This window comes from Priestia sp. D51 (genome assembly GCF_053345675.1).
Window position 1 is genome coordinate 1 of sequence record NZ_JBLTIR010000017.1, and the last position, 43,761, is coordinate 43,761.

Annotated in this window: 43 protein-coding genes and 1 pseudogene; 28 read left to right on the forward strand and 16 right to left on the reverse strand. The window is 34.2% G+C overall.

Annotated elements, in window-relative coordinates:
- The first annotated feature begins 1,075 nt into the window (after positions 1 to 1,075).
- From ACNHOZ_RS27400 to ACNHOZ_RS27415, 4 genes are all read left to right on the forward strand, one after another.
- Positions 1,076 to 2,416, forward strand: coding sequence for an FAD-binding oxidoreductase (locus tag ACNHOZ_RS27400; RefSeq protein WP_049166408.1), 1,341 nt, complete (start codon positions 1,076 to 1,078; stop codon positions 2,414 to 2,416).
- Positions 2,417 to 2,910: 494 nt separating this feature from the next.
- Entirely contained in the window at positions 2,911 to 3,192 is a 282-nt protein-coding gene (locus ACNHOZ_RS27405) for a hypothetical protein (protein WP_014462143.1), read from the forward strand.
- A gap of 72 nt (positions 3,193 to 3,264) precedes the next feature.
- A complete protein-coding gene (locus ACNHOZ_RS27410) occupies positions 3,265 to 3,507 on the forward strand; it encodes a hypothetical protein (RefSeq protein ID WP_342837712.1) in 243 nt (80 codons plus the stop codon).
- 208 nt (positions 3,508 to 3,715) lie between these two features.
- The gene (locus tag ACNHOZ_RS27415) at positions 3,716 to 3,904 is read left to right on the forward strand and encodes a hypothetical protein (RefSeq protein WP_014462141.1); all 189 of its coding nucleotides are present in this window, start codon (positions 3,716 to 3,718) and stop codon (positions 3,902 to 3,904) included.
- 152 nt (positions 3,905 to 4,056) lie between these two features.
- Here the strand turns inward: ACNHOZ_RS27415 and hepT are convergent.
- A pseudogene (gene hepT, locus ACNHOZ_RS27420) lies at positions 4,057 to 4,460 on the reverse strand (type VII toxin-antitoxin system HepT family RNase toxin).
- A 555-nt stretch (positions 4,461 to 5,015) separates the two neighbouring features.
- Here hepT and ACNHOZ_RS27425 point away from each other — a divergent pair.
- From ACNHOZ_RS27425 to ACNHOZ_RS27450, 6 genes are all read left to right on the forward strand, one after another.
- Positions 5,016 to 6,263, forward strand: a complete 1,248-nt coding sequence (locus ACNHOZ_RS27425) for a S8 family peptidase (protein WP_224980812.1) — start codon at positions 5,016 to 5,018, stop codon at positions 6,261 to 6,263.
- A 212-nt stretch (positions 6,264 to 6,475) separates the two neighbouring features.
- Positions 6,476 to 7,156, forward strand: a complete 681-nt coding sequence (locus ACNHOZ_RS27430; RefSeq protein WP_042992647.1) for a DUF1796 family putative cysteine peptidase — start codon at positions 6,476 to 6,478, stop codon at positions 7,154 to 7,156.
- A 185-nt stretch (positions 7,157 to 7,341) separates the two neighbouring features.
- Positions 7,342 to 7,992, forward strand: coding sequence for a DUF1796 family putative cysteine peptidase (locus ACNHOZ_RS27435; RefSeq protein WP_306460856.1), 651 nt, complete (start codon positions 7,342 to 7,344; stop codon positions 7,990 to 7,992).
- A 403-nt stretch (positions 7,993 to 8,395) separates the two neighbouring features.
- Positions 8,396 to 9,487: a non-hydrolyzing UDP-N-acetylglucosamine 2-epimerase gene (wecB, locus tag ACNHOZ_RS27440; RefSeq protein WP_098627428.1), complete on the forward strand. Its 1,092-nt coding sequence runs from the start codon at positions 8,396 to 8,398 to the stop codon at positions 9,485 to 9,487.
- Positions 9,480 to 10,466 carry a polysaccharide biosynthesis protein gene (locus ACNHOZ_RS27445; protein ID WP_098627429.1) on the forward strand — a complete coding sequence of 329 codons (987 nt, stop codon included), beginning with the start codon at positions 9,480 to 9,482 and terminating at the stop codon, positions 10,464 to 10,466. Before wecB ends, ACNHOZ_RS27445 begins: the two co-directional genes overlap by 8 nt.
- Positions 10,467 to 11,291: a dTDP-4-dehydrorhamnose reductase family protein gene (locus ACNHOZ_RS27450; protein WP_154992539.1), complete on the forward strand. Its 825-nt coding sequence runs from the start codon at positions 10,467 to 10,469 to the stop codon at positions 11,289 to 11,291.
- 204 nt (positions 11,292 to 11,495) lie between these two features.
- Here the strand turns inward: ACNHOZ_RS27450 and ACNHOZ_RS27455 are convergent, their stop codons facing one another.
- The 4 genes from ACNHOZ_RS27455 to ACNHOZ_RS27470 form a co-directional block, all read right to left on the reverse strand.
- Complete coding sequence (locus ACNHOZ_RS27455; protein WP_099000273.1) at positions 11,496 to 11,684, reverse strand: SPOR domain-containing protein; 189 nt, start codon at positions 11,682 to 11,684, stop codon at positions 11,496 to 11,498.
- Positions 11,685 to 11,994: 310 nt separating this feature from the next.
- Entirely contained in the window at positions 11,995 to 12,621 is a 627-nt protein-coding gene (locus tag ACNHOZ_RS27460; RefSeq protein WP_342837717.1) for a DUF1796 family putative cysteine peptidase, read from the reverse strand.
- Between the two features lie 137 nt (positions 12,622 to 12,758).
- Positions 12,759 to 13,676, reverse strand: coding sequence for an NAD-dependent epimerase/dehydratase family protein (locus ACNHOZ_RS27465; protein ID WP_098112992.1), 918 nt, complete (start codon positions 13,674 to 13,676; stop codon positions 12,759 to 12,761).
- Positions 13,677 to 13,789: 113 nt separating this feature from the next.
- Positions 13,790 to 15,013, reverse strand: a complete 1,224-nt coding sequence (locus tag ACNHOZ_RS27470; protein ID WP_098112991.1) for a glycosyltransferase family 4 protein — start codon at positions 15,011 to 15,013, stop codon at positions 13,790 to 13,792.
- 215 nt (positions 15,014 to 15,228) lie between these two features.
- Between ACNHOZ_RS27470 and ACNHOZ_RS27475 the strand changes: the two genes are divergently transcribed.
- The 3 genes from ACNHOZ_RS27475 (at position 15,229) to ACNHOZ_RS27485 (ending at position 18,940) form a co-directional block, all read left to right on the forward strand.
- Complete coding sequence (locus tag ACNHOZ_RS27475; protein ID WP_098112990.1) at positions 15,229 to 16,119, forward strand: NAD-dependent epimerase/dehydratase family protein; 891 nt, start codon at positions 15,229 to 15,231, stop codon at positions 16,117 to 16,119.
- Positions 16,120 to 16,399: 280 nt separating this feature from the next.
- Entirely contained in the window at positions 16,400 to 17,131 is a 732-nt protein-coding gene (locus ACNHOZ_RS27480; protein ID WP_098112989.1) for a glycosyltransferase, read from the forward strand.
- 564 nt (positions 17,132 to 17,695) lie between these two features.
- Complete coding sequence (locus ACNHOZ_RS27485; RefSeq protein WP_342837718.1) at positions 17,696 to 18,940, forward strand: glycosyltransferase family 4 protein; 1,245 nt, start codon at positions 17,696 to 17,698, stop codon at positions 18,938 to 18,940.
- A 34-nt stretch (positions 18,941 to 18,974) separates the two neighbouring features.
- Here ACNHOZ_RS27485 and ACNHOZ_RS27490 read toward each other — a convergent pair whose 3' ends face one another.
- A complete protein-coding gene (locus tag ACNHOZ_RS27490) occupies positions 18,975 to 20,057 on the reverse strand; it encodes a glycosyltransferase family 4 protein (protein WP_342837719.1) in 1,083 nt (360 codons plus the stop codon).
- A 154-nt stretch (positions 20,058 to 20,211) separates the two neighbouring features.
- Between ACNHOZ_RS27490 and ACNHOZ_RS27495 the strand changes: the two genes are divergently transcribed.
- The 3 genes from ACNHOZ_RS27495 (at position 20,212) to ACNHOZ_RS27505 (ending at position 21,832) form a co-directional block, all read left to right on the forward strand.
- The gene (locus ACNHOZ_RS27495) at positions 20,212 to 20,928 is read left to right on the forward strand and encodes a glycosyltransferase family 2 protein (RefSeq protein WP_205827165.1); all 717 of its coding nucleotides are present in this window, start codon (positions 20,212 to 20,214) and stop codon (positions 20,926 to 20,928) included.
- Between the two features lie 145 nt (positions 20,929 to 21,073).
- The gene (locus ACNHOZ_RS27500) at positions 21,074 to 21,598 is read left to right on the forward strand and encodes a hypothetical protein (protein WP_014462121.1); all 525 of its coding nucleotides are present in this window, start codon (positions 21,074 to 21,076) and stop codon (positions 21,596 to 21,598) included.
- A gap of 15 nt (positions 21,599 to 21,613) precedes the next feature.
- Positions 21,614 to 21,832 carry a hypothetical protein gene (locus ACNHOZ_RS27505; RefSeq protein WP_014462120.1) on the forward strand — a complete coding sequence of 73 codons (219 nt, stop codon included), beginning with the start codon at positions 21,614 to 21,616 and terminating at the stop codon, positions 21,830 to 21,832.
- 1 nt (position 21,833) lies between these two features.
- Here the strand turns inward: ACNHOZ_RS27505 and ACNHOZ_RS27510 are convergent, their stop codons facing one another.
- Entirely contained in the window at positions 21,834 to 23,117 is a 1,284-nt protein-coding gene (locus ACNHOZ_RS27510) for a glycosyltransferase family 2 protein (protein ID WP_342837722.1), read from the reverse strand.
- A 262-nt stretch (positions 23,118 to 23,379) separates the two neighbouring features.
- On the opposite strand from ACNHOZ_RS27510, the gene ACNHOZ_RS27515 reads away from it, so the two are divergent.
- Entirely contained in the window at positions 23,380 to 23,814 is a 435-nt protein-coding gene (locus tag ACNHOZ_RS27515; protein ID WP_014462118.1) for a hypothetical protein, read from the forward strand.
- A 206-nt stretch (positions 23,815 to 24,020) separates the two neighbouring features.
- Here the strand turns inward: ACNHOZ_RS27515 and ACNHOZ_RS27520 are convergent, their stop codons facing one another.
- The 3 genes from ACNHOZ_RS27520 to ACNHOZ_RS27530 form a co-directional block, all read right to left on the reverse strand.
- Positions 24,021 to 24,449, reverse strand: coding sequence for a spore coat protein (locus tag ACNHOZ_RS27520; protein WP_014462117.1), 429 nt, complete (start codon positions 24,447 to 24,449; stop codon positions 24,021 to 24,023).
- Positions 24,450 to 24,474: 25 nt separating this feature from the next.
- A complete protein-coding gene (locus ACNHOZ_RS27525; protein ID WP_048022224.1) occupies positions 24,475 to 25,035 on the reverse strand; it encodes a spore coat protein in 561 nt (186 codons plus the stop codon).
- Positions 25,036 to 25,173: 138 nt separating this feature from the next.
- Entirely contained in the window at positions 25,174 to 25,389 is a 216-nt protein-coding gene (locus ACNHOZ_RS27530) for a spore coat protein (RefSeq protein ID WP_048022222.1), read from the reverse strand.
- A 296-nt stretch (positions 25,390 to 25,685) separates the two neighbouring features.
- Between ACNHOZ_RS27530 and ACNHOZ_RS27535 the strand changes: the two genes are divergently transcribed.
- Positions 25,686 to 26,507: a YncE family protein gene (locus ACNHOZ_RS27535; RefSeq protein WP_098112985.1), complete on the forward strand. Its 822-nt coding sequence runs from the start codon at positions 25,686 to 25,688 to the stop codon at positions 26,505 to 26,507.
- Positions 26,508 to 26,649: 142 nt separating this feature from the next.
- Here the strand turns inward: ACNHOZ_RS27535 and ACNHOZ_RS27540 are convergent, their stop codons facing one another.
- Positions 26,650 to 27,393: a hypothetical protein gene (locus ACNHOZ_RS27540; RefSeq protein ID WP_154974752.1), complete on the reverse strand. Its 744-nt coding sequence runs from the start codon at positions 27,391 to 27,393 to the stop codon at positions 26,650 to 26,652.
- Positions 27,394 to 27,561: 168 nt separating this feature from the next.
- Here ACNHOZ_RS27540 and ACNHOZ_RS27545 point away from each other — a divergent pair, with 168 nt between their 5' ends.
- From ACNHOZ_RS27545 to ACNHOZ_RS27570, 6 genes are all read left to right on the forward strand, one after another.
- Entirely contained in the window at positions 27,562 to 27,717 is a 156-nt protein-coding gene (locus ACNHOZ_RS27545; RefSeq protein ID WP_342837725.1) for a hypothetical protein, read from the forward strand.
- Between the two features lie 244 nt (positions 27,718 to 27,961).
- Positions 27,962 to 28,618 carry a PIG-L deacetylase family protein gene (locus tag ACNHOZ_RS27550; protein WP_342837727.1) on the forward strand — a complete coding sequence of 219 codons (657 nt, stop codon included), beginning with the start codon at positions 27,962 to 27,964 and terminating at the stop codon, positions 28,616 to 28,618.
- Complete coding sequence (locus ACNHOZ_RS27555; protein ID WP_342837729.1) at positions 28,615 to 29,919, forward strand: glycosyltransferase family 4 protein; 1,305 nt, start codon at positions 28,615 to 28,617, stop codon at positions 29,917 to 29,919. Before ACNHOZ_RS27550 ends, ACNHOZ_RS27555 begins: the two co-directional genes overlap by 4 nt.
- A gap of 3 nt (positions 29,920 to 29,922) precedes the next feature.
- Positions 29,923 to 31,098 (forward strand): carboxylate--amine ligase, encoded by a 1,176-nt coding sequence (locus ACNHOZ_RS27560; protein ID WP_342837731.1) that lies wholly within the window; start codon positions 29,923 to 29,925, stop codon positions 31,096 to 31,098.
- Positions 31,099 to 31,104: 6 nt separating this feature from the next.
- Positions 31,105 to 32,160, forward strand: a complete 1,056-nt coding sequence (locus ACNHOZ_RS27565; protein ID WP_226556546.1) for an ecdysteroid 22-kinase family protein — start codon at positions 31,105 to 31,107, stop codon at positions 32,158 to 32,160.
- A gap of 140 nt (positions 32,161 to 32,300) precedes the next feature.
- The gene (locus tag ACNHOZ_RS27570; RefSeq protein WP_447697401.1) at positions 32,301 to 32,783 is read left to right on the forward strand and encodes a hypothetical protein; all 483 of its coding nucleotides are present in this window, start codon (positions 32,301 to 32,303) and stop codon (positions 32,781 to 32,783) included.
- 200 nt (positions 32,784 to 32,983) lie between these two features.
- Here the strand turns inward: ACNHOZ_RS27570 and ACNHOZ_RS27575 are convergent, their stop codons facing one another.
- Positions 32,984 to 33,496 carry an exosporium protein D gene (locus ACNHOZ_RS27575; protein WP_226556544.1) on the reverse strand — a complete coding sequence of 171 codons (513 nt, stop codon included), beginning with the start codon at positions 33,494 to 33,496 and terminating at the stop codon, positions 32,984 to 32,986.
- 428 nt (positions 33,497 to 33,924) lie between these two features.
- On the reverse strand, positions 33,925 to 34,401 hold the full coding sequence (locus tag ACNHOZ_RS27580) for a hypothetical protein (RefSeq protein WP_033580848.1): 477 nt from the start codon (positions 34,399 to 34,401) through the stop codon (positions 33,925 to 33,927).
- Positions 34,402 to 35,110: 709 nt separating this feature from the next.
- Here ACNHOZ_RS27580 and ACNHOZ_RS27585 point away from each other — a divergent pair.
- Entirely contained in the window at positions 35,111 to 35,614 is a 504-nt protein-coding gene (locus tag ACNHOZ_RS27585; RefSeq protein ID WP_447697403.1) for a DUF4183 domain-containing protein, read from the forward strand.
- Between the two features lie 85 nt (positions 35,615 to 35,699).
- Here ACNHOZ_RS27585 and ACNHOZ_RS27590 read toward each other — a convergent pair whose 3' ends face one another.
- Entirely contained in the window at positions 35,700 to 35,984 is a 285-nt protein-coding gene (locus ACNHOZ_RS27590; protein ID WP_028412741.1) for a DUF4183 domain-containing protein, read from the reverse strand.
- 318 nt (positions 35,985 to 36,302) lie between these two features.
- Between ACNHOZ_RS27590 and ACNHOZ_RS27595 the strand changes: the two genes are divergently transcribed.
- The 3 genes from ACNHOZ_RS27595 (at position 36,303) to ACNHOZ_RS27605 (ending at position 38,207) form a co-directional block, all read left to right on the forward strand.
- The gene (locus ACNHOZ_RS27595; protein WP_028412740.1) at positions 36,303 to 36,707 is read left to right on the forward strand and encodes a DUF4183 domain-containing protein; all 405 of its coding nucleotides are present in this window, start codon (positions 36,303 to 36,305) and stop codon (positions 36,705 to 36,707) included.
- A gap of 201 nt (positions 36,708 to 36,908) precedes the next feature.
- Positions 36,909 to 37,610: a DUF1796 family putative cysteine peptidase gene (locus ACNHOZ_RS27600; protein WP_226556541.1), complete on the forward strand. Its 702-nt coding sequence runs from the start codon at positions 36,909 to 36,911 to the stop codon at positions 37,608 to 37,610.
- A gap of 108 nt (positions 37,611 to 37,718) precedes the next feature.
- The gene (locus ACNHOZ_RS27605) at positions 37,719 to 38,207 is read left to right on the forward strand and encodes a spore coat protein (protein WP_033580849.1); all 489 of its coding nucleotides are present in this window, start codon (positions 37,719 to 37,721) and stop codon (positions 38,205 to 38,207) included.
- Between the two features lie 420 nt (positions 38,208 to 38,627).
- On the opposite strand, the gene ACNHOZ_RS27610 is transcribed toward ACNHOZ_RS27605, so the two are convergent.
- Both ACNHOZ_RS27610 and ACNHOZ_RS27615 read right to left on the reverse strand, forming a co-directional pair.
- Positions 38,628 to 39,155 carry an adenylate kinase DNA topology modulator gene (locus ACNHOZ_RS27610; protein ID WP_098112975.1) on the reverse strand — a complete coding sequence of 176 codons (528 nt, stop codon included), beginning with the start codon at positions 39,153 to 39,155 and terminating at the stop codon, positions 38,628 to 38,630.
- Positions 39,156 to 39,307: 152 nt separating this feature from the next.
- A complete protein-coding gene (locus ACNHOZ_RS27615) occupies positions 39,308 to 43,741 on the reverse strand; it encodes an Ig-like domain-containing protein (protein WP_447697402.1) in 4,434 nt (1,477 codons plus the stop codon).
- Between the last annotated feature and the right edge of the window lie 20 nt (positions 43,742 to 43,761).

Genomic DNA, 43,761 nt, shown 5'->3' on the forward strand with positions numbered 1-43,761 from the left:
ATTAGGCACGCCGCCAGCGTTCATCCTGAGCCAGGATCAAACTCTCCGAAGAAATGTTTGACTTGCTCATTTAAAAAATAAAAATTAACGTTGACGTTTGTCGCTTTGTTCAGTTTTCAAAGTTCAAGCGCCGCCCTTAAGCGACTTTAATATCATAACAATCCATTAAACAAATGTCAATAACTTTTTTAAAAATCGTTATCAACGCTTTCTCTCTTAACGACGCTCTACTATTATAACTCACTTATTTTTAAAAATCAATAGTTTTTTATTTTAGTTGTATTTTGATCTCCTACCTGAATTGGTAACGATTATATTTCAGTTGTAAAATTTATAACTCAACCCAAAATAAGAGATTTGATGAAATAGTGTTCCATAGCTTAAACGAGACTTAATTAAAGTACCGTACCCTTCAGAATATATGTTGAAACAAGAAAAAAGCAAAAAGATTAATCTTTTTGCTTTAAATTAACTATTGCTCTATTCTATAAAAAATAAAAACGATTAGTCTTTAGAAGTACAAGGTATATTAGGTACACAATTTGGAACGTCAGGTACACAGTTTGGTATCTTAGGCATACAGTTTGGCACTTTAGGTAGACAATGCGGTATCTTAGGCATACAACGTGGAACATCAGGTATACATCTTGGCATCATTTTTGTCCCTCTTTTCAATATTCATTTACTTATTATATGTATAAACCTAAGGACAAGCTTGTACGCTCGTCCAATATCATAGAAATTTTTCTAACTTAATATATTGACGCAGATAGAAATAAACTTAGTATAATTCCTTAAATCGCATAATCTTCAATTAACGTAATTCATTCAAAGAAATTAGAATCATTCAGTTCAATAATTTTTATCATGTCTAAATAGGTGCAACCTCTTTTTTTTTCTTAATCCATAACCTTTCTAATAATAAAAATTTCTTTTCTAAAACATATTTATTACAAACAATACCTTTAACAACCTTGGCATATATTTTTTAGTTACTAGATAACTCACCCAAGAGTTTGTCCTATTTTCACATATACTAATATTAGAAATCTAACCTTTATTGGGAGTGAAATACATGTCAACACCGTTAACAGGACGAGTCATCTTTAAGGGAGATCCTGGCTATCAACAAGCGATTAAGAACTGGAACCCTTATGTTGATGTCTATCCTCTTGTCTTTGTTTTTGCACAAAATTCTTACGATGTCAGTAATGCTATTAAATGGGCTCAGGAAAATAAAGTACCTTTACGTGTCAGAAGCGGACGCCATGCTTTAGATAAGAACCTTTCAGTAGTAAATGGCGGAATTGTTATTGATGTAAGTGACATGAATAGAGTTTGCCTTGATAAAAAAAGTGAGATTGCAACGGTTCAAACAGGAATTCACGTGGGTCCACTTGTAAAGATGCTAGCTCGAGAAGGCTTTATGGCTCCGTTTGGAGATAGCCCCACTGTTGGAATTGGAGGAATTACGATGGGAGGAGGATTTGGAGTAGTCTCACGATCAATTGGCCTTATAAGCGATAACCTTCTTGCCCTGGAAACAGTAGATGCCAAAGGCCATATTCTTCAAGCAGACCAATCTTGCAATAAAGACTTATTTTGGGCTTCTAGAGGTGGTGGCGGTGGGAACTTTGGATATAATACCGAATACACGTTTAAAGTTCACCGTGCCCCTAAAACTGCAACCGTCTTCAATATTATTTGGCCATGGGATCAATTAGAAACAGTATTTAAAACTTGGCAAGAATGGGCACCATTTGTAGACGAACGATTAGGGTGCATACTTGAGATTTACAGCAAAGTAAATGGTTTGTGTCATGCAGAAGGGATTTTCTTAGGTTCAAAAAAAGAACTGACTAAATTGTTAAAGCCTTTACTAAATGCTGGAACCCCAACACAAACAGTTATAGAAACATTGTCCTATCCAGATGCTATAGATTTCTTAGACCCTGACGAACCAATCCCTGGCAGATCCGATCAGAGTGTTAAATTTTCATCGGCTTGGGGACTTGATCTGTGGTCCGAAGAGCCTATTTCATTTATGAAAAAGTTTTTAGAAGAAGCTACTGGTACAGAAGCCAATTTCTTTTTTATAAATTGGGGTGGTGCTCTAAGCAGAGTACCAAGTAATGAAACAGCCTTCTTTTGGCGCCGTCCATTGTTTTATACAGAATGGACATCTAGTTGGGAAAATAAATCCCAAGAAGCTTCCAATCTTGCATCAGTTGAAAAAGTACGTCAGCTAATGAAACCATATGTAAAAGGGTCCTATGTTAATGTTCCAGACCAAAATATTGAAAAGTTCGGAAAAGCATATTATGGGTCAAACTTCGCAAGACTTCGAGAAATAAAGGCTAAATATGATCCTGAAAATTTATTTCATTTCCCTCAAAGCATCCCACCATCTTGTTAATTACTCAAAATTCAATCAAGCCTCAACCTATACAACTGAATATTTAATATAGAAAGAACTATTGACGGAAAAAAGCAGCAATAGTTCTTTCTATATTTAAACCATATATAGTATAGAAATCTCTTCAATACAATGGCCTGTATATCACACCTAAAAATCTTTCACCTTAAAAAATTTATCCAAATATATGAAAAAGAGCTTTACTATTACATATAACCCCTAAACCCCCTTGGCTTTTATAACAGGCTGTTTTAGAAGTCGTAGTTTCCTTAGGAAGGAAATGTTCATCCAATTAGATCTTTTAACAATAAAAACACCCCTTGTACATTTAAATGTACTTACTCTCGTATCACAACAGCCACTAGACCTAATATGAAAGGCTCTTTTTACCAAATATAGGCTTTTTCATATTGCAGCTTGTCTACCTATGAATACACTATTAATGAGTAAAAGTGAATTTACTCACGTCTTCTCCCTAACTTATCAGAAAAGAGGTGATCGAAATAGAAAGGAATAATTCTCATCATAATAAAAAATCTAATTGCAGCTCAAAAAACAAAAAGAAAAAAAGAGAAAAAAACTGCACCTATATTAGCATTTATATTTATAACCATGCAGAAACTGGAGGACAGATTAGTGGTAACCACAGTCAAAATGCTAATCAGGGCGGTCAGGTTGCTAAACATGGGGGACAAAATGCGAACCAAGACGGTGTAATTGTTAAAGAATGTGGAAGAAGAAATAAAAATGCTAAAGTAAAAAAAGTTCAGTTTTGAAGAGAAGTGAAGAAAAAACCATTCTAATAATATCTCGCAAAATCCCTCTAAAATATAAGGGGTATAGAAAAGGTGATTAAAATACAAACATATTATATGAAGTATAATTTTAAAAATGGTATGTATTATGTAGACAAGTCCTTCCCACAAAAAAAGAAGAAAAGAAGTGTAAGTATTAATCCCCCAGCAGAAACAGCCAGTAAGAACCTTAATTCTAAAATAGCTACTCATGCTTATAACGTAGGAATGGGATTTACAAACACTGAGATAATTTCTTCAAGGATAATTGTAATAGATGGCGGTATGAAGTTTTAGCTAGTATGAAAACTCCATTATATGTAAGGGCTTAAAAGAGATTTCATATAACAATTCCCTCTTAAAGTCCTTATTTTCAATCACAAAAAAAGATTAAATGAAAATGATTAAATAGTACAAGCCTTTGCTTAAAACTTACATATAATAAATTAAATATAGATTCATATGATCTGTATTTAATTTGGTATAGCAAGGGGGGACACCGCGTATGATTCCAGAGGTTTTGAGAATTCTTGATCCTGGCACACCGATTGCAAGTGTACTTTTAAGCGGTACTCAAATTAATAACGTTATTTTTTCAAGCTTCGATGAGGCAAGATCTTTAGCTTATTTCGCTACTTCAGCAGGAGTGATTGTTTTAGACGCTGAAGAAATCCAAGGTCTGCAAACAGCTTAATTATTTAAATTAGGACAAGCATTTAGTAGGGAAGCTTGAAAGTATGCTTCCCTACTGTCTAAATATATATTAGATACAACTTTAAGAGATATAACTATTCATTTAGAACAAAAACGAAGATTGTAGGCCTAAAGGTTCTAACACAAACTTAATTACATAATATGTAAGTTTCTACACACCTTATATTTACCAATGCCTTTCCAAAGCCCATAATAAAGAATTTGCTTTGTATAGGTAGTAAAATCACTTAAATGTTTGTCCAAAATTTGCTGAAGAATATCTTGATTAATGGCTTGATAATCGTGAACAGCAATATTTTTGAAACCTACCATAGCTTTCATTCTATAAACAATCTCGCTTGTAATAATAGATTGAGACTCCTACATGTCAAAAGCTTCTCTGCTCGTTTTGGTAAAACCCAAACGTTCTTCAGCTACAATGTGCATCGCTAAATCAATAAAAGCTTGGCAAGCGCGTTGTATATTTAAAATAATAGAGTCCTGTTTCGTATAATCCAGTAAGTTTTGGAAATTTTGCTGGTATACGTGTAGGACATATTGCATGTTTCAATCACATTTATTTTATTTAAAATGATATCATTTTAAATAAATACTCCCAGTCTCATCTACTTTCTGCAGTACACCTTTGCACACACCTTTAAAGCCATCATTTGCTCATTCATACGCAGCGTGTCATCATCTGAATAAATAACAATGCCTGTCGTATAATTTTGGCTAATGGCTTTTCTCATACACAAAATGACGTAGAACAACCTGTAGGAAATCAGGGCATTAAAGAAGGCAAAATTGCAGATTTAGAACACGTTTCTGGACCTTTAGATGACGATGACCTCGAAGAATTTAGCGATTTTTAAAGACTAAGCCACTAGATATACTAGTGGCTTTCTTTCTAATTACAAATTTGGTGCTTTAAAGCGAAACATAACACTCATTATCTAAAGATAAATTAGTAATATGACAGATAGGATAACTTTTCACTTTTAATAACTCTCTTAAAATACACAATTATTTGTTTAAATAAAGACTCTGTCCAAGCCCTTTTAATGCATCGTGAATACTCTATAAAGAGTGCGATTTCTAGGAGGGAACAAATGCTTCATTTATTAACTACTACTTTATCAGTTTCTGTTGTTATCCTGTTGTTTTATGCAGTGAAATATATTATTAAGATTTTAAAACAACAATCAGTCAAAAACCTAAAAACCATTCCAATAAAAAAGGCATCACCACTATTTAAGCGCCGTATCAACGCTAGTACTAAGGAATTTACAGCTGATGATTTTCAGAACTCAAGCCAAATCATTGTAAAGTTCAAAAAGAATGTGTGCTTTGAAAAACAAGTAAATATTCATCGTAAGAATAAATGTACACTGATATATCACAACAAAGATCTTGATTTTCAGGTCTTACATTCTAAAAAAAAGATTAATGACTTAATTAAACGCTATAGTGAATTAACTGAAGTAGAATATGCAGAACCAGATTATACATTTAAAGCTTCATATACCCCGAATGACCCCTTTTTTCCTTATCAATATGGTCCTCAGAAGGTACAAGCCCCAGATGCTTGGGATGTTACTACTAGTAATGGAAATATAAAAATTGCTATTGTAGACACGGGAATTCAGTTAAATCACCCTGAACTATCTATTAAGCTTTGGCCTGGCTATAATTTTGTAGATGGAAATCTAGTTCCTAACGACGGTAATGGACACGGAACTCACGTAGCAGGCATAGCTGCAGCCCTTACAGAGAATGGTTTAGGCATTGCAGGAATGGCTCCGTCAGCATCAATAATACCCGTTCGTGCTCTTGACAACAGTGGAAATGGTCTATTGAGTAACATTGCAAATGCAATTACCTATTCAACAAATGCAGGAGCAAAAGTTATTAATTTGAGCCTAGGTTCAACTCAAAGTTCAATCACTTTAGAGAATGCCGTGAATTACGCTTGGAGCCAAGGAGTAGTAGTTATAGCTGCAGCCGGAAACGAAGCTTCTAGTACCCCAACATACCCAGCTGCTTATCAAAATGTAATCGCTGTGGCCTCTACAGATAGCAATGATCAAAAATCTGATTTTTCCAATTTTGGCACTTGGGTAGATGTTGCTGCTCCAGGTTCAACAATTTTGTCTACTTATATAGGCAGCTATTACGCATATCTAAGCGGTACTTCTATGGCTGCCCCTCATGTTTCAGGACTTGCAGCCTTGCTAGCAGCTCAGGGAAAAACCAATCTCCAAATTAGAAATACTATTCAATCCACGTGCGATGTAGTACCAGGTACAGGATTATACTGGACTTATGGAAGAATTAATGCAAATCGAGCAGTTCGCTAGCATTAAACTTTAAAGAATTCATCTATTGCGGGTGTTAACAATTTTATTTAACACAGGTCTATAAAGGGTATAAAAAGCGCTGAAACCCCGATTATCAGTGCTTTTTATATTATAAGAGCAACTTACTGAATAACCATGTACATGTATGTCTTCTAAGTAAATCTACCAATCAAATATGTGTATATAAAAATTTAAATAATAGGAGAATTAATGTGAATTTACAGGATGTTAAAGGGCAATATGATTTAATCATTAGCTTAGGTAGTGCTTGTAATCCTGCACTACAACTGAATCGATTAAATTTGAGAAGTTTTACCTCAAGTCCACTTGACTGGAGCTATTCTCCGTATCTTTCAGATGTAAATAGACTACTTCAGAATAAGTTTAATGGATTTATGCAGATTGAGAATATGAGTTTAGTAGATGACAGCGGAGATTATGTATATTTTAATGATAAAATGCTTAGATTCCCTCATCAAAATCTATATAAATCAACTAAATCTTATATTATACAGGACACTTATTACAATATCTTCTCAGCTCATGATTTTGCTATAGTGCCTAATAAAGATTGGACCGATATGTATCCAAAATTCAAAAAAAACCTTGATTACAGAGTTAACAGGTTTATGAAAAAGATGATGAGCAGTAAATCAATTTTGTTTATAAGGTGGGGAGCTAAATATGAGGAAGCAACTGAATTACAAAAAATCTTATCCTCTCTTACAAAAGCGCAGATTAGAATACTTATCCTTAATCCCGTAGACGGTATACAGACTCCTACCGAAGTTGACTGGGAAATTAATAATGTATGTATGGTCAATGTACCACACGATCCAAATAATGTTTCGACTTGGGACTATGTTCTAGATGGAATATTACTACGTCACTAGATGGGCGCCACATGGAAATCTCTCCCATTCAGTCCCAGTGTCTTTTTAACTAAGACTTTCTTATAAATATATAGTTACTTTGTCCAATCAAATGTACAAGGTTTAGCATTTACTATAATAGAATTGCTAAATAAAAAGGGATGATTATATTGAATTTACAGGATATTAAAGGATCTTATGACTTAATGCTAGGGCTAGGTAGTTGGTGTGGTCCCTCCCTTAATTTAAGAAGACACAATTGGAGAAGGTTTTCATTCCCTCTAGACTGGATGATATCTAATTCAATTGCTGATGTCAGTAGGTTGTTACAAAACAGATTTAGTGGATTTATGGACCTTGAAAACCTGCAGCGAACTGATGGATATGCTCATTTTCTTGATGACGGAGTCGCAATTTTCCCTGAAGAAGGTGGAACAGAACCGGTTAATGCTCACTTTATTCACGATATGCATTATAATATTATTTCTGTTCATGATTTTCCTATTATTCCAAATGTAGACTGGACTGTAATGTATCCTTCTTATAAAGAGAAGCTTAATCAACGTATCACGAGATTTTTCGAAAAAATTGAGAATAGCCCTTCTGTTTTATTTATTAGATGGGGAGCAGCTACTCCAGAAGAAGCGATAGAATTAAAAACCACATTATCAGAATTAGTAAACGGTCCATTTAATATACTACTACTTCAACCTTTAGACGGATTAAAAGGCGTAATAGATATGAACTGGACAATTGATGGAATTTGTTCAGTTCAAGTACCTCTAGACAACCCAAATGATGAAGCTGTTTGGGACTATGTACTGAGTGGATTAAGTATAACTAATTTTTGGGCGTAATTCCCACAACTATTTTCATACAATTTTATGTAATAAGAATAAAATTAAGCACCAAAGACCTTGTTTCTTTTTAAAAAGGAAGCAAGGTCTTTTCTGATTTTCACCCCCCTGTATTTACTCTTTAAATATTCGTACTTGACGGCCTAAAATATAAGATTTTAGCCACTAGAAGAGAACTTACAGAGAAAGATTTAAACATTGAACCACAAAAAAGCAGTCATCATTCTTATTAATTTAAAGAGGAGGGCTTATTATTTTAGACTTATCACTTTTTATTGGGAAGATTAATAGATTAGCCTATAGCAAGAAAAAAGGAAAAGCATATTTTAATAAATAAGGGGCCGAATGCGAATTAGGAGAGGGTAATTATGCTTATAAATAAGGTGAATAGGGTGTGTAAAGAATGAAAGTTATGACTATTTTGGGTACAAGGCCCGAAATTATACGTTTAAGCCTCATTATTAAAAAGTTAGATGAGTATGCTTCACAGCACGTTTTAGTGCATACAGGACAAAATTTCACTCCTTCATTAAGTGAGGTATTTTTTCAAGAGTTAAACATACGCAAACCAGACTATATATTGGCTAATCAGCAGCTCTCATTAGGTGAACAGTTATCGAAGATGTATAAAGAGCTCGAACAGCTATTTTTAAAAGAAAAGCCGGACAAAGTTTTAATATTAGGCGATACTAATAGTGGTTTAAGCGCAATTCTAGCAGAAAGAATGGGTATATCAGTCATTCATATGGAGGCTGGAAACCGTTGTTTTGATTTAGAAGTGCCAGAAGAAAAAAACCGCCGGATTATCGATGCAATCTCAAGCTTCAATCTACCCTATACTCCTCAAAGTAAAGAAAATTTAATTAAAGAAGGTATCCCCTCAAATCGTATTATTACTTCTGGAAATCCAATTAACGAAGTTTTAAAACATTATGAACCTGCTATAAAAAAAAGCAGCATTCTTGAGAAACTGTCCTTAAAAGAAAATGACTACTTTCTGGTTACAGCCCATCGTGCGGAAAATGTAGATCATGAAGATCGACTGTTGGAAATCATGAAAGGCATCAATATGGTAGCTGAGTTTTACCAAAAGAGAATAATATGTAGTATTCATCCTCGTACTAAATCTCGAATAGAAAATATTTCACTGCTAGAAGTCCATCCGTTAGTAGAATTTCATGAGCCTTTTGGTTTTTTCGATTTCGTAAATTTAGAAAAAAATGCTTTTTGTGTCTTAACAGACAGCGGAACAGTTCAAGAAGAATGCTGTTTGTTTTATGTTCCTACGGTAACTATTCGTAAAACAACTGAAAGACCAGAAACCATTCAATGTGGAAGTAACATGCTGTCAGGCATAGATGCTAACCAAATCTTGACTTGTGTTCATGTAATGGTGAACCAATTAAAAAATTGGTCTTACCCTGAAGGATATGGTGATGTAAATGTTTCAGACAAGGTAATTAAAGTTGTACTAGGAGGAATGAAAGGTGTTTAATAATAAGACAATTTTAGTAACAGGTGGCACAGGTTCTTGGGGATATGAACTTGTTAAGCAACTACTAACACATAACCCTAAAGAAATACGTATTTTTTCGAGGAATGAATCAAATCAATTTACCATGAAACAAGAATTTGATAACCATCCTAAATTGAATTTTATTATTGGAGACATTAAAGAAAGAGAAGCGCTAATTGAAGCATGTCAAGGCGTCAATTATATTTTTCACTTAGCTGCTTTAAAACATGTTCCGGTATGTGAAGATCAACCAATTGAAGCCTTAAAAACCAACGTACATGGTACTCAAAATGTAATAGACGCAGCAATAAGCTGTGATGTAGATAGAGTAGTTTATATTTCCACTGATAAAGCGTCAAATCCAGCTAATTTTTACGGTTTATCAAAAGCAATGGGGGAAAGATTAATCATTCACGCTAACACATTAAATACTAAAACTAAATTTGTTTGTATACGTGGAGGAAACGTTCTAGGAACTAACGGAAGCGTTATTCATGTATTCAAGAAACAAATTCAAGAAAAAGGGAAAATCGGTATTACTGACCCTGGTATGACTCGTTTCTTTTTAACATTAGAGGATGCGATAAAGCTGGTTTTTAAAGCCACATTTGAAAGTCTAGGTGGGGAAATATTCGTCATGAAAATGCCTACTTGTCGAATTATTGACTTAGCAAATGTACTAATAGAAGCTTCTGGAAAAGACAAGATTGAAATTGAAATATTAGGTATAAGACCTGGAGAAAAAATTCACGAGCTTCTGTTATCCGAATATGAAAGCGCAACAACTGTTACTTATGATGATGAGTATTATGTGATTCTACCTCCAATTTATATTAAAGGCTTAAAAGAATATTATTCAAACTATGCTCAAGTAAACTTAGAAAAATATGATTCAAGTAAACAAGTGATTAGTAAAGAGGAAATTAGAGAGATGTTGCTGAAAGGCGGGTTTATCTAAATGAAAGTACTAATTCTTGGTGGAAAAGGAATGGCAGGGCATGTAATTACTAAATATTTTATACAGCATACAAATCACGATGTTTTCTGTACATCAAGAGACCCGAAAGATAAAGATGCTATTTACTTGGACGTAACTAACTTTAAACATGTTGAGGAGACCATAGAATCTATTAAGCCAGACGTCCTTATTAACTGTATTGGAATTTTAAATGAACACGCTAGCCATAATCCAATGCATGCTTTTCAAGTAAATAGCCTACTTCCACATCAGTTAGCTAAATTTGTTGAACGGCATCAAGGAAAATTAATTCATATTAGTACAGATTGTGTGTTTTCAGGAAAAAAAGGAGATTATACAGAAAACGATGTTCCAGACGGTACCTCTGTATATGCTCAGTCTAAACAGCTAGGTGAAATTATTGACGAAAAACATTTAACAATCCGCACTTCTATAATAGGACCCGAGTTAAAGAAGGATGGCATTGGTTTATTCCTATGGTTTATGACACAAAAGGGCTCAATTAAAGGGTATAAAAAGGCACTGTGGAATGGAGTAACAACGTTAGAATTAGCTAAAGCAATTAATTTCTTCTTAGAAAATAATACTTCCGGACTATATCATTTGCACTCACCGAAGAAAATATCAAAGTTTGCATTACTAGAATTGATTAAAGATATCTTTAAAAAAGATGATGTCAAAATTATTCCTGATGAGGATGTAATATTAGATCGTACTATTATTAGTACTCGGACAGATCTTTGTTATCCAACTCCTAGTTACCAGCAGATGTTAATGGAGCTAAAAGAGTGGATGTCAAAATAACTAGTACTCACCATATGTAAGAAAAACATGATAAGATGGGAAACACTAAAAATGATTTCTCTCATACTAGCTTATGATAAACAGATAATAAAATTCATTGTATACTTCTACAAGAATAAGAATAGACAGCTAGACTATTTCTATAAAAATAGCTTAGCTGTCTATTCTTATTCTAATTTATAGTAAAATGAAAATAAAGTTACATTAGAGATTAGACTCAGCTTTTTCAACGTGCTCAGGTATCACGTATACAGTAAGACCATAGCGTTCTTTTATTTCCTTTGCAACTTGTTCTGCTATAATCTTATCAATAAATGCTCCTGTTATAATTCGATAACGTTGCTTTCCAGTTATATCGTATCCTTGTTTCAACTCTATTTGTTTATTATCCATATCCTTTCCCCCCTTATCCGGTTAACAAATTAGTTTTTTTAACATTGACTTTTATATAGGCACCTCGAAAAGCACCTTAACCTTCGCAAGGAAAAGTTTTTTGCACTGTATCCATTTCAATTAATACAACTTGTCCATTAGTATTGTATAGAGATTATATGTATAGAAAATATTAAATAAGCTTCAAGAGGCAAGTGAGTACATACACCAAATAAGTATGGTGGAGGTTTTCTTCCCATTCAAATCTCCTAAAGATGTCATTTGAAAAACATAACCTTTTATAAATACATTAAAGGGAAAGCTAACGTACTTATAAAAGGGAAACACCATCAAGTATCCTTTTCCAATAATGATTATTTGCGTTCCATTTATCTTGTTGATTGGGTAATTCAATAGCACAAACTTTATTTAGCGACCATTCTTTTTCAACTAAATCATTCACATCCGTATGATTAATAATTAGAATGCTAAAGTCACTTTCAATCATAGTAGATAAAATGCTCTCAAGCTCTGCAGCTTCTTCACGATTAGCTTCCGTTCTAATAAACAGAATACGCTGGCCAGTAGATAAATTCTCTAAAAACCGGTGAATTCTTCTATCGTACTTCTCTTTAACCTCCCCGTATCCTCCTAAGTGAGAAAGTGTATTTTTATCAGTCTTAAAATCGTGGTTAAACCCTATATTATAAATTTCATCCCACACTAATAAATCCCAATCAGATACGTACTGGATTATCCTTAAATTATCCGGGTTTAAAAAGTCAGCAAACTGATCTTTCAAAAGCATGTTTACCTTTTTCAAATCCGGTGAGGATACCCAATCTAAAATCCCCGCAAATTTTCTTAAGTTATTGTCTCTCAGTTGAAGAGATGTCAAACATAAATCGCCTAAACTAAAAATGGCGCTATATGCCCCTTTTAAATCTTCTAGTTTCATATGGGTTGCTCCTTAAAGGGTCTTATTGTACAAGGCTATACAATATTAAATGCAGGCCTATCCTAAAATGTTAGGGCTAATGAGCATATAGTTAATAAAATAGACAACTAGTTAAGAAATGTAGAAAAGCTTAAATACTAAGCTTTTTTTCTAGAGAAAGTATATGTTTCCTTTAACCCCTCTAAAACAGATACTCTTGAAGACCATTCTAATAGCTTTTGTGCTTTCTCACTGTCGAGACAACTATGTTTGATATCCCCAGGTCTTCCTTCTGTATAAACAACATCAATATTAGAACCATGAATATACTCAAGGTTTTTTAATAAATCGTTCACTGAAGTTTTGTTTGTAGTACTGGCATGAACAACCTCTTGGTTCCCTTTTTTAATTGCTGCAATATTAGCTTGAACAATATCTTTTACATATATAAAATCACGTGTCTGTTCCCCATCACCATGAATATTAAATGAAAGCCCTTTGCTCAACCTTTCTAAAAAAACTGCTACTACTCCGCCTTCTCCTTTTGGCGTTTGCCGTGGCCCATATACATTTCCGTATCGAAGAATTGTATATGGTAAATTATACAAATAATGAAATAGACGTATATACGATTCAGCAGCTAGTTTCGACAGACCGTAATAAGAAGCTGGCACAGTTGCATCTTGTTCAGTAATTAAGTCCTTTTGTAGATTTCCATATACAGCTGAAGTAGAGGCAAATATAAACTTACCTACCGAAGCATCTCTACAGGCTTCCAGCAAATTTATAGTTCCTTTTATGTTCACATCTGCGTCATATTGAGGCGATTGGATAGATCGTGAAACATCTGCCTGAGCAGCTAAGTGAAAGACTACGTCAGGCTTTTCATCTAGAATGATTTGTTTGGCTTGATCACTACATATATCTTCTATATGAAAAGTAGCAAGAGGGTGTATATTATCATACTTTCCAGAAATTAAGTTATCAATTATGTGGACATTAAAGCCTTGTCTAATGAGCTCTTCTACAAGATGGGAACCAATAAATCCCGCCCCACCAGTTACTACAGCCTTCATATACTATTCTCTCCTCTTTAAAGTTTTAATAGTATATGTCACCTATAGGGCTCCTGTATAAGCTACCTACCCAATAATTTCCAAAAATACATTTAGCTTCCTTTTCGATATATTTACATTTCACTCTTATGTGAAAGCACCTCTTTATAAACATCTAGAACTTTTTGAACTGCATCTTTCTGATCCCAATGTTTTAAAGCCCATTCTTGTGCATTGGCTCCTAACATGCCTCTATATGCTGGATCTATTAGCAAATTATAAAGATTTTCACATAACGATGTGGCATCACCTGCCGGGAAAATTAATCCTGTGGATCCATGCTGAACCATTTCAGGTAATCCCCCTGCGTCACTTACTATTACTGGTTTTTTAGCAATCTGAGCTTCAATAACTGATAAAGGTTGATTCTCTATAAGACTTGGCAAAACAAAAATGTTAGCAAGAGAGAGTAAAGAAGGCACATCGTTTCTATTACCTAAAAATAAAACCCTCTTACCTAAACCGAGCGCTCTACTCTGAGCCTTCAACTCAGCTTTTTGATCTCCATCTCCAACGACCCAGCAGACCCAGCCTTTCTTAATTTTTTTGAGTTCACTGAGAGCCTTTAATAGATGATGAATACCTTTAATTTCAGCTAATCTCCCTGTATAAATAATTACTTGTTGACCAACTGGTGGATGAACCTTAGATGGTGTTTGCATTCGCTTTAAAAAAGAATCTATATCATATCCGTAATGAAACACTTTAAGTTGATGCTCATTAACCCTAAATTCCTGAATTAAAATTTCCTTTAACCAATGATTTGCAACTATAGTACAATCAGCAGCCATAGCACCTGTATGTTCAAGTTCATTAAAATATTTAGTAGCTATATCAGCTGTAGGAGCCTTCAAAATGTCTTTGATGTAGCGATTTAACTCGTGAGCAACACAACCATGTATAGTTGCTACCACCGGCGTTTTTACACTCTTTAAGGAACGAATACACGCAGTTGCTACAACGTCTTGTGTGTGAATTAAATCATATTGGTTGATATTTAACCGAGAAACACCTCTTGTATAACCAATACGTTCTTTTTCATAAAATTTCACTACTGGATCTTTATATAGAATAGGAGTATTTTTCTCATGTTGTTCCAATTCTTCTACTAATGATAGTTCATCTTTAATTACCTCTATATTTTTATTAACAATATGAACTGATTTATTTCCAAGTCCATGTCCAAGTAAATCTACTTCATGACCTAACCCTTCAAGTTCTTGCTTTAATTGCTGCATATAATTCCAAACTCCACCTACATGGGGAACTTCCCAAAATGTAGCAAGCAGTATTTTCATTATGTTCTCTCCTCTTCCCATAGCATTCACGTTCTAAAAGTCTCTCTATATAGGTATTCATGGAATTTGGTAATGCTATAGACCTCTGCCTGTATTTTTACCCTATGTTTTAGGATCGTGTCTTGTTGAGCATTAGATGAAATATTTAGCTTTTTAAGCATACATCTATAATAAGTTTTATTTATTAGATTATTATTCAGAGTGGGGTGTCGTTAGTGGATAAGAAACCTACGTTACTAATTACCGGTGCTAGTGGATTTACTGGACTTCACGCATGTGATTATTTTTCAAGATTAGAGTTTGACGTCGTAGCTATCACAAACATGAATTCATTTTCTAATAAGCAAATTAAATGCAGAACATGCAATCTATCTAATAATGAGTCAGTAAAGGAGTTAATTTCAATAACCAAGCCGGACTACCTCCTTCATTTGGCAGGTCAAAACGCTGTGGGATTATCCTGGGATAATCCCATTCAATCTCTAGAAGTAAATGCAATGGCTACAGCATACTTACTCGATGCTCTTAGAAAAGAGATGCCTTCTTGTAAAGCTGTTATTGTAGGTTCTGCTCTTCAGTTTGATCCAACGGTTCCAGCCACGTTTAATCACCCCTATGGTCTGAGTAAGACCATTCAAACCCTCATTTCGCAATTTTGGTCAAATCAATACAATATGAATGTTGTTGTCGCTCAACCATCAAATCTTATAGGTCCTGGCTTCTCTAAAGGAGTTTGTTCCATTTTCGCTAAAAAAATTATAGATATGGAGAAAGCAGGGGAAGAACAATATCTGAGGGTCAGTAACTTAAATAATCATTTTGACTTCTTAGACGTACGAGATGCCGTTAGAGCCTATGATTTTCTACTTAGAAAAGGAGAGAATGGGCGTTCGTACAATGTCTCCTCCGGAAAAAATCATTCTTTACAAGATGTTATAAATATCTTCAAAAAGATAACTTCTATCAAGTTTCAAGTGAAAGTAGATGATACAAGTCCGTTAAATACTTTTGTTACTTTAAACCCTACAGCACTAACTGAATTGGGTTGGCAACCAACTATAACATTAGAATCTACTATCCAAGACATTATTGAATTTTATCGTTAAAGAACCTTTCTATCGTTAGAATCCCTTCCCCTTTACCTTTATGGAGAATCAAAATTCAAGTGCGTAAAAGTAACCATTCTCTTATAAAATCGAATGTTTTATGTAAATGAAGTTTCTGAGAAAGCATGTCACTTAAGGAGGTTTATGCATATTCTAATCAAGAGTGTGCTTTCATTAATAAACTTAAAATGATCATCTTCACCTTTTATTCACCTGCAAAAGTCGTAATTTAGACTACGTTTCACTTATGCTATTAAAAATTTTTTTCGGAGGGGAAACAATGGGTCCAAAAGTATCAATAATTATTCCTTTTTACAACTGTGCCTTTGTCGATCAAGCGATCGAAAGTGCCTTAAACCAAACTTATGAAAATATCGAAGTAGTTGTGGTAGACGATGGTTCAACGTCCCACACTGCGAAGATAGAGTCATTTAAAGATAAAATTGTTTATATAAGAAAAGAAAACGGTGGAACGGCTACTGCAATAAATACTGGTTTATTCGTTGCTACAGGAGAGTATATAGCTTGGTTAAGCTCAGATGATTATTTTGTTCCTGAAAAAATTTCTAAACAGCTAAACTTTATGACGCAAAAGAACATAGATGCCAGCTTTACTAACTTTGACTACATTAATAAAGATAATGAAGTTTTAATACCTTGGTGCTGTAAACGTTTCTCCAGTTTAGAAGAAGTGTATAACGCCTACTTAACGTATAATGCTATCAACGGTTGTACCATTCTTATAAAAAAGAAAATCTTTGATGAAATTGGGATTTTTTCTCCGGATTTTCGCTATACTCAGGATTATGAGATGTGGTTTCGTATGCTTGTTAATGGCTATGAAATCCATTATTATGATGAAGCACTTACAAAATTTCGTTCTCATGAACATTCGGGCACCAGCAGATACCAAAATGAGATGAGAGAAGAAATGAAAACTATCGAGTTTCATTACCGCCCTCTGCTGCAAAAATATATCAGCAAGTCAAAATCACACCCTTCGCAAGATTAGGTGAGCTTACTCTTCTATGATTACCCTTCCCCCCCTATTTATTCCTTTTATAAGCATTCCACTCGTTACTTTCATTTAATAAATGAAACGCATTATTAGGACACAAGTTTATCTTTCACTCTAAAAACTTTACATGGAAATGTGTAAAGTTTATTACATACAAATCTGTATGGAAACTTTAATAAACACACTTTGTAAAAAAATTTGCAAAACTTGTCATTATATTTATCTACTATCAGCGTGCACTCGTCCGTGCCAATTAAAAATTTTGGACATATTATATAAATAGGGATTTGCAAAACAATAAAAATTTAAGCATATATCAATTTTGAGAAAAGAAGGGACATACATGAAGGATAATAAGGATTCGTTATTTGATGAACATCTAATTGAGTTTTTAAATGAAATAAAAACTAATTTACCTACCAATTATAAGATACCTGATCCTGGGGTTGTAAGTATAATTCTTTCTCATACTAAATGAAGTGCTTTAGACGTTGAAAATTCTTATTCTTCTCCTCTTCCTATTGAATAGAGAGAAAATAATTAAAGGATGATTATAAAATGAAGATTTTATTAGTTTCCTATTACCCACTCCCCTATACCGGAGGCGTTTGGACATTTGTCTCCTCACTCCAACAGTCACTGAAAGAGTCAGGTCATACAGTTCATGTCCTTAGTCAGACGCCTGATTTAAATAAATATCGAATCATTGGACAAAAGCCAGAAATAGATATTGAAGTTTTTTCCTCCTATATTGAAGAAAAATTGCTTACTGAGCTTCCTTCACTCCCAGTGAAGAGTTGGATATACAACACTGAGTTATTTCGTTATAGCTTAGAGCTTTCGGCAGCATATTATAATCTTCAGCAATATGACCTCATACATGCGCTAGATGTCACAGCGGCAAACGCTATAAATCGAGTTAAACCTTCTCATACCCCACTTGTGACTAGTGCTCTTGGAAATCTGTCAAAAGATATTTTTTTCACACTCAAAACCATGCATCCTCATAAAACAGACAAACAAATAGAGGCCACATTTGAATATCAATATCACCAGGTAATTGAGAAGTTAGGATATGAGGCAAGTGATTTCATTCATAGTCCAACCGAATGGATGTCTCATAATATCGTAGATAATTTTTCTATTCCTTCAGAAAAAATTGTTACCTTCCCATATGGAATTAATATCCAAAAGTTCCATATGGATGCCATAGAAAGGCCATTTATCGGGCCTAAGCAGAGTAGAAAAATTATCCTTTATATGGGAAGGCTCGTCTATTTAAAAGGCATTCATCACCTCTTAGATGCCCTTTCCCTCTTAAAAGAAGATAGAGAGGATTGGGAATGCTGGATACTGGGGGAAGGCGAAATTAAAGGGGCATTAGAAAAACAATGCACAAACTTAGATCTAAAAGATAAAGTTAGATTTTTAGGTGCTTCGAATAATGTTCTTCATTTCCTTAGAGAAGCCGATATCTTTGTTCACCCTAGTATTCACGATACTCAGCCTTATTCTGTTATGGAAGCCCAGCTTGCAGGTCTTCCTGTTCTTATTAGCGATACAGCTGGATTACCTGAAATGATTGAAGTGGGAAGGAGCGGGCTAGTCTCTTCTGTAGGAAATATTTATGAACTGTATGAGCAATTAAAGTATTTGCTTGCAAATGATTTACTTCGAAACCAGCTAGCTTCTTGTACAAAAGAGTGGGCTCAAGATAAATGGGACCTTAACAAAATGGTTACTAATTTTTTGTCGCTTTACGAACAAGCAGAAAAACTTAACACAGAAAATCAAGAAAAATAAAATACCAGATACTAGAAAATATCTGGTATTTTATTTACTTACTGAGGTTTAGTCCCAGTGATTGAATCATTGAAATAAAATTCACACAGTATAAATCTGGGTTGAAATTTACTTTTACGTGCTCAAAAGCATCTTTACGTATCTTTTCTCTTAACTGAGAATCCGTCATTAACTCCTTTGCCTCTTTAACAGCTTCGGTAACGTCACCTAATGTATAGTATTTCCCCGTTTTATTATGAATAATTGAGCTTCTTACGCCATCGGAGTCAGTGGTTAAAACCGGACATTTACAACTCATCGCTTCAAGAAGAGAATATGGGGCTCCTTCTACCTTTGAAGTAGAGCATAAAAATCCGCCTGATTCCCCTATCATGGAAAAATAAACGGCCATTTGATCATTCGGAACGTTTGCATGAAGAAAAAGATGTTTTTCTAAATCTAACTGTTTAATTAATTTTTCAAATTGACCTCTTTCCTTAGCTTCGCTTAGAGTAGGGTCTTCAAACATATGTAATCGTATGTTTGAATTGTGATTATGGATTAATTCGCTACCGATTTTTAAGAACTCTCTCCAATTTTTGTTATCTTCGATTCGCCCAATCCATGCGACGTTAGGCTGATGACTAGTAGGTACAGCTTTATAGGAGAACTGATTAGTATCAAAACAATTGTTGAAACTAAACTTTGGAAATGAGGGGTAGAGTTCATCTAGTAATTGCACGATATGAGGAGTCTTGGGATTAAGAAATCCTGAAGCATAGTTAGTGACAAGAGGTATAGCATCTGTAAGAGCAGATTTCGCTGTACTTTTTGGGCCGTATCCTTGTATTTCAATAATCATTTTCCCTTGATATCCAAGCGATCTAAACCGAGGAAGAGCTTGAAAATCTGAGACAACGACAATGAGACTATAATCTCCTTCATCAAGTATTTTTTTAATTTCATGGTCTTCATTCGTTACAAACGTTTGGGTCCCATGGTCATTTATGCTTTTCTTTCTATTTTCATAATAAAGGCAATGAGCATTAATGTTGTACTTTTTAAGGGCTTTACACCTTTGACGATTTAACGTTTCTACTCCTCCACTTGGAACATAAAACACGAATAATACATTCATTTTCCCTCTCCACCTTTACGTGTAGAATTAATAAACTTCTATTTCATATGTAAACCGTGTTACATATGTTAATAAATGCGATGTAAATTTAAAAATTGTTATTTTTCCTAAAAACATAATCACAGATTTTTAATTCTTGAAAGGAGAAGTGAATATGTCAAAAGTATCTATTGTTGTGCCATTCTTTAATTGCTCTTATATCGATCATGCACTAGATAGTTTAACTAAACAGACCTACACCAATATTGAAATTATAGTAGTAAATGATGGATCTACTAAGCATACGGATAAAATCCTTCCCTATTTAGATAAAATCATCTATATTATAAAAGAAAATGGTGGCACAGCGAGTGCTTTAAATGTAGGAATTCAGCAAGCAACAGGTGATTATATATGTTGGCTTAGTTCTGATGATATTTATGATCATCGTAAAATCGCCATACAACTAGAATCGATGAAAACTCATAATGCCTTTTTTAGTCACACAAATTACTACGCCATCAATTATAGAGGACGAATCATTAGTCCGCCTTTAGGTATTCAGACGTTAAATAAATTAGATCTTATCACTAGAATAAGCAAAGGAAATATTATTAACGGCTGCTCAATTATGATTCACAAAAGTGTGTTTGACCATGTGGGTCTTTTTGACGAGACACTTCTTTATACTCATGACTATGACTTATGGTTACGAATCATTCAAATATTCGATTTACAATACATCCCTCAGCCCCTTTTGTTATCAAGGATACATGAAAATATGGGGAGCAAAAAATATGCTTCTTTTATAAAAGAAGAAAACAAAATTGTAATTAATAGTCATAAACACGTAATGGAACAGCTAGCGTTAAAATATAAAGAACACTCTTAATTACTATTTAGTTCTTGCTACTGTATAAGAAAGGCGGATTTTTAAGTAAATTAGGTAAACCGCCGAGCACCTTAAAATCGGATAAGCATATTATAAAACATAGATAATAATGCAAAAACTTTGCTTTAAGAAAGGATGAATTCTATTGGCACTATCAAGTGAAGCAAGAGCAGCGTTGTTAAAAAACCTGCTTTCATTACCTCAAACAGTCAACACAACTACTACTTCTGCTACAGACCTTTTAAATGCTGTCAACCCTGCTACTACTGTAACTAACGCCTTAAATACTATTAATCCTACTACTGTCGTAACAGATCTTTTAAATACTGTTAATACAACTACAACTGGCCTTTTAAATACCGTTAATACGACTACAACTGATATCTTAAACACTACTACGGGCCTTGTAAGTACTACTACTACTTCTGCTAGTGATCTTTTAAGAAATCTTCTCTCCATATTAGCAGGACTACCAATTTCATCTGGTTCAGCCCCGATTAGAAACGACTTAAAAAATCGTGTTAATCAAACAGTTCAACTATCTACACCAAATGAAACCATTACAGGTGTTTTACTTGCTGTTTTATCAGACTACGTGGCAGTTGCCGAAAGTGACGGATCGTTAAACTATATCCCACTTTCTAAAGTTGAAACAGTATCATCACTTTAAGGAAGGAGTCATACTATGTTTGAAAGTACTTTAGTAGCTGAATTAACAAAGCGTATTGGTACACCAGTCGAAATCGCACTAGCAGATGGCTTTGTTGAAGGAATTATCACTGCTGTAACAAATGGCCTTATTACAATCCTTCAAACTGTGGGATATGGATATGGCGGAACTACTCTTCCTTTAACTATTGCTCTTCCATCAATTACTTCAATTAAAATTTCACCAGTTGCGTAAACTAGTCAAGGTATTTTAAGAAATCACTCCAACTGGAGTGATTTCTTTTCGTGATACTTAACGGATGTTCCCTGACGTTATAAACTGTCATATCCTTATATAACAATCGATGTGTTTTTATTAGATCATTTAATACACTTACATCCTCATACATTCGTCCTCCTTCAAAATCAATTAAAGGAAACCCGTTATTTTGTTTTAAAGTCGACGTGCGATAGATGCGAGGTCCTAAGGGAAATACATAAGAAAGAAGGTCGTTTCTATTGAGAATCGCTCGTCCTTTCCTTAACCCTTTATACCTTATATTTTCTTCTCCATTCTGCTTCCATGCTCTTAAATTACCGTAGAGAACAGCTACATCTTCCTTTAAATTTTCTAAACATCTTCTTATAGTGTAAAATGCATCTGGGTCTAGCCAGTCATCGGCATCTAACTCCATGACAAATTCTGTTTCAACATATGATAGAGCCGCATTAAGAGCCTTTGCTTTCCCACCATTATCTTTACTAAGAAACCTAAAACCTGGTGTGTTTTTAAAACTTTTTATAATCTCTAGGGAATGATCGTTTGATCCATCATCAACGACTAGTATTTGCTCTGGAAGGCTACTTTGTAGAATGCACGAGTTAATAGCTATTCCTACGTAATTACCCATATTGTAATTAGCTATCATAACCGTAATTGAAGGAGGTATGTTCTGTGTTTCTAATTTTTGCTGATACTTTTCGATAAAATTCAATTTTTGAAGGTGACTACTGGTCTTATCTATAGATACCTGATTAACTAATTTATTGGGTGAAGGAAGGATAGATAGTTCATTTATTTGTGAAAGCCAAGATGGAAGAACTGATTCTTTAAATGGAAGATAACTCTTAGATAAGAAAGGGTTTTGCTTCAGAAAAGATGTTTTTATGAGAAACGGTCTTTTTATAACTTTATTATTAATTATAAAATCGTAAGTCATAGCACCTTTTTTATCATTTAAAGTTAATGTGTGCTTCATTACATTATCATTCAAATAATCATAACTATACAAAAACATAACATATTCACACGACAATCCGTGAATGTAATAATTTAACGTTAATCCTAGGTCATTATTTATTAAGTTTATACATTGTATCTTTGTGTCTTCAAAAGTCATTCCTGATTGCAGTAAAGTCTCTGGTATGTCCAAGATTATAATTTCATTTATGCGGTTATTGATAAAATGTAACGAGTCCACGGCCTTTTTTATCGAACTTGAGTTTACATAACCAACTAAAAATATCTGAATATCCCTCATTTATATTCCTCCGTCCTTAAGAACGCTAACTATGCTGCAGCTTCATGATACCTTATTTATTGTTTTTCATACCTTCAGTTTATGTGTATTGATCTATATGTATGGTTTAAACCTAAACGCTTTTTATAAAAAAGCATTCTTAATTGTATCTTGATTTAATTGAGAACAGTTTAATTAACCTTATAAATTAATTAGTTTGTCCAATCACTGGGGGACAAGTTTTCATATAGTAATAGTACAAAGAAAGGGGGTTTAAAATACCATGACAATATTATTAGATTCTAGAACATCTCAAAATGCTAGTATTGCTAACTCTATTTCTATCCCTATTACACTTCTCTCTAATCCAGGTCTATTCGGTCAAATTGGCCTCAACGTTACAAGTGCTACAGGTGCTATCCGTACTCAATTAAGTGGTACTGTAGCTTGCCAATTACCACTCCTCCCTGTCGCAACTACTGTTACAATTACTATTGTAAGAGGTACTGCCTTTAACGACCCAGTTGTCTACTCTTCGTCGGAGGCGTTGAATATTAATCTTTTAGGACCACAGCTTTTTACGTTTACTGCTTCAGATTTTAACGTACCAAAGCCAGCTTCTAACCTTTTAATTTACACAGCTTTTATCACTTGTAACATCCTAGGAACTGTGAGAGTTGGACCAGAAAGTTTTAATGGAGTTGCTTATTCGGATTAAGGATATTATTGAATTTTATTTAATAAAAAAGTCTTCGCTTTTGCAAACGCGAAGGCTTTTTTACTTTCTTTTATTTACTAAAACACGCACGAATAAATTTAGCTAAATGCATTCACAGAATAAAAATTCCTCTTTATTCTGTTTTCCTATATAGGATTAAAATGATTTCCCTTCCTTGTTTTTACGCTCAGAAGGTTAGTTACATATTAAAGGATGTCTAATGTAACTAAGATAGCGATTAATACTTGTAATAGTACTTGAAGGTTTACAGCGATATCTGTGTCAGTAGCTGTAACATTTACATTTGTAGAGTTTTCAATAATTGTTTTTTGAGAATTTTTTTGTTTAATGCTAGCGAATTGTTTTAGTTCTTCAACGACGCTGTTTCCTTGAACATTATCACCGATTGTAATACGAACTACTACTGCAATAGCTATTTGTAAAGCTACTTGAATAGTTGCTGCTATTTGAGTATCTGTTGTTTGTACTCTAACACCTTCTGAATCTTTAACAATAATTTTCTCAAAAGATTTTTGTTCAGTAGCTGCTATTTGATCAGCTTCTTGCCATACGTCTCTACCACTGAACCGTTTATTTTCACAATGGTCTAGTGCTCTCCATTTTCTTTCACCCATTTTTCTCACCTCGTTTAATTTTTAATTAAAGAACATCGACAAGTACAATAATAGCTACTAATACTTGTAACAGTACTTGAACGTTAAGAGCCACGTCTGTATCAGTCGTTGTAATTTCTACATCTTTGGAATTCTCAATATAAATTTTTTGTTTATTTGTTTGCTCTATTTCAGATAGCTGTAATAAGTCTTGAAGCACACCATCTTTTTGAACAGTATCGCCGATGGCAATACGGATTACAATAGCGATGGCTACTTGGATAGCCACTTGAATACCGATAGCTGCTTGAGTATCTGTTGTAGTGACGTTAATATCGCAAGAATCTTTAATCCAAATTAATTCGTCTGATTCTTGATCGATTAAAGAAAGTTGATCTGCATCTTGAACTACTTCTGCATTAAAACTTTCGAAACTCTCGTTGCTTTCGAAACTCTCACGACTATTATAGTAATCATATTCTGTAGATTCACTTTCATAGTGATCTACTTTACAGCCATCTTTACAATGCTTCTTAGAATCATCTTTTTTATGTTTGCTTTTGCATTTTTTCTTTACATCGTAAGAATAATACTTTTTAGATGACATAACTAACACTCCTTTTTCATGGTATGTATTAATATATGAACATACCAATCAATAGGATTGGGCCAATTGACCATTGAGTGCAACCATTTTAAAAAACAACAAAAACGCCTATTTAACGGCGTTTATGAATGGTATAATTCATTTTTTCTTGTTGGTAGCATTTGTTTGTTTTACAAACTCATCCACTCGTTTTGACAAATCTTCAACCATTTCTTTAAGCATTTGCTTCTTCTCTTCAGATAAATTTCCTTTGATCTGTTCTTTATCTATGCCATGTTTAGAAAAAACGTCATTTACTAATAAGTCCATTAGCTTATTTGGAACAATCTCTGGTCTTTTGGGTGAATCACTCATATTAATCGCTCCTTTTGTATAAGGTCGTATTCATAACAACATATGCAGGAATGGCCTAAAAGGAAACAATTCCCCAGTGTTTTCCTGTGTTATTGAAGCGATTTTTTATTCACCTATATTTTCATTTAAATAAAACAGCAACATGTCTATCTCAGGTGCACTCTAAATAGTCATATTCTTTCCCTAAAAAATTTAAGATAATAAAATAAATTTAACATCATATATTTGTACATAAGGTAAGTGCCTTATGTTTTCAACGATTTTCCTAACAGTATTTATGAAAAGAGTTGAGTTAAATGGGAAAAAAAGCAAAGGTTGTGCATGTTGCAGGTGATTTTTTATCTCCAAGAGGAAAGTCATCTACTAATCAAATTTATACAATAAATGAGGATAACAATACGGTTTCTGTAATGGATGGATCAACAAATGATTTTATTGCCACTATAAATGTAGGTCGTCAGCCAACAAATGTAAATGGAAATCCATCTACTAATCGTATTTATGTAACTAATAAAGGTGATGATACTGTTTCAGTTATTGATGCAGGAACTAATACAGTTATTGGCATTATTCCAGTTGGTGATCAGCCTTCAGGTGTAGGAGTTAACCCCTACACAAATAGAGTTTATATCACAAATGCAGGTCAAGATACTGTTTCCGTCATTGATGGTGCAACAAATATTGTTATAGCCACAATTGCTGTAGAAACCCATCCAATTAATTTAGATGTTCATCCCTATATTAATCGTATTTATGTAGCAAACAAGTTCAAAAATACTGTCTCTGTTATTGATGGATTAACAAATACAGTAATGTCTACAGTGCGAGTGGGTGATCAGCCTACTGACTTAGGGGCTAATCTATCCAGCAACCGTATTTATGTAGCTAATAAAAATAGTGACACTGTTTCCGTCATTGATGCAGGTACAAACGCTGTAATTGGGATAGTACCAGTCATAGAACAACCGTCTATGGTTGATGTTAACGTCGATAATAATCAAATTCACGTAACGAACGAAGAAAATAGTGTAGTGTCTGTCATTGATGGTGCAACGAATATTGTCATTGCTACCCTCCCTGTAGGTGATCAATCAACTTATACAATAACTGATGCCTAATACAAGAACATAATGTGGATATTTATGCTCTATAAGAGGTGGCATAACAGTGATTTTATGTTATAACCTGTAGCGACAATAACCCTATTAGCACACAGTTATTGTTGCTACAATTAATAATTTTGACTACTGCTTAGAGAATTCACTTTTCATCAAATTTTTTCCACCTTTGATAAAGAGAAGGACGGATATCTTTAACATGAGATAAAAATTCTTTTGATAATTTTAGTTCCTTCAAATCGGTTAGCAATTTAATAGGAATAGGTCGGTTAGAAGTAAAAGCTCTTTTAAGATCAATCATTTTAAAATTCCCCTGTTCATTTATTAAAATATGTCGTAATTCGGTATCTTGTCTACGAAAATTTAATTTTTTTAATTCATCAAAGAAATCTATCAACTGTACAACCAATGACTTTTCTATATCTCCGTTTTTTTTAAGCTGTTTTGCCAAAGAAATCCCTTCAATATACTCCATGACTATGTAATTTGGTCCATAACCGTAGAGTTGAGGAATAATAGAAGAGGGCTGTCCCACTTGTATCGCTTCCAACTCTTTTTCATATACCTCCTCTTTGAAAAATACTTTTATACATCGATCAGAAGACAATCGATAAATAACACCATCTTTTCCTTGGCCAACTACCTCATACCTTTTAAAGCTCGTAAGTACATTCTCGTTTTTTTCCACCAACCTCTCAGAAGAGTGTACAAATACTTTGTCACTCAAAAAATCAAGTTGTTTAACGCTGCTAGACGAAATAAATTGATCATTATTATTACTAAGCATTTGATACTTTTTCTTATCCTGCCATTTAAAGAAAGTTGTTTTCGGCAACCTATCCCATCCATTATGATTATGTTGGTAATGAAAATATGATTTCCCCATTCTGTTCCTCCTTCCCCATTTATTATTCTATTCCTTTATAAATAAATTGCTTGTATGCTTATCTATCTACATACAATTTCATAAAAAATTTTTGTTAAAATCCAAGACAAGCACCCTCTCCTGTTACTAATGGTTACATATTATAGTAATGAAAGAGGTGATATTGGTATGAAATACAAAGAAGATTGGACTTTAGAAGAAAAAGCTCACAAAAATCCGTGCAAAAAGTGTGAAAAGCATGAGAAGCATGAGAAGCATGATTCTTGTAAAGATATTTGTAAAAAAATGAGAGTTATTAATTTATGGAAATTTAATTCTAAATAATAATTTTAGCTAAAAAAGAAATAAGACCTATTGGCTTTTATCAACAGGTCTTATTTCTTTTTTATTGGGAACCTTTCATTACTACTAAAATTACATAACAAAGGATACAACAAATATCTCTTCTATGTTAACTAGTAGAGCTCTAATTTTTAATTCTCCGCCAATGACGGTTTCTAATATATGGATAACCTCATATATTGTTTATAGTACAAGTATAGAAGAAAAAGTTACAGGAGGCACAGATATGAGCGATTGTATATTAGTGATCGGGGCTCATCCTGATGATGAACTATTGGGAACTGCAGGAACCTTAAAAAAATTTGTAAATGAAGGTTATAAAGTAATTTCGGTAATTACTGCTTTAGGGCGAAAGGAAGAAGCCCATCACATTCAAAAATTTGGTCGACTTGCCAATCAAGAAATTGGCATTGAAGAAGTAATATTTCTTGAGCATGTCAATCTGGAACTAGAAATGATTCCTCTTCACGAGTTAACTAAAGAGATTGAACAACTTATCAAACGATACAAACCCGTCAAGATTTTTACACATCACTATGGAGATTTAAATAAAGACCATCAGATTACTTTTCAAGCAGTGTTAACTGCAGCTAGGCCAATTCCTTATATGCCCCCCATAGAATTAATTACATTTGAAACCGTTTCATCGAGTGAATGGGGTACTTTTGGTTGCGAAAAAACATTTAAACCGAATTACTTTGTAGATGTTACGGACACTATGGAAAATAAACTTAATGCCCTTAAACATTATGATCTCGAAATGAGAGCGTTCCCTCATCCCCGTTCTTACGAAGGCATTGAGTACTTAGGAAGGGTAAGAGGCATGAGTGTTGGCGTACCTTATGCTGAAGCTTTTGAAATTATAAGGAGGGTTTGGAAATGAACCATGAGATTGCCTTTCCCTACCCCTATCTAATTGAAACATTAGATCAATATTATGAACTTAAGTCACGTTCTCCTAAAAAATCCGTTGCAAAGGAAATCCCTAAGAGGAGAAGCTCATCAAAACAAAGTTCAAAAAAGAAATTTTCTATTTTAATTGCTACCTTTTGGAGCTTTCCTCACGTAGGTGGACTTTCAAATTATATTTCTACTTTAAGTAAAAGTTTAAAAAGCCAGGGACATAGAGTAGACATTATTTCCCCCAATCAATTTTCAACTTCAAAAGTAAAGCAATTTCGAGAGATTGCCACTCCAAACCTAAAACATTTGTTTACCAAACGCTATGGAAATTACAATGAGAGAATTTTAAATCATCAAAGGCTTATATATGTATACGAAAAAATGCTTGAAACAGTGAATTTAGAGAAATACGATATTCTTCATGCACAAGATTTGTTTACAGCAAATATTCTAGGAAGGTTTAATGAATTTTACAATAAACCCTTATTTTTTACACCTCATGGCATGTTTACATCTAATAGACTCAAATTTAACATCATCAAAAAAGGTTCCGTAGAAGAAGCGTATTTTACGGAGCTTGAAAGTAAAGCGATTGAATATGCAAGTCATATTATTGTTTTAAGTGATTCATTTCGTGAACCTTTAATAAAGCTAGGAGCAAAAAATAGAAACATTACTACAGTTATTACGGGAATTGATTATCCAGTGAACCAAAGGGAAAGAAAAGAAAAGAACTCACAAAAGCTAGTTATTACGTGCGTAGCTAGGCTTGGTCCTCGAAAAGGACATAATTATCTGTTTGACGCGCTGGCACGCCTGAAAAAATACACTTCCAATGTGGAGGTATTAATCGTCGGTGATGGACAAATGAGAGAGAAATTAGAAAAACAGAAAAAGGCTCTAGGTTTATCAATGGTAAACTTTTTAGGTTCCAGAGATGATGTACCTTCACTCTTAAATAAAACTGACATTTTTGTACTTCCAACAATTAATGATAGCTTACCCATTTCAATAATTGAAGCTATGCATAACGGCACTGCTGTAATTTCCACAAATTGCGGAGGAATTCCTGAGCTGATAAAGCATAATAAAACCGGTATTATTGTTGAACCTGGAGACCCTGAACAGCTAGCACATGCACTAAAATTTCTTATTACAAATAAAGAAGTGCGAAATAAAATGAGTATGAATGCGAAAATTCATGCTAAAAAACACTTAACTATAGACAGCATGGTAGGGAAAATACAGCATTTGTACACTGATTTTTGGGAGATGAATTAAAGTATGAACCATGAACATTCTGCAGTTATCCTTGACCTAAGTGCTAACGGAGTTGGCATTATTAAAAGTTTAGCAACAAAAGGCATAAAAGTTTATGCTTTTGACACGAAAAAAGCGTATAAAATAGGAAAATCACGCCTTGCTACTTGCGGTATATGTCCTAGTCCTTTAACTGAGGAAAAGAAACTATTAAACTTCTTGATTACCCTGTCTAAAAAAATCGGTTCAAAACCTGTTTTATATACAGGAGCAGATGACTACGTACAATTCATTTCCAAAAACCGAGACGAATTGCTAAATTACTTCTTGTTTTTATTACCTGATGATAATTTAGTTGAGCAAGTGCTTGATAAAAATAAAACTTACGAGCTCGCTGTCAAGCATAATATTCCATGTCCAAAAACATATGTAATAGATAGTAAAGAGGAACTTGAAGAGGCTATCTTAAATGTTGAATTCCCATGTATTTTAAAACCTGTTCTCGGCCACGAGTTCAGAAAGAAAATCAACAAAAAAGCAATTGTATTTGATACTCCAGAGCAGTTAAGGAATGATTATTGTTTTTATAGAGAATGCGGACAATTAGTTATTCAAGAACTAATTCCTGGAGACAATCAATGCTTTTATAAAGTAGCTACTCTCTATACTGAAAATATGGAACTACTTGCATTATTCTCCTTACAAAAAAACCATCAGTTTCCTGCAGAATTTGGAACAGGTGCTCATATTGTCAGCAAAAGAGTTCCTAAACTTATCGATATATGTCTTCCATTTTTTGAAGAAATAAAGCTCAAAGGCATAGGTATGGCTGAATTCAAAAAGGATCCAAGAGATGGAATTTATAAATTCATTGAAATAAACCCTCGCTTTTGGCTTACCCATAGTCTCACAGGCCCCTCAGGTATTGACTTTGCCTACACCTATTATTTATACCTCACTAACCAAAACCCAGAGCCTAGATTGAATCAAATAGACGGTATTAAATGGATTTACCTTATAAGGTATTACCTTACTTTCCTTCAAAAGAAAAAAACTTCCGAAATGACATTCAAAGATTTTTATCTGGGGCTGCAAGGTCAAAAAGAGTTTGCTTTATTTGCATGGAATGATCCAATGCCATTTTTTAGAAGCGCATGGTCTCATTTAGTTAATACGTGGAAACGTAAGCGAAAGGAATGACTACTATTGTATGATCCTAAGGCACTCTATTATCGGATTACAGATTTAAAAATAGCAGAAAAACTTTCTTATTCGATGGGTGAGAAAATTACAATTATCCCTTCAGAAATTAAGTGTTTAAAATCCACAAAACGAAGTAGTATATATAAATTACTGCTTCAAAGAAAAAATGGTTATTATCCAATTATCTTTAAGGTCTACAATTCAACAGCCTATAAAAATGAAGTAGAAATCAATATTTATAAAAAATCTTACCCAATTTTAAAGGAGTTTTTGCCTCGTATTTATCTTGTAGAAACAGTAAAAAATGAAACTTGGATCTTTATGGAATTCGTTAGTCAAATACGTGGACAATTGACCTTCTCTCCGTCTCACTTTCAATATATTATCCCAAGTATAGCTAAACTTCATGCTCAAACTTTTGAAAACAGGTTCAAAAAGAAGGAAAACGTTTGGAAAAATTGGCTCCCTGTTTATACTTCTACAAAAAAGACTAGGGCCAAATCTATGAATGAAACAGTTGATCTGTTGCACGCATCAATAAAAGATGCTCGGGTTAATCATATTGTAAAACCTTATTATCTATCATTAATTAAGCTATACAATAAAGGACCAGATTTCTTCCCTGAATTAATTAAAAATGGATTAGCTATCACCCATGGGGATCTGCATATGCAAAATATATGTAGCAAAAATGTTACTGGTCATACACCATGGCCTATTCAATTCATCGATTGGGAATCAGCAAAATACGCTCCAGTATGGTTTGACATGGTTGTATTAGTAGAACTACTGCTAGGCTTCAGAAAAGATTGGCAAGCCAATGCAGAAACAATACGTACTAAATGTGTACGTCTGTACGTGGAAGAAATGAAAAAATACGGAATTACGTTTAAAACAAACCCTATGACTCTTTATAAAATGGCCTACCTCCAGCGCACCTTAGAAAGAGGTCTTCATACTCAGTTGAGAAGGATTGCTGATAATCGTGAAGGTGAGCTCTTAAGTTATCACCTTGAAAAAATTTCAACATGGGGCAGGGAACTAGGAATATACGAATAAATAGATTTTGGAAAATAGCTTTTAGACTATCGATTTAACAATAGTCTAAAAGCTATTTTTACCTTAATGTACAAGCAATTTCCCTTTTCAAAAATACAATATATAGAAACACCAATTTTAAATAAAGGCAGGGAATTTATTTGACTAAATTTTATTATGATTCTAATGAAGAAAGTAAGCACTGCTTGAAAGCGATGTATGACATGCGTAAAAATAAAGAAGAAAAAGACTATGGCAAAGATAAATGCAAAGACAAACACGAAAAAGACTACGGCAAAGATAAATGCAAAGACAAACACGAAAAAGACTACGGCAAAGATAAATGCAGAGATAAACATGAAAAAGACTACGGCAAAGATAAATACAAAGATAAACATGAAAAAGATCATGGCAGAGATAAATGCAAAGATAAACATGAAAAAGATCATGGCAGAGATAAATGCAAAGATAAACATGAAAAAGATCATGGCAGAGATAAATGCAAAGATAAACATGAAAAAGATTATGGCAGAGATAAATGCAAAGATAAACATGAAAAAGATTATGGCAGAGATAAAGTTGTCTTTTACGAGAAAGACTATGCTAAAAATAAATGTAGATGCAGTAAAAGTTACTACAATTAAGCTATTTGATTCTAACTCTAATTACTTGTAACTAAATAAGTATCAAGAAAGGACTATTGACTCTCGGGTTAATAGCCCTTTTCTTTTTCACAGACAGAATGTCTAAAATATAGCTGCAGTAATCAAGATACTTAAAATTTTCTAGTAATAAAAAAACCACCATGCACAAAGTAAATTGTACATGGTGGTTTTTTATTATTTTAGAAGCAACAGCCTTTATTGGATTTTTTATTTTGACTGTTACAACCAATACAAAATGTTTTCTGTATAAAGACATTTAAAGTTCCAGCCGTAGTAGCAGAAGGATTCGAAACAGTTAATTTTTCAAAGTTTTCAACTTGAAAAGCTCTTGTAGAACCTGCAGGTATAGTCGCTGAGATCGGTAGCCTAGATCCTCTAACAAAAATTGATACCGTAAGACCAGTAGCTACACCAACACCAGTAGCTGCAGCTGATAACTGAAGAAGCGTTTTGTTATGGTTTCTAGTAAAGTCTTCAAAAACAGTTACATCTATAGCATTAGCAGGAACTGCAATAGTTAATGGGATATTTCCTGTTAAATTGGTTCCAGAACCCTCAATTGTATGATTTTCAATAAAGAATTTTTCATTCTCTTTTTTCTTATTATATGAACCCTTAGATGGGTAAGCTGCTTCTACATAATATACTTCATCGTTTTTATTATGGTGACGATAGCTTTTTATAATAATCACTCCTTTTTTATTTATATACTATTTTATTCATTTGTTTATAAAATGTTTGTGTGCTTGTCCAATAATAGTCATTTTCATAAAAAAAGTGATTATTAGACTATCTAATTTCAGGTTAACAACACGTTAAAGGAATTATTTGTATGTAGAGATAAGGTAATTAGAGTAGAAATTTCGCAGAGATTGGTTGTTTTATAAGCTAATAGAAACAGTAGTAGTGAAGTTTAAGGCGTAAACAAAGATGTAAAATTCAAGTACAATACAATGCTTTAATTGCAGAATTTCACCACCTCACCATTTGGTGAATAGAAAATGCATTCATGCATGATTACTTTAACAATTAGAGCATTCACCTTTTGTTCCCTCTCAGGTTTCTTTCTGGAATCAAAAGGTGAATCTCCACACCTATACAAATACATATAATAAACTGTTTACAGAGTTAGTTTACGTTCATTGATCATTTTGTAAACTATATCTTCATTGTTTTCTAAAAGCTCTTTAGTAGTGGCACTATGGTTTTTGGCATGGCGAGAAAAATTCGCTTTGCTATACCATTGGTGACATAGAGGACAAGGTAATTCGTTTTCAACTTCATAATTAATTGACGTCCACCTAGTAGAAAAAAAAGGAGATTTATCTGTATTTTCCTTTGTATACGAAGTGTTTTCACGATGTATACGATTTTGTATTCGCTGTGTAGTTGCAGCAACTTCATTTGTACTGGCGTTGTATAGACCATCTTCTAATTCTTCTTTAATGAGCAAATATCCAGCTTCAGACATAGATAACCCTAACTCTTCACAACGTTGTCGAAATTGCTCATATATACTTTCAGGTAACCGAATGGGCAGAACCTTACTTGGTTCTTTTGCTTTTGATTGCCGAGCGTACTTATCCAATTTCCCCAACCTTATCACCTCATTTATACAATTTGTATATACATTCAATACAATTCTTTATTGTTCCTGCTAACGCCTTAACTACATCCTGTATACGCTATGTAGTTAAAGCGTTTTAGAGTGAAACCTATTTACTTAATAAACTTGGTGGATGAAGAGGTGAAAATTGTATCGATAATGCTCCTAAACAATGAGCCCGGATGATGCTAGTTATCAGTAGGATTCACTCTTAGGTTATAGATTCTATATCACTTATACTATCATTAGGCGCTCATTTACCAAGTAAATGAATACCATAAGTATTGGAAGTTCTATTTGAAGAAACAACTGAAAAACTTACAGTTATTTTAATATTTGTTAACAAACCTATATATAATCATTTCAGATAAAGAAGGCACGTGTGAATGTATATGTTGGACAAAAGTCGCTAGAGTAATATTTTTTCATCTTTTCCTTATAACAGCTATAAAAGGTCAAGTTATAATCAACTACTCTAATGTATAAAGAACCTCAAGGTTACCTTTCTTCTTTTATCCTTCTTGTATGTCTACTCTCCCCTTCACTGATTTAAGGTAGATGAAATTGCAATAAAAGGAGGTATTGACACTTGATACGTAGATACGTTCTCTGTAAAAAGATCTCTTACAAAAAAAAGAAACGAAAAGCTCATTGTTACAGATCACCCCATTCTGTATATGTTTCCAATTCACAATCTATATTGGTATTTTGTTCCATCCATAACCTCTGTAATCAAAAGTACAGAGGGCCTCAGGGGCCTCAAGGGCCTCAGGGATCTCAAGGGCCTCAGGGATCTCAAGGGCCTCAGGGATCTCAAGGGCCTCAGGGACCTCAAGGGCCTCAGGGACCTCAGGGGCCTCAGGGACCTCAGGGACCTCAGGGGCCTCAGGGGCCTCAGGGGCCTCAGGGGCCTCAGGGGCCTCCACTCTCAGATTTAATTCCCTCCACTAATTTATTATATTTTACTTTTTCAGATGGTCAAAAACGCCTATATACCAATAATGATGGGATAGCTCAATATGGAACCACTGAAATATTGGCACCTGAAGAAGCTTCTTATATCAATTTATTTATTAATGGTATTCTACAGCCTCATATTAATTATCAAATTCAAAAAGGAAGCTTAACTTTACTCACAGAAGAAGTACCTTCAAAAGGGGTTCCTATTATTATCCAATTTGTGTTAATTAATAAGGAATTATAAAAAAGTTTATAAATTCTAAGATAGTCATAAAAAAAAGAACTGACTTCCCCAGTTGGGAAATCAGCTAAAAAATAGAATACATTAGTTAGTTTACAACAAACTCAACCACAATAGGGGTAGCAGATGCAAGGGTGTCTCCATCAGGAATGGTAATAAAACTATTAGTAACTGTTGAAGTATCACCTGTTTGAATTTGCCCGTTAATATAAAGATTATAATAAGCAGGAGCAGTTGGAAAAACTGTAGCAGCTGTTCCTCCATCAGTAGTAAAAGCTGTAGCAAGAATACTATAGGTAGCGCCAGTACCTGTTCCTGCTCCTGCAGTGCTACTAAACCTTAAAGAATTCATAAAGGGCTTAACGATTGGCATTTATGATCCTCCCTTCTTAATTATTGAATTATTTATCGCTCTTCTTTTTTAAAAATTTTAAAATGCTTCTTTACGAATACACTTTGAAATCATTAAAGGAAATATAAAACAACGCTAATTCTCTATTTATTATTCTTCTACTTTAATTTAGAAACGGCAAAAGACCTAAATGGTAAAAAAGATTCTTCACCATTTAAAAATTTGGACTACCTCTATAGACTATTGACCGTGGCAAATAATAGAAATCTGACTATTAATAGATAGAGGGGATATTAACATTCTTTCTACATCCCATGCTTCGAAAGGAGAATAAGACATATGCCTATTATTAAACCTGTTTTTACAGCCACTAGTACAATTGCTGGAGATATTACAGTAGCAACAGCAACGAGTGTGGCTCCTACCCCAGCAAGATTTACAACATTTGTAACGGCCCCAATGGTTGCAGGAGGAGTCACATCGATACCTGCTGGAAGCTTTATTGATGATGTAGGAGCAACAATCACAGCTTTGCCTGATGTAACAGCTAATTCTTACGCTAATATATATATCAATGGAGTCATGCAACCTACTAATGTCTACACTTTATCTACTACAGCTTTAAATATTGATGATACTGTAACTGTTGGAGCACCTGTAATTGTAGAATTTGTTACTCACTCTGCAACTTCTACCTCAACTCCAACTAGTACGTTATCTGTCACTACCGTAATTAATACGTAATCCTATATAAAATAAAAAACATGACAAACCTTTAATATTGTCATGTTTTTTATTTTATATTGGAGTGTAACATTTGAATTTCCAATATAACTAATTGCTCTTTATATAGACTCGTAAAAAAGATTCTTTTTAAATATGCCTTTCATTGTCCAATCAACTGAAAACCCTATTCTATATACTATAGTGTAAGAAAATAAAGGAGTGATTGATATAAACTTACAAGATATAAAAGGCTCTTATAATTTGGTGGCTGGCTTAGGAAGCTGGTGTGGCCCAGCGCTTTATTCCGAACGTCACGGTTTGAGAAGGCATTCGTTTCCTCTTGATTGGATGCAATCTCCTTTTCTCCCTGACGTAAATATATTATTAAGAAACAAATTTCAAGGTTTTATGGAAGTAGAAAACATAATTGAAAAAGACATACTAGCTAATTATGTAGATGATAATGGATATCCTATTTTTAAATCCGGTACTTCTGAATCAATAAGAGCTCATTATGTTACAGATATTAAATATAACATTGACTCTGTTCACGACTTTCCTATGGTTCCTAACCAAGACTGGTCTGTCCAATACCCACCTTATAAAATAAGATTAGATCATCGTATTCAAACATTTCTTAATCAAATTGCACAAAGTCAACGTACGTTATTTATAAGATATGAATGGATGCCCACAAGCTACGAAGACGTAATTAACTTAAAATCAATTTTAACAGACATGACTAACGGTAACTTTAACCTTCTGTTAGTTGAGACTGTTGACGAAGAATTACCTGGAGTAAAAGACATGAATTTTGGAACACCTGAAGACAAAATTTGTTGGGTTCAAGTTTCGCGAGATAATTGCACCAATACTTCTGTTTGGAATGATTTATTAAGCGGAATAACACTATTAAATTAAACGTTACTCTTTTTTCCTATAATATATAAAAGAAAAGGGACAAGTATACAAGCAAACCTCCTTAATTTTCATATTAATATAATAGAAACATATAAAGGAGGTTACACTTTGAGTTGTTCTAAAAAAAGAAAGTGCTACTGTAGTTGTCTAAATTCCAAACCTTCAAGAAAAAAAGAAAAAAATTGTAAAAAAACAAGATGTGCAGAGAAAAATTATTTTTGTTCCAATAGATATAATAATGCACTTATTGAAACTGATACAAGACAAGAGATCCTCAGTGATCAAGTTTCTGATTCAATCATTCTTGTGAAAAACTCCTGTGATGTTACTATTACTGCAACAGATACACAGACAACCATATTTCTTCAAAGCTTCATACAAATATTAACCATTTTCTTACTTTCAATAGGTCTCGATGCCAATTCAATAAGGCTGTTTTTACAAGAAGTTTCTCAGACCGCAAGGTCACTTCAATTAAATAGACAAAGAGTTATCGTTAAAAACAGTAAAGGTGTCAATGTAACAACATCCAATAACGATACAGCTGTTTTTATACAAAATTTTTTACAAGCGTTGACCTTATTACTAACTCCTTAGAAAACCATTGAACCTTTAATAACCTGTTAATAGAATTGTTGAAAATACTATGCGAACAGAGTTATGACAAGTAGTATCTTCAATATATCCTCATAAATTAACTAACAGTGTACAAGCTATTGAAAATTCTTTGCTACTACAGCCTGTACACTATTTTATTACAGAGAAAGTTATCTAAAGCCACTGCATTTATAGAATGCCTATGTTACAACAAAACGCAAAACACTTTTTATAACCTCTATTTAAACGATTTTTCATAACTATAAAAGAGTTTTTCAGTCATCATAAATACATATGTAATACTCATAAAAAAGAAGCGTGTTAACACACATTCCATATCTAGGAACAAATAAGTAACGCTTGAAGGAAGAAATGGAGTAATTCAGTAACTTATAAATTACCTATAGGTAAACGTTTTTTCTATCCGTATTTCCCATTTCTTAATGTAGCAAGTAATTGTTCTAAATTGTATTTTCTCGCAATAGGAAATAAGCTTTTACCTGGTTCTCCTTCATACTTCTGAAAAAGATCCAATATAATAGGTCGGTTTTCTTCATGAAATCTATCTATTTTGTAAAAGCTTTGTTTAATCAGTTTTTCAGTTATTTTTATATGCATCTGTTGATTCTGTTCTCGTATTAAAAATCGTTCTTTAGATTCTTGGGGGACAACATCTAAAAAAATAATAATATCGGCTTTACTAAAACGTACATCATAAGTATCTACATATCCCCATCCCTCAACAATCCAACTCGCTGTATTTAACACCTTTTCCAACTTCTTTTTAAAATATCTCTTTCGTTGCCTAATTTGCGATATTCTTCTCATTTTAGGTTCTCTGAACCACAAATCTAAATGATGGATAGGTATATGCAAATTCTCACCTAACTGTGTAGCTAGTGTAGTTTTACCAGAACAACAATTACCAAATATAACAATTTTACACATAAATATCACCTCAATTCATATATAAAATTAAATCAAGCTGTTTATTACCATTTTTATACATTTAATTATGCTCGCTACGTACAAAACATCATAAACCTTAATTGAAAAAGCTATCCAACAAATAACTTGTTGGATAGCTTTTTAGCTGCTACTTATTTCCTTATAACAAATTTAATAGTAACTTGAACCGATACCCCTTCTATACTTACTATCTGTACAATAGCTGAATCATCTCCTGCAAAGTTTACGTTAGGAATGTAAATGAACTCACCTGTCTCCGTGTTAAGTTTAAATTTACCGTTTTTCGTCCCCTTGAAGATTTGATATTTAAGAGGTAGGTTTTTGACTGTACAAGCATCAATTTCACCACATATTTTCTTGTTAATGGTTCCTTTTATGCATTGATCAGATACCTTTATAGGACATTTACCTTTTGATTTATTTTTGCGCGGATCTCGCAACGATTTCTTTTTATTTTTAGATTCACCAGGAACTGGTGTCGGTGCTGGCGATACTCTTCTTTCCACGATGAAAGTAAGTGCTGCTTCACTTGAAGCTCCATCCGAATTAGTGACCCTTATAATCACCCTATCGGTCCCCACAAAATTAACATTAGGAACATAAATGAACTGGCCTGTATTCTGATTAATTCTAAACTGACCATTTTGAGCACCTGTTATGGCTTGATAAATTAGTGGTAAAGAATTTGGATCAATAGCAATGAGCTGACCAGTAGTAAGAGTATTAACAAATAACTTTATTACTTGCCCTACCACATTAGGAGGCTGAGGGTCTCTGCCTACTACAACTGTTACCACTACCAGTAATTCTGTTCCTAGATCATCTCGTACTAATACAGTAAAGGTATCCGTTCCTACAAAATTAGGCGCAGGCTGATAGACAAACCTTCCATTGGAATCAACGGTTACGCTACCACTTAAAGGCGCTGTTGCTAGTGTATAATTTAATGGACGTGCCAGCAAATTTGTTACCTGAATATTACCAACTACTTGAACACCCTGCAAAGTAGCAAAGGTATTATTTCCTGGAGTAATTATATTATTGCTTGCGGTAGAATTAACAGTAACAATTGAAAACGCTTGTTGTCCGTCACTGTTTCTTACAGATACCACAAATTGATCCTGACCAATAAATCCTAAATTTGGTGTATAACTAAACGTTCCATCTGATCGTAGTACAAGTACTCCATTTGTTGGTGGGGTAGCCACAGCAAAGCTAAGAGGTCTTCCAAGTGCATCTGTTGCGATGATTTGGCTTTCAATAATTTGACCAGTTGGTGTAGTTAAAAGCTGATCTTCAACTGTAATTGGATCATTAACTCCCTGAATCAAAACAGTAACACTAGTTGTTGCTGACTGACCAAGATTATTTGTAACAATTACTGTGAAAGAATCTATACCAGTAAATCCGAGGTTTGGCGTGTATATAAATGAACCATCCGGATTAAAATTCACTGTTCCGTTTGCAGGTAAACTCTGAATTTGATAGGTTAATGGATTACCTAGTGCATCAACTGCCGTAACTTGACCGGTAACAGGTTGATTCGTTACTCCTTGAAGCGTAAGAGGGGTAACAACAATGCTATCTTGTTGTTCTTGAACAACTATCCGCACAATACCAATTGCAGAGTCGCCTCTGTCATTTTGAATTAATACAGTAAAACTATCTACTCCAAAAAATGCTGGACTTGGTGTATAGCTAAACGTTCCATCTGCATTTACCACAGCTGTTCCATTGGATGGAGATGCATTTAAAGAAAATCTAATTGGTCTCCCAAGAGTATCAGTAGCCGATATTGTCCCTGAGACAGTTACACCTTGCTGAGTCTGTACTGTGACGTCTTGTGGTGTAATAGTACTTTGAACCGGATCAATTATAATTGAAACTGAAGCAATTGCTTGATCTCCTTGGTCATTTTGAACCAGAACGTCAAATTGATCTGTTCCACTCACACCAATAGTCGGTGTATAAACAAACGTTCCATCTGGATTTAAAATAACCGTTCCATAAGCAGGGAGATTGTTAAGGGTGTAGGTTAGTGGCCTATTTAGCTGATCTCGAACTGAAAGTTCACCATTTACACTCTGCCCTTCTACTGTTCGAACAATGGTATTACTGGCTACAATTTGATTAGCCAATTGTGTAACAGTTATTTGAACCGTAGTAGCTGCATTTAAACCCGTTTCGTTTTGAACAGACACTGTAAAAGAATCCGTTCCGATGAATCCTGGATTTGGTGTATACGTAAAAGTGCCGTCTGGGTTTAGTATTAAAATTCCATTCACTGGTCCGCCAAGTAAGGTATAAGTTAATGCTTCTCCTTGTGGGTCAATAGCTGCAATACTTCCTGTTACAGGCTGCTGTTCGGTTGTTGATAGTGCTTGATTAGCTACAATTGGCGCCTGTTCTATCGGTCCCTGAGTGACAACAGAAATAGTTGCAACAGCTGTATTGCCAAGAACATCGCTTACAAGTACTTGAAATTGATCTGTTCCAAAGAATCCAGGATTTGGCGTATAGATAAATGTCCCATCTGGGTTAACTATGACAGATCCACTATTTGGATTAGACGTAAGCGTATAAAACAATTGGTTTCCACTCAAATTTGTAGCACTTACTTGCCCAGAAACTGGCGTATTGAATAAAGTCGTTATTTCAGTATTTACCACTGAAATTCTGTCTCCTACTACTACTGTCACAACAGCATTAGCAATACTTTGATTTCCAGCTGAATCTATAACAACGATATCAAAGATATCTTCTCCTGTGAATCCAGGATTTGGCGTATAAACTAAAGTTCCATCTTGATTTAATACAACAGTTCCATTTGATGGCGGAATGGCTACAGCATAACTTAATGGAGAGCCTGCTGGATTCACAGTAGCAATAGACCCACTTACAGGTTGATTTGCTAAAGTAGTTAAAGTTAGCCCTTCAGCGCTAATCGGTAAATCTTGAGACTGAACTTCTACAGTAATAGTTCCAAACCCCTGGTTTCCAAGAGGATCTCTGGCAAAAACAGAGAATGAATCTGTTCCTACAAAACTTGGGTTCGGCGTGTACGTAAATGTTCCATCTGAATTAATAATGGCAGTACCATTAAGTGGTGCTAAATTTAGACCATATACTAGTGGATCTCCTTCAGGGTCAAAGGCAGGAACTTGCCCTGTTACAAACTGACCCTGTACAGTTGATAGTGATAAATCTACGACAATCGGTGGTTGGTTCACTCGAATTACACTGACAGTTACAAGAGATTGTGCACTAGCTCCACGACTATCCCTTACCTCCACTGTGAAAGAATCCAAACCAATAAAATTAGGGTTTGGGGTATACAAAAAGGTGCCATCTGGATTTACCACAGCTGTTCCATTAAAAGGGGTACCCGATAAACTAAAAGTGAGTAAATTATCGTCTGGATCTGTGGCAAAAACTTGCCCACTAATTGCTACATTTTCTATAGTCTGAAGGATAACATCACTCGTAATTGGCGAATTGTTCACGTCAATAACTGTAACATTTACAATAGACACTGCTGTAAGACCTGTTGAATCTTCTACGATAACCGTAAATAAATCTGGACCTACATAATTAGAATTAGGTGAATATATAAAACTGCCATCTATATTTACTGTGGTGCTTCCATTCACTGGAGAAGTTCCTAAGCGATAAGTGAGCAGATCTCCATTGGGATCACTTCCTACTACCTGGCCAGTTACAGATTGATTTTCAAGAGCAGTAATCGAATAATTAGGTACAATGGGTGGCTGTTCAACTGGTATAACAATAACAAATACATTCGTAATAATAAACTGTCCAGTTGGATCGGCTATACGTACAGTAAACGTATCATTTCCAGCAAAATTCTCGTTTGGTACATAAGTGAATAACCCTTCTTGATTGATTACTGCTGTTCCATTAGTCGGTAAATCTTGTAAGGTGTACGTCAGGGGATCTCCTTCAGGATCAGTTGCTACGATTTGGCCTGTAACAGGACTTTCTTCAAAAGTAGTAACCGTAATAACATCTGGACCTACTGGTGGATCATTTACTGGAAGAATCGTAATCGTGATGGTGGAAATGGCTGTTCCTCCTTGGCCGTCGCTTACTACGACACTAAAGCTATCTACCCCGTTGTAATTTTCATTTGGCGTATACGTGTAGGTTCCGTCTGGATTTACTACCACCGTTCCATTCACCGGACCTGTCAGTAACCCGTACGTTAGGGGATTTCCGTCCACATCTGTTGCCACCACTTGGCTATTTAAACTCGTGTCTTCGTCGATCACAAACTCATAGTTCGGCACCACTGGTACATCGTTCACTGGCGTGACCGTCACAAATACATTTGTCACTATAAATGCGCCCGACGGGTCGCTTATTAACACTGTAAATGTATCCGGACCATTATAATTTCCATTTGGCGTATACGTGAACGTACCATCTGGATTTACCGCAGCCACTCCGTTTGTTGGCGGATCTTGTAAGCTGTACGTCAGCACCTCTCCATCTGGATCAAACGCTGTAATTTGACTCGACACTGGCGTATCTTCATTGGTAACCAACGTCACCACCACTGGACCTA

Coding starts and splice junctions, on each gene's coding strand:
- ACNHOZ_RS27490 (WP_342837719.1), bottom strand. CDS start 20,057: ATGAATGTATTATTCGTGTTTTATGTTCCAAGTGGAGGAGTAGAAACG.
- ACNHOZ_RS27450 (WP_154992539.1), top strand. CDS start 10,467: ATGAAAGTACTAATTCTTGGTGGAAAAGGAATGGCAGGGCATGTAATT.
- ACNHOZ_RS27470 (WP_098112991.1), bottom strand. CDS start 15,013: ATGAAAATACTGCTTGCTACATTTTGGGAAGTTCCCCATGTAGGTGGA.
- ACNHOZ_RS27555 (WP_342837729.1), top strand. CDS start 28,615: ATGAACCATGAGATTGCCTTTCCCTACCCCTATCTAATTGAAACATTA.
- ACNHOZ_RS27485 (WP_342837718.1), top strand. CDS start 17,696: ATGAAGATTTTATTAGTTTCCTATTACCCACTCCCCTATACCGGAGGC.
- ACNHOZ_RS27535 (WP_098112985.1), top strand. CDS start 25,686: ATGGGAAAAAAAGCAAAGGTTGTGCATGTTGCAGGTGATTTTTTATCT.
- ACNHOZ_RS27525 (WP_048022224.1), bottom strand. CDS start 25,035: ATGTCATCTAAAAAGTATTATTCTTACGATGTAAAGAAAAAATGCAAA.
- ACNHOZ_RS27435 (WP_306460856.1), top strand. CDS start 7,342: ATGCTAGGGCTAGGTAGTTGGTGTGGTCCCTCCCTTAATTTAAGAAGA.
- ACNHOZ_RS27540 (WP_154974752.1), bottom strand. CDS start 27,393: ATGGGGAAATCATATTTTCATTACCAACATAATCATAATGGATGGGAT.
- ACNHOZ_RS27550 (WP_342837727.1), top strand. CDS start 27,962: ATGAGCGATTGTATATTAGTGATCGGGGCTCATCCTGATGATGAACTA.
- ACNHOZ_RS27465 (WP_098112992.1), bottom strand. CDS start 13,676: ATGAAGGCTGTAGTAACTGGTGGGGCGGGATTTATTGGTTCCCATCTT.
- ACNHOZ_RS27425 (WP_224980812.1), top strand. CDS start 5,016: ATGCTTCATTTATTAACTACTACTTTATCAGTTTCTGTTGTTATCCTG.
- ACNHOZ_RS27515 (WP_014462118.1), top strand. CDS start 23,380: ATGACAATATTATTAGATTCTAGAACATCTCAAAATGCTAGTATTGCT.
- ACNHOZ_RS27520 (WP_014462117.1), bottom strand. CDS start 24,449: ATGGGTGAAAGAAAATGGAGAGCACTAGACCATTGTGAAAATAAACGG.
- ACNHOZ_RS27510 (WP_342837722.1), bottom strand. CDS start 23,117: ATGAGGGATATTCAGATATTTTTAGTTGGTTATGTAAACTCAAGTTCG.
- ACNHOZ_RS27400 (WP_049166408.1), top strand. CDS start 1,076: ATGTCAACACCGTTAACAGGACGAGTCATCTTTAAGGGAGATCCTGGC.
- ACNHOZ_RS27460 (WP_342837717.1), bottom strand. CDS start 12,621: ATGAAACTAGAAGATTTAAAAGGGGCATATAGCGCCATTTTTAGTTTA.
- ACNHOZ_RS27590 (WP_028412741.1), bottom strand. CDS start 35,984: ATGCCAATCGTTAAGCCCTTTATGAATTCTTTAAGGTTTAGTAGCACT.
- ACNHOZ_RS27480 (WP_098112989.1), top strand. CDS start 16,400: ATGGGTCCAAAAGTATCAATAATTATTCCTTTTTACAACTGTGCCTTT.
- ACNHOZ_RS27595 (WP_028412740.1), top strand. CDS start 36,303: ATGCCTATTATTAAACCTGTTTTTACAGCCACTAGTACAATTGCTGGA.
- ACNHOZ_RS27495 (WP_205827165.1), top strand. CDS start 20,212: ATGTCAAAAGTATCTATTGTTGTGCCATTCTTTAATTGCTCTTATATC.
- ACNHOZ_RS27530 (WP_048022222.1), bottom strand. CDS start 25,389: ATGAGTGATTCACCCAAAAGACCAGAGATTGTTCCAAATAAGCTAATG.
- ACNHOZ_RS27415 (WP_014462141.1), top strand. CDS start 3,716: ATGATTCCAGAGGTTTTGAGAATTCTTGATCCTGGCACACCGATTGCA.
- ACNHOZ_RS27505 (WP_014462120.1), top strand. CDS start 21,614: ATGTTTGAAAGTACTTTAGTAGCTGAATTAACAAAGCGTATTGGTACA.
- wecB (WP_098627428.1), top strand. CDS start 8,396: ATGAAAGTTATGACTATTTTGGGTACAAGGCCCGAAATTATACGTTTA.
- ACNHOZ_RS27455 (WP_099000273.1), bottom strand. CDS start 11,684: ATGGATAATAAACAAATAGAGTTGAAACAAGGATACGATATAACTGGA.
- ACNHOZ_RS27560 (WP_342837731.1), top strand. CDS start 29,923: ATGAACCATGAACATTCTGCAGTTATCCTTGACCTAAGTGCTAACGGA.
- ACNHOZ_RS27610 (WP_098112975.1), bottom strand. CDS start 39,155: ATGTGTAAAATTGTTATATTTGGTAATTGTTGTTCTGGTAAAACTACA.
- ACNHOZ_RS27545 (WP_342837725.1), top strand. CDS start 27,562: ATGAAATACAAAGAAGATTGGACTTTAGAAGAAAAAGCTCACAAAAAT.